The organism is Streptomyces sp. NRRL F-5727 (assembly GCF_000719555.1).
Classification (GTDB): domain Bacteria; phylum Actinomycetota; class Actinomycetes; order Streptomycetales; family Streptomycetaceae; genus Streptomyces.
This window is the reverse complement of record NZ_JOGX01000033.1, coordinates 1-57,671: the sequence shown is the minus strand read 5'-3', so window position 1 is coordinate 57,671 and position 57,671 is coordinate 1. Positions and strand designations below refer to the sequence as shown.

General features: G+C 73.2%; 45 protein-coding genes and 1 riboswitch (1 of these 46 running past the window's edge). Of the genes, 12 read left to right on the top strand and 33 right to left on the bottom strand.

The features are described 5' to 3' along the window. The 4 genes in view from IF73_RS0122390 to IF73_RS0122375 are tightly spaced (at most 51 nt apart) and all read right to left on the bottom strand, a layout consistent with a single transcriptional unit that may run on beyond the window. Positions 1 to 550, bottom strand: partial view of a thymidine kinase gene (locus IF73_RS0122390; RefSeq protein ID WP_031010893.1) — the 5' portion only. 101 nt of this gene lie to the left of the window's left edge; 550 of the gene's 651 nt are visible here — the first part of the coding sequence; it begins with the start codon at positions 548 to 550; its stop codon lies off the left edge, out of view. Between the two features lie 51 nt (positions 551 to 601). After that, on the bottom strand, positions 602 to 1,807 hold the full coding sequence (locus IF73_RS0122385) for an alkaline phosphatase family protein (protein ID WP_031010891.1): 1,206 nt from the start codon (positions 1,805 to 1,807) through the stop codon (positions 602 to 604). Next, positions 1,807 to 2,406 carry a DUF5998 family protein gene (locus IF73_RS0122380; protein WP_031010889.1) on the bottom strand — a complete coding sequence of 200 codons (600 nt, stop codon included), beginning with the start codon at positions 2,404 to 2,406 and terminating at the stop codon, positions 1,807 to 1,809. The genes IF73_RS0122385 and IF73_RS0122380 overlap by 1 nt, the downstream gene beginning before the upstream one ends. Before the next feature lie 39 nt (positions 2,407 to 2,445). Then, entirely contained in the window at positions 2,446 to 5,373 is a 2,928-nt protein-coding gene (locus IF73_RS0122375) for a bifunctional GNAT family N-acetyltransferase/acetate--CoA ligase family protein (RefSeq protein WP_031010887.1), read from the bottom strand. Positions 5,374 to 5,549: 176 nt separating this feature from the next. Between IF73_RS0122375 and IF73_RS0122370 the strand changes: the two genes are divergently transcribed. Continuing rightward, positions 5,550 to 5,831, top strand: a complete 282-nt coding sequence (locus IF73_RS0122370; protein ID WP_031010885.1) for an HPr family phosphocarrier protein — start codon at positions 5,550 to 5,552, stop codon at positions 5,829 to 5,831. A gap of 155 nt (positions 5,832 to 5,986) precedes the next feature. Here IF73_RS0122370 and IF73_RS0122365 read toward each other — a convergent pair whose 3' ends face one another. From IF73_RS0122365 to IF73_RS0122350, 4 genes are all read right to left on the bottom strand, one after another. Next, a complete protein-coding gene (locus IF73_RS0122365) occupies positions 5,987 to 6,670 on the bottom strand; it encodes a GntR family transcriptional regulator (RefSeq protein ID WP_031010883.1) in 684 nt (227 codons plus the stop codon). A 192-nt stretch (positions 6,671 to 6,862) separates the two neighbouring features. Continuing rightward, positions 6,863 to 7,633 (bottom strand): M23 family metallopeptidase, encoded by a 771-nt coding sequence (locus IF73_RS0122360; RefSeq protein ID WP_031010880.1) that lies wholly within the window; start codon positions 7,631 to 7,633, stop codon positions 6,863 to 6,865. Positions 7,634 to 7,641: 8 nt separating this feature from the next. Next, a riboswitch (cyclic di-AMP (ydaO/yuaA leader) is annotated at positions 7,642 to 7,803 on the bottom strand. Between the two features lie 197 nt (positions 7,804 to 8,000). Next, positions 8,001 to 9,365 (bottom strand): M16 family metallopeptidase, encoded by a 1,365-nt coding sequence (locus tag IF73_RS0122355; protein ID WP_037880085.1) that lies wholly within the window; start codon positions 9,363 to 9,365, stop codon positions 8,001 to 8,003. Positions 9,366 to 9,391: 26 nt separating this feature from the next. Further along, positions 9,392 to 10,732 carry a M16 family metallopeptidase gene (locus IF73_RS0122350; protein ID WP_031010876.1) on the bottom strand — a complete coding sequence of 447 codons (1,341 nt, stop codon included), beginning with the start codon at positions 10,730 to 10,732 and terminating at the stop codon, positions 9,392 to 9,394. A 189-nt stretch (positions 10,733 to 10,921) separates the two neighbouring features. Here IF73_RS0122350 and IF73_RS0122345 point away from each other — a divergent pair, with 189 nt between their 5' ends. Next, complete coding sequence (locus tag IF73_RS0122345) at positions 10,922 to 13,381, top strand: DNA gyrase/topoisomerase IV subunit A (protein WP_031010874.1); 2,460 nt, start codon at positions 10,922 to 10,924, stop codon at positions 13,379 to 13,381. A 168-nt stretch (positions 13,382 to 13,549) separates the two neighbouring features. Here the strand turns inward: IF73_RS0122345 and IF73_RS0122340 are convergent, their stop codons facing one another. Further along, a complete protein-coding gene (locus IF73_RS0122340; RefSeq protein ID WP_031010872.1) occupies positions 13,550 to 14,215 on the bottom strand; it encodes a TetR/AcrR family transcriptional regulator C-terminal domain-containing protein in 666 nt (221 codons plus the stop codon). Between the two features lie 93 nt (positions 14,216 to 14,308). Here IF73_RS0122340 and IF73_RS0122335 point away from each other — a divergent pair, with 93 nt between their 5' ends. Further along, entirely contained in the window at positions 14,309 to 15,778 is a 1,470-nt protein-coding gene (locus IF73_RS0122335; protein ID WP_031010870.1) for an FAD-dependent monooxygenase, read from the top strand. A 7-nt stretch (positions 15,779 to 15,785) separates the two neighbouring features. Here the strand turns inward: IF73_RS0122335 and IF73_RS0122330 are convergent, their stop codons facing one another. Beyond that, complete coding sequence (locus tag IF73_RS0122330) at positions 15,786 to 16,838, bottom strand: CobW family GTP-binding protein (RefSeq protein WP_031010868.1); 1,053 nt, start codon at positions 16,836 to 16,838, stop codon at positions 15,786 to 15,788. A gap of 229 nt (positions 16,839 to 17,067) precedes the next feature. On the opposite strand from IF73_RS0122330, the gene IF73_RS0122325 reads away from it, so the two are divergent. Beyond that, a complete protein-coding gene (locus IF73_RS0122325; RefSeq protein ID WP_031010866.1) occupies positions 17,068 to 18,798 on the top strand; it encodes a sensor histidine kinase in 1,731 nt (576 codons plus the stop codon). Then, a complete protein-coding gene (locus tag IF73_RS0122320) occupies positions 18,795 to 19,475 on the top strand; it encodes a response regulator (protein ID WP_031010864.1) in 681 nt (226 codons plus the stop codon). The genes IF73_RS0122325 and IF73_RS0122320 overlap by 4 nt, the downstream gene beginning before the upstream one ends. Before the next feature lie 21 nt (positions 19,476 to 19,496). Here IF73_RS0122320 and IF73_RS0122315 read toward each other — a convergent pair whose 3' ends face one another. From IF73_RS0122315 to IF73_RS0122305, 3 genes are all read right to left on the bottom strand, one after another. Beyond that, positions 19,497 to 21,089 (bottom strand): cation acetate symporter, encoded by a 1,593-nt coding sequence (locus IF73_RS0122315; protein ID WP_031010862.1) that lies wholly within the window; start codon positions 21,087 to 21,089, stop codon positions 19,497 to 19,499. Beyond that, positions 21,086 to 21,526 carry a DUF485 domain-containing protein gene (locus IF73_RS37930; protein ID WP_199806696.1) on the bottom strand — a complete coding sequence of 147 codons (441 nt, stop codon included), beginning with the start codon at positions 21,524 to 21,526 and terminating at the stop codon, positions 21,086 to 21,088. The genes IF73_RS0122315 and IF73_RS37930 overlap by 4 nt, the downstream gene beginning before the upstream one ends. 235 nt (positions 21,527 to 21,761) lie before the next feature. Next, positions 21,762 to 23,879 (bottom strand): DNA gyrase/topoisomerase IV subunit B, encoded by a 2,118-nt coding sequence (locus tag IF73_RS0122305; RefSeq protein ID WP_031010857.1) that lies wholly within the window; start codon positions 23,877 to 23,879, stop codon positions 21,762 to 21,764. Positions 23,880 to 24,313: 434 nt separating this feature from the next. Between IF73_RS0122305 and IF73_RS0122300 the strand changes: the two genes are divergently transcribed. After that, positions 24,314 to 24,544: a DUF7455 domain-containing protein gene (locus IF73_RS0122300; protein ID WP_031010855.1), complete on the top strand. Its 231-nt coding sequence runs from the start codon at positions 24,314 to 24,316 to the stop codon at positions 24,542 to 24,544. 146 nt (positions 24,545 to 24,690) lie between these two features. On the opposite strand, the gene IF73_RS0122295 is transcribed toward IF73_RS0122300, so the two are convergent. The 7 genes from IF73_RS0122295 to IF73_RS0122265 form a co-directional block, all read right to left on the bottom strand. Next, the gene (locus tag IF73_RS0122295) at positions 24,691 to 25,512 is read right to left on the bottom strand and encodes a serine protease (RefSeq protein ID WP_031010853.1); all 822 of its coding nucleotides are present in this window, start codon (positions 25,510 to 25,512) and stop codon (positions 24,691 to 24,693) included. Between the two features lie 148 nt (positions 25,513 to 25,660). After that, positions 25,661 to 27,214, bottom strand: a complete 1,554-nt coding sequence (locus IF73_RS0122290; RefSeq protein WP_031010850.1) for an RNA polymerase sigma factor — start codon at positions 27,212 to 27,214, stop codon at positions 25,661 to 25,663. Between the two features lie 379 nt (positions 27,215 to 27,593). Beyond that, a complete protein-coding gene (locus tag IF73_RS0122285; protein WP_078868192.1) occupies positions 27,594 to 28,484 on the bottom strand; it encodes a FadR/GntR family transcriptional regulator in 891 nt (296 codons plus the stop codon). Positions 28,485 to 28,644: 160 nt separating this feature from the next. Next, positions 28,645 to 30,387 carry an ATP-binding cassette domain-containing protein gene (locus IF73_RS0122280; RefSeq protein ID WP_031010846.1) on the bottom strand — a complete coding sequence of 581 codons (1,743 nt, stop codon included), beginning with the start codon at positions 30,385 to 30,387 and terminating at the stop codon, positions 28,645 to 28,647. A 124-nt stretch (positions 30,388 to 30,511) separates the two neighbouring features. Beyond that, positions 30,512 to 31,276, bottom strand: coding sequence for an NUDIX hydrolase (locus IF73_RS0122275; protein ID WP_031010844.1), 765 nt, complete (start codon positions 31,274 to 31,276; stop codon positions 30,512 to 30,514). A gap of 108 nt (positions 31,277 to 31,384) precedes the next feature. Next, on the bottom strand, positions 31,385 to 33,433 hold the full coding sequence (locus IF73_RS0122270; RefSeq protein ID WP_031010842.1) for a glycogen debranching N-terminal domain-containing protein: 2,049 nt from the start codon (positions 33,431 to 33,433) through the stop codon (positions 31,385 to 31,387). 115 nt (positions 33,434 to 33,548) lie between these two features. Continuing rightward, entirely contained in the window at positions 33,549 to 34,940 is a 1,392-nt protein-coding gene (locus IF73_RS0122265; protein WP_031010840.1) for a DUF4192 domain-containing protein, read from the bottom strand. A gap of 141 nt (positions 34,941 to 35,081) precedes the next feature. On the opposite strand from IF73_RS0122265, the gene IF73_RS0122260 reads away from it, so the two are divergent. Together IF73_RS0122260 and IF73_RS0122255 are read left to right on the top strand one after the other, a co-directional pair. After that, entirely contained in the window at positions 35,082 to 37,265 is a 2,184-nt protein-coding gene (locus IF73_RS0122260) for a RecQ family ATP-dependent DNA helicase (protein ID WP_031010837.1), read from the top strand. A 228-nt stretch (positions 37,266 to 37,493) separates the two neighbouring features. Next, a complete protein-coding gene (locus IF73_RS0122255; protein WP_031010835.1) occupies positions 37,494 to 38,120 on the top strand; it encodes a hypothetical protein in 627 nt (208 codons plus the stop codon). A 51-nt stretch (positions 38,121 to 38,171) separates the two neighbouring features. Here IF73_RS0122255 and IF73_RS39130 read toward each other — a convergent pair whose 3' ends face one another. The 3 genes from IF73_RS39130 to IF73_RS0122240 all read right to left on the bottom strand — a co-directional run bounded on the left by IF73_RS39130 (position 38,172) and on the right by IF73_RS0122240 (position 40,089). After that, on the bottom strand, positions 38,172 to 38,798 hold the full coding sequence (locus IF73_RS39130) for a hypothetical protein (protein WP_063833469.1): 627 nt from the start codon (positions 38,796 to 38,798) through the stop codon (positions 38,172 to 38,174). Positions 38,799 to 38,904: 106 nt separating this feature from the next. After that, complete coding sequence (locus tag IF73_RS0122245; RefSeq protein WP_031010831.1) at positions 38,905 to 39,612, bottom strand: ribonuclease HII; 708 nt, start codon at positions 39,610 to 39,612, stop codon at positions 38,905 to 38,907. Positions 39,613 to 39,696: 84 nt separating this feature from the next. Next, the gene (locus IF73_RS0122240; protein ID WP_078868191.1) at positions 39,697 to 40,089 is read right to left on the bottom strand and encodes a TetR-like C-terminal domain-containing protein; all 393 of its coding nucleotides are present in this window, start codon (positions 40,087 to 40,089) and stop codon (positions 39,697 to 39,699) included. On the opposite strand from IF73_RS0122240, the gene IF73_RS0122235 reads away from it, so the two are divergent. Next, positions 40,083 to 40,565, top strand: coding sequence for an MFS transporter (locus tag IF73_RS0122235; RefSeq protein WP_031010828.1), 483 nt, complete (start codon positions 40,083 to 40,085; stop codon positions 40,563 to 40,565). The genes IF73_RS0122240 and IF73_RS0122235 overlap by 7 nt on opposite strands. 61 nt (positions 40,566 to 40,626) lie before the next feature. On the opposite strand, the gene IF73_RS0122230 is transcribed toward IF73_RS0122235, so the two are convergent. Genes IF73_RS0122230 through IF73_RS0122220 form a run of 3 tightly spaced genes read right to left on the bottom strand, consistent with a single transcriptional unit; the run spans position 40,627 to position 43,863 of the window. Beyond that, positions 40,627 to 41,541, bottom strand: a complete 915-nt coding sequence (locus IF73_RS0122230; RefSeq protein WP_031010826.1) for an ADP-ribosylglycohydrolase family protein — start codon at positions 41,539 to 41,541, stop codon at positions 40,627 to 40,629. A gap of 12 nt (positions 41,542 to 41,553) precedes the next feature. Next, positions 41,554 to 42,213 carry a histidine phosphatase family protein gene (locus IF73_RS0122225; protein WP_031010824.1) on the bottom strand — a complete coding sequence of 220 codons (660 nt, stop codon included), beginning with the start codon at positions 42,211 to 42,213 and terminating at the stop codon, positions 41,554 to 41,556. Between the two features lie 33 nt (positions 42,214 to 42,246). Further along, positions 42,247 to 43,863 (bottom strand): ABC-F family ATP-binding cassette domain-containing protein, encoded by a 1,617-nt coding sequence (locus IF73_RS0122220; RefSeq protein ID WP_031010821.1) that lies wholly within the window; start codon positions 43,861 to 43,863, stop codon positions 42,247 to 42,249. Positions 43,864 to 43,954: 91 nt separating this feature from the next. Here IF73_RS0122220 and IF73_RS0122215 point away from each other — a divergent pair, with 91 nt between their 5' ends. Further along, entirely contained in the window at positions 43,955 to 44,620 is a 666-nt protein-coding gene (locus IF73_RS0122215; protein ID WP_031010818.1) for a TetR/AcrR family transcriptional regulator, read from the top strand. A gap of 16 nt (positions 44,621 to 44,636) precedes the next feature. Here the strand turns inward: IF73_RS0122215 and IF73_RS0122210 are convergent, their stop codons facing one another. Further along, positions 44,637 to 45,242 carry a YdbC family protein gene (locus IF73_RS0122210; RefSeq protein WP_031010816.1) on the bottom strand — a complete coding sequence of 202 codons (606 nt, stop codon included), beginning with the start codon at positions 45,240 to 45,242 and terminating at the stop codon, positions 44,637 to 44,639. 241 nt (positions 45,243 to 45,483) lie between these two features. Between IF73_RS0122210 and IF73_RS0122205 the strand changes: the two genes are divergently transcribed. After that, a complete protein-coding gene (locus IF73_RS0122205; RefSeq protein ID WP_031010814.1) occupies positions 45,484 to 46,014 on the top strand; it encodes a TerD family protein in 531 nt (176 codons plus the stop codon). Between the two features lie 79 nt (positions 46,015 to 46,093). On the opposite strand, the gene IF73_RS0122200 is transcribed toward IF73_RS0122205, so the two are convergent. Both IF73_RS0122200 and nrdR read right to left on the bottom strand, forming a co-directional pair. After that, entirely contained in the window at positions 46,094 to 48,991 is a 2,898-nt protein-coding gene (locus tag IF73_RS0122200; RefSeq protein ID WP_031010811.1) for a vitamin B12-dependent ribonucleotide reductase, read from the bottom strand. Positions 48,992 to 49,165: 174 nt separating this feature from the next. Next, positions 49,166 to 49,672, bottom strand: a complete 507-nt coding sequence (gene nrdR / locus IF73_RS0122195) for a transcriptional regulator NrdR (protein ID WP_031010806.1) — start codon at positions 49,670 to 49,672, stop codon at positions 49,166 to 49,168. 435 nt (positions 49,673 to 50,107) lie between these two features. Here nrdR and lexA point away from each other — a divergent pair, with 435 nt between their 5' ends. After that, on the top strand, positions 50,108 to 50,896 hold the full coding sequence (gene lexA, locus IF73_RS0122190) for a transcriptional repressor LexA (protein ID WP_031010805.1): 789 nt from the start codon (positions 50,108 to 50,110) through the stop codon (positions 50,894 to 50,896). Between the two features lie 132 nt (positions 50,897 to 51,028). On the opposite strand, the gene IF73_RS0122185 is transcribed toward lexA, so the two are convergent. From IF73_RS0122185 to IF73_RS42150, 4 genes are all read right to left on the bottom strand, one after another. Next, complete coding sequence (locus IF73_RS0122185) at positions 51,029 to 53,002, bottom strand: ATP-dependent DNA helicase (RefSeq protein ID WP_031010804.1); 1,974 nt, start codon at positions 53,000 to 53,002, stop codon at positions 51,029 to 51,031. A 50-nt stretch (positions 53,003 to 53,052) separates the two neighbouring features. Then, positions 53,053 to 54,870 carry an IucA/IucC family protein gene (locus IF73_RS0122180; protein ID WP_031010803.1) on the bottom strand — a complete coding sequence of 606 codons (1,818 nt, stop codon included), beginning with the start codon at positions 54,868 to 54,870 and terminating at the stop codon, positions 53,053 to 53,055. 61 nt (positions 54,871 to 54,931) lie between these two features. Continuing rightward, a complete protein-coding gene (locus IF73_RS0122175; protein WP_107049309.1) occupies positions 54,932 to 55,609 on the bottom strand; it encodes a GNAT family N-acetyltransferase in 678 nt (225 codons plus the stop codon). A 98-nt stretch (positions 55,610 to 55,707) separates the two neighbouring features. Next, on the bottom strand, positions 55,708 to 57,671 hold a 1,964-nt coding region (locus IF73_RS42150), incomplete at its 5' end, for an IucA/IucC family siderophore biosynthesis protein (protein WP_051717143.1).

Sequence of the window (57,671 nt, the reverse complement as noted above, 5' to 3'; positions counted from 1 at the left end):
ACCCGACGACCTCGGCGGCCGTGTTCACGTCGCCGACGACGACCTGCTCGCCCTCGACCACCATGTGGCCGCCGACGGTCCGGGCGTTGTGGGTGGCCCGGGCGCCGCACCAGCACAGCGCCTCGACCTGGAGCTGCTCGATCCGGTCGGCGAGCTCGATCAGGCGCTGTGAGCCGGGGAAGAGCTTGGTGCGGAAATCGGTCGTGATCCCGAAGGCGTAGACGTCCAGCCCGAGGTCGTCGACGATCCTCGCGAGCTGGTCGATCTGGGCCGGGGCGAGGAACTGCGCCTCGTCGACGATCACGTAGTCGGCCTTGCCGCCCTGGGAGAGCTGGTCGACGAGGTACCCGTAGACGTCCATGCCCTCGGGCGCCTCGACGGCCTCGGTCACCAGGCCGAGCCGCGAGGACAGCTTGCCGGCGCCCGCCCGGTCGTCCCGGGTGAAGATCACGCCCTGGAGGCCGCGCGCGTCGCGGTTGTGCGCGATCTGGAGCGCCAGCGTGCTCTTTCCGCAGTCCATCGTTCCGGAGAAGAACACCAGCTCGGGCATGACGGGTCGGGGACCTTTCGGGTCGGGGGAAGTCGGGGGGGTGAGGGGCGGTCAGGAGCGGACTTCGAGGAGCGGCACCAGCTGCTCGGCGGGGGTCATCGACCCGTGCATGCCGGTCATCTGGGTCTCCAGCGGCTCGCCGACGGAGGCGACGAGGGCCACGTCCTCGTGCGCGGCGGCGACGACGTCGCCGATCCGGCCGTACACCCGCTCGTCGACGGTGTCGCCGAACCAGCCGAGCTCGATGGCCTCGTCGCGGCCCGCCACCCAGAACTGCTCGCCGAGCACCTCGCGCCAGCAGGTGAGGACGTCGGCCTCCGCGCCGGGGACGGCGTAGACGTGCCGGGCGCGGCCCTCGCCGCCGAGGAGGGCGACGCCGGCGCGCAGCTCCCAGTCCTCGTCGACGTCGATGCGGTGCTCCTCGTCGAAGGGCACGTCGACCATGCCGTGGTCGGCGGTGACGTACAGCGCCGAGCGGGCGGGCAGCTGCTCGGCGAGCCGCCGCACCAGCCGGTCGACCAGCATCAGCTGGCCGCGCCAGGCGTCGGAGTCGATGCCGAAGCGGTGCCCGGCGCCGTCGAGTTCGCTGTAGTACGTGTAGACCAGCGAGCGGTCGCCGCCGGCCAGCTGCTCGGCGGCCACGTCCATCCGCTCCTCGCCGGAGAGGTGTCCGTGGAAGGTGCCGCCGCTCAGCGCGACCTGGGTGAGCGGGGTCTGCGCGAAGATCGGGGAGGACACCTGGGCGGTGTGGATCCCGGCCTCGTGTGCGAGCTGGAAGACGGTCGGGTACGGCTGCCAGACCTTGGGCGCGGTCCAGGGGCGCCACTTGAGCTGGTTCATCAGCTCGCCGCTGCGCGGGTCGCGGACCGTGTAGCCGCCCAGGCCGTGGGTGCCGGGGGCGCGGCCGGTGCCGACGGAGGCGAGCGAGGTCGCGGTGGTGGCGGGGAAGCCCGCGGTGATCGGCCGGCCGGTGCCGCCGCGCGAGGTGGCGAGCAGCGAGGCCAGGTAGGGGGCCTCGTCCGGGTGGGCCTTGATCTGCTCCCAGCCGAGGCCGTCCACGAGGAAGACGCAGACGCGGTCGGCGGGGGTCAGCTCGGCGATCCGCGCCTCGAAGCCGGGCACGCCCTGGCCGGCGACGAGGGTGGGCAGCAGGTCGGCGAGGGAGCCGGAGCCGTACTCGGGCACCGGGGCGCTCGCCGGGGCGAGCGGTTCCGGTTCGTCGGGCCAGCCGTGGGTGACCGAGGTCGGCTGCGCCATCAGCGGCCGGCCGTCGGCGCGGTGGCGGCGGTGGCCTCGGAGAGTGCCTGGGCGAAGGTGAGGGTCTGCCGGACGGTGTCCGGGCCGTCGCCGGCCTCGCTGACCCGCAGGCTGAGGTCGTCGGCGGTGGCGTTGCCGGTGTAGCCGTGGTCGGCGTCGCAGTTCGGGTCGCCGCAGGCGGCGGGCTCCAGGTCGATCCGGGAGACGGCGCCCCAGCCGATGGTGAGGACGACCTCGCGGGGCACGGTGCCCGGGGTGTACGACTCCGGGTTGGCGACGACCCGGCTGACCACGACCGACGAGATCCGGTCGAGCTTCACGGACTCGGTGGACGTGGTGGCGTACGGGCTCGGCGAGCTGTTGTCGGCGGCCTGCTCGTCGGTGTGGCTGACGATGAAGCGGCTCGGGGTGAGCACGAGGACGGTGACGTGGCGCCGGACCTCGTTGGCGTCGAAGGTGGTCTCCTGGTGGACCACGTACGACGCGACGTCCTCGCCGCCGACGGCGGCCTCCACCGCCTCGGCCACGAGTGCCGGGTAGTAGCCGCTGCGCTCGATCGCCGCGCGCAGCCCCTGGGTCGTCGTACCGGTCTTCGCCATGGACTCCATCCTACGGGGCTGCGGACCCCCTCCGGCCCGTCAGTAGCCGGGCAGGCGGCGGGGGCCGAGGTCGGTGGTGGGGGCGGCCGGGGCGAGGCGGACCGCGGCGCCGAGGACGGAGACGCCCGTGGGGGCGACCACGGCCGGTTCGAGGGCGACGGAGACGATCTCCGGGTGGTCGTCGACGAGCCGGGAGACCCGGAGCAGCAGCTCCTCCAGGGCGGGGGTGTCGACGGGGGCCGAGCCGCGCCAGCCGAAGAGCAGCGGGGCGGTGCGGATGGAGCGGACCAGCTCGGCGGCGTCCCGGTCGGTGGCCGGAACCAGCCGGTGGGCGGTGTCGCCGAGCAGTTCGGAGGCGGCCCCGGCCAGGCCGAAGGAGAGCACGGCGCCGGCGGCGGGGTCGATCGCGGCGCGCACGACGGTGTCGACGCCCCGGGGCACCATCGCCTGGACGACGGGCTGGAGCTCCGCGGGCTTGCCGAGGGCCTCGGTGAGCTCGGCGTAGGCGGTCCGCAGCTGCTCCTCGGTCGCCAGGTCGAGCCGGACGCCGCCGAGGTCGGGGCGGTGGCGGAGGTGGGGTGCGGTGGTCTTGAGCGCCACCGGGTAGCCGAGTCGGGCGGCGGCGGCCACGGCCTCGTCGGGCCCGGGCGCGGGCAGGGTGGGGCGGACCTCGATGCCGTAGCGGCCGAGCAGCTCGCGGGCCTCGTCGGCGGTGAGCGTCACGCCGCGGGACTCCTGTCCGGCGCCCCGCTCCTCGAGCACCCGGTCGATGAGGGCGGCGGCGCCGGTCTCGTCGATGGAGTCGTACTCCGGTACGCGTCCCGGCTCGGCGGCCTGCCGCCGCCACTGTCCGTACCGCACGGCCTCGGCGAGCGCGCGGACGGCCCGCTCGGCGGCGGGGTAGGCGGGGATGTTCCGGACGGGGGCGGGCGGCTGCGGGTCCGGCGCCTCCGGTGACTGCTCCGGCGCGGGCACGGCGGCCGCGGCGGGCTCCGGGGCGGTCGGCGCGGCGGCGGCCGGGCGGCGGGTGCGGGCGGGTGCGGGGCGGGTGCTGGTGGCGGCGGAGAGGGCTTCGGCGAGACCGCCCATCTCGACGTGGACGACGACGACCGGCTTGGCGGCGCCGGCGGCCCCGCTGCCGGCGACGGCCTCGCGGAGGGACTCGGCGAGGACCTCGGTGGTGCCCTCGATGCCGACCCAGGGGATCGCGGTGACGACGACCGCGTCGCAGGAGTCGTCGGCGAGGGCGGCGGCGAGCGCGTCCCGGAAGTCGGCCGGGGTGGCGGCGGTCGTCAGGTCCAGGGGCCGCTGCGGGCGCAGGCCCTCGGTGAGGCAGGCGTCGTACGTGAGGAGGCCGAGGGACTCCGAGTTGCCGAGGATCGCGACGCGTGGTCCGGCGGGCAGCGGCTGTGCGGCGAGGAGCAGTCCGGCGTCGACGAGCTCGGTGACGGTGTCGACGCGGATGACGCCGGCCTGGCGGAGCAGCGCGGAGACGGTGGCGTGCGGGATGCGGGTGACGGGGACCCGGTGGCCGGGCGGGGCGCTGCCGCTGTGGCGGGCGCCCTTGACGACGACGACCGGCTTGACGGCGGCGGTGCGGCGGGCGAGCCGGGTGAACTTGCGCGGGTTGCCGATCGACTCCAGGTAGAGGAGGACGACGTCGGTCGCCGGGTCGTCGTACCAGTGCTGGAGGAAGTCGTTGCCGGAGACGTCCGCGCGGTTGCCGGCGGAGATGAAGGAGGAGAGCCCCGCGCCGCGCCGGTGCAGCCCGGCGAGGAGGGCGATGCCGATGGCGCCGGACTGCGTGAAGAGGCCGATGCGGCCGGCGGCGGGCATCTCGGGGGCGAGGGAGGCGTTGAGCCGGACGTCGTCGGCGGTGTTGATGATCCCGAAGGCGTTGGGGCCGATGATCCGCATGCCGTACGAGCGGGCCTGCCGGACCAGGGCGCGCTGGCGCTCGCGGCCCTCGGTGCCGCTCTCGGCGTATCCGGCGGAGAGGACGACGAGGCCGCGGACGCCGTGCTCGCCGCAGTCGGCGACGACCTCGGGGACCCGCTCGGCGGGGACGGCGACGATCGCGAGGTCGACGGGGGCGCCGATGGCGGCGACGGAGGGGAAGGCGGGCACGCCGTCGAGGTCGGCCGCGGGGGCGCCGAGGGCGGGGTTGACCGCGTACAGCTGGCCGGTGAAGCCGGCGCCCCGCAGGTTCCGCAGGACCGTGCGGCCGACGCCGCCGGGGGTGCGTCCGGCGCCGACGACGGCCACCGAGCCGGGGGCGAGGAGCCGCTGGACGGAGCGGGCCTCGGCGCGCTGCTCGCGGGCGCGCTGGACGGCGAGGGAGCGGTCGGTGGGCTCCAGGTCGAGGTGGAGCCGGACGGAGCCGTCCTCGAAGCTGCGCTTCTGGGTGTAGCCGGCGTCCGTGAACACCTTGATCATCTTGGTGTTGGCGGGGAGGACCTCGGCGGCGAAGCGGCGGATGCCGCGCTCGCGGGCGACGGCCGCGATGTGCTCGAGGAGGGCGGAGGCGACGCCGCGGCCCTGGTGGGCGTCCTGGACGAGGAAGGCGACCTCGGCCTCGTCGGCGGGGGACGACGCGGGCAGGCCGCGCTCGTCGATCCGGTCGTAGCGGACGGTGGCGATGAACTCGCCGCCGACGGTGGCGGCGAGGCCGACCCGGTCGACGAAGTCGTGGTGGGTGAAGCGGTGGACGTCCTTGGCGGAGAGCCGTGGGTAGGGGGCGAAGAAGCGGTAGTACTTCGACTCGTCCGAGACCTGCTCGTAGAAGCTGACGAGCCGGTCGGCGTCGTCGGCGGTGATGGGGCGGACGCGGGCCGTGCCGCCGTCGCGGAGCACGACGTCGGCCTCCCAGTGGTCGGGGTAGGCGTGCTCCTCCGGGGCCGGGTGCTCCCCCGCTCCCGCCCCGCCCGCCCCGTCCGGTCCGTCCGTCTGCTCCGACGCGCTCCGCATGGGGCACAGCCTACGACCGGGGTGTGACACCGGCACCGTGCGCGCGCCGTCCGCGCCCCTGTGCCGGGGACGGGGGCCGAACGTCGTACGGTGGTGGGACCAATGTCGACGGGAGCACTCCGCTTCCCGTGAGAGACTGGTCTAGACAACCCGCCGAAGACCTGAAGGGCAACACCATGGCTGAGCGCCGCGTCAACGTCGGCTGGGCCGAGGGCCTGCACGCCCGCCCCGCCTCCATCTTCGTCCGTGCCGCCACGGCCTCCGGTGTCCCGGTGACCATCGCCAAGGCCGACGGCAACCCGGTGAACGCCGCCTCCATGCTCGCGGTGCTCGGCCTGGGCGCGCAGGGCGGCGAGGAGATCGTGCTCGCTTCGGACGCCGACGGCGCCGAGGCCGCGCTGGAGCGCCTCGCCAAGCTCGTCGCCGAGGGCCTCGACGAGCTCCCCGAGACGGTCTGACCCGGCGGGTCGGTTCCCCGCGCGTCCCGGACGGCCGTGTCCCCGGAATTCCCGGCGGACACGGCCGTCCGGCATTTCCGGATCCACGGAATTCCCTTTTCCGGGCAGCACGAAAAAGGCCCCGGAATTGCTATTCTTTGTATACGGCGTCCGTGTTAATTCCGGACGCTCGCCGTGTTGACGGCATGTTGCGAAACCCTCACACGGCCCCGCTCCGGCCTTTTCAGCCGGTGCAGCGGAAGCGCGTGCTCGGCGTGCAGGGCGGTCAGCGACCGGGCCCGCTCGGCGTCCCCCCGCGCGATGGCGTCGACGATCGCCCCGTGCTCGGCCCAGGCGTCCACCGGCCGGTCCGGCTGGTCCACCGTGTACATCCAGGCGATCTTGTGCCGCAGCTGGGTCAGGAGGACGGCCAGCGCCGGGCTGCCGGACGCCTGCGCGAGCGTCTCGTGGAACCAGCCGCCGAGCGCCCGCAGATCCTCCCCCTGCCCCCGGCGGGCCCGCTCCTGCCCCAGCCTGACCAGGCCGCGCAGCACCTTGAGGTGGGCTTCGGTGCGCCGCTGCGCCGCCCGGGCGGCGCCGAGCGGTTCGAGCAGCGCCCGTACGTCGAGGAGGTCGGCGGCCTCCTGGTCGGTGGGCTCGGCGACATGGGCGCCCGCGTGCCGGCGGCTGACCACGAAGCCCTCGGACTCCAGGGTGCGCAGGGCCTCGCGGACCGGGACGCGGGAGACGCCGTAGCGGCGGGCGAGCTGTTCCTCGGTCAGCCGGCTGCCGCGCTCGAAGACCCCCGAGACGATGTCGTCCCGGATCGCCGTGCATACCGATTGCGCGGGAACCCGCATGTCCGACCTCCGTATTCACTCCGCGCGCCCCGAATTCGAGCGGCGCTTCTTCCGCGACTCTATTGCAGCGCGCCGGAAATTCCGATGCCCCCTCGGAATTCGGCCGGTTCACGGCGGGGGCGTACCGGACGCGGAGCGACGAAAAGGCCCCGGCTCATGGGAGCCGGGGCCGATTCGGGGCGGGGTGGCGGGTCAGAGGCTGACACCGCGGGCGCGGAGGTACGCGACGGGGTTGATGTCGGAGCCGTACTCGGCGGTGGTCCGGGCCTCGAAGTGGAGGTGCGGGCCGGTCGAGTTGCCGGTCGAGCCGGAGACGCCTATCTGCTGGCCGGGCTCGACGGACTGGCCGACGTAGACGCCGATGGACGACAGGTGGCCGTACTGGGTGTAGGTGCCGTCGTTCATCCGGATCACGATGTTGTTGCCGTACGCGCCGCCCCAGCCGGCCTCGACGACGGTGCCGGAGCCGACGGAGACGACCGAGCTGCCGTAGGCGGCGTGGAAGTCGACGCCGGAGTGGCTGCCGGAGGACCAGAGGGAGCCGCCGGTCTTGTAGCCGGTGGAGACGTACGAGCCGGCGACGGGGAGGTTGAAGGAGGCGAGCCGGCGGCGCTCGGCCTCGCGGGCGGCGCGCTCCCTCTCCTCGCGGATCTCCTTGGCGCGGGCCTCGGCCTTGCGCTTCGCCTCGGCGCGCGCCTTGGCCCGGGCCTCGGCCTCGGCGGCCTCCTGCTCCTGGGCGGCGGCCTGCGCGTTGATCTGGTCGGCGATGGACTCGTCGGCGATCACCTTCATGAGGCCGGTGTCCTCGGCGGAACGGTCGTCCGTGTCGGCGGCGAGCGCCGGAGAGGCGAGGGTGCCGACGACGCCGGTGGTCGCGAGGGCGGCCACGCCGGCGATGCCGGCGCTGCGGCGAGCCAGTCGGCTCGCACCACGATGCTTCCCGGTGGCACGGGTGAACGCCAAGACGGTTCCTTTCCTTCCTTCTCGCCTACCGGGTTAGCTGACGGGTTCGGAGCAGGAAGGTCTCCTACGGGCCCCTCCGCGCGGGCGAAGGCGTCCGATTCACCCCAGGGACTGCGTGGGTCCCCGGCTCCCCAGGCTCGCGCCTGACGGGGACTCGGCGATGACTGTCCGGTGCCGCGGATGCGGCGCGTGCGTCGGCCGGACAGCCGGATCGACGCTAGGCCGGACGGGTGGCGATCGCCAAACAGACACGCGCATTTGTAAGACATGCCACAAGGCATACGATCACCCTTGACGCCATAACGGACAAAGCGGAGGTCTCCGACGCTTCACCGCATCGGAGACCTCCGCCGGGGCCGACGGAGCGTCAGCTCACCACGGTCACCTCGCCGATGCCGAGGGCCCGCACGGGCTCCTCGATCTGCGCGGCGTCGCCCACGAGCACGGTGACGAGCCGGTCCACCGGGAAGGCGCTGACGACGGCGGCCGTGGCCTCGACCGTGCCCGTCTCGGCCAGGCGCGCGTACAGCCGGGCCTGGTAGTCGTCCGGCAGGTGCTGCTCGACCTGGTCGGAGAGGGTCGCGGCGACCGAGGCGGCCGTCTCGTACTTGAGCGGGGCCACGCCCACCAGGTTCTGCACCGCGATGTCCCGCTCGGCGTCCGTCAACCCGCCCTCGGCCAGCGTCCGGAGCACCTTCCACAGGTCCTCCAGCGCCGGGCCGGTGGTCGGGGTGTCGACCGAGCCGCTGATGGCGAGCAGCGAGGCGCCGTGCCCCTCGCCGTCGGAGCGGAGCACCTGCCCGAAGGCGCGCACGCCGTACGTGTACCCCTTCTCCTCGCGCAGGACGGCGTCCAGACGGGACGTCAGGGTGCCGCCGAGGCAGTAGACGCCGAGGACCTGCGCGGCCCAGACGGCGTCGTGGCGGTCCGGCCCGATCCGGCCGATGAGCAGCTGGGTCTGGACGGCGCCGGGGCGGTCGACGATGACGACCCGTCCGGTGTCGTCGGCGGTGATCGGCTGCATCGGGCGCGGCACCGCCGGCTCGCCGGTCCAGCGGCCGAGCGTCTCGGCGAGGACCGCGTCCAGGTCGACGCCGGTGAGGTCGCCGACGACGACCGCGGTGGCGGCGGACGGGCGCAGGTGCGCGTCGTAGAAGGCGCGGACGGCGGCGGCGTCGATGGCCTCCACCGTCTCCTCGGTGCCCTGGCGCGGCCGGGACAGCCGGGTGCCGGCCGGGAAGAGCTCCTTGTAGAGCTGCTTGGCCGCGCGGCGGTTCGGGTTGGCGGCCTCGTGCGGGATCTCGTCGAGCCGGTTGGCGACCAGGCGCTTGACCTCGTCGGCGTCGAAGGCCGGGGAGGTCAGGGCCTCGGAGACGAGGGCCAGCGCCTTGGGGAGGCGGGAGACCGGGACCTCCAGGGAGACCCGGACGCCGGGGTGGTCCGCGTGGGCGTCGAGGGAGGCGCCGCAGCGCTCCAGCTCGGCCGCGAACTCCTCGGCGCCGCGCTCGGTGGTCCCCTCGGAGAGGGCGCGCGCCATGATGGTGGCGACGCCGTCGAGGCCCTCGGGCTCGGCGTCCAGCGGCGCGTCGAAGAAGATCTCGACGGCGACGACCTGCTGGCCGGGACGGTGGCAGCGCAGCACGGTCAGCCCGTTGTCGAGCGTGGCGCGCTCGGGGGCCGGGAAGGCCCACGGCCTGGCCTGGCCGGCCTGCGGCTGCGGGTGGAACTCCATGCTGGTCAGGGGCTGGGCGGTGTCCGTCACTGGTCCGCTCCCTCTTCCTCGTCGCTGTCTTCGGCGCCGGTCTGCGCCGGCTCGTACACCAGCACCGCCCGGTTGTCGGGGCGGAGGCGGGCCGCGGCCACCTCGCGCACCTCGTCGGCGGTGACCGCGAGGACCCGGTCGACGGCGGTGAGGGCGAGCTGCGGGTCGCCGAACAGCACGGCGAACCGGCACAGTTCGTCCGCGCGGCCGGCGACGGTGCCGAGCCGGTCGAGCCATTCGCGCTCCAGCTGGGCCTGGGCGCGCTCCATCTCCTCGGCGGTCGGGCCCTCGGCGGCGAAGCGGGCGAGCTCCTCGTCGACGGCGGCCTCGATGGCGGGGACCTCGACGCCGCCGGACGTCTTGACGTCCAGCCAGCCGAGCGAGGGGGCGCCGGCGAGCCGGAGCAGGCCGAAGCCGGCGGCGACGGCGGTGCGGTCGCGGCGGACCAGCCGGTTGTGCAGGCGGGAGGACTCGCCGCCGCCGAGCACGGTGAGGGCGAGGTCGGCGGCGTCGCACGCGCGCGTGCCGTCCTCGGGCAGCCGGTAGGCGGCCATCAGGGCGCGGGCCGGGACCTCCTCGACGACGACCTCGCGCAGCTGCTCGCCGATGACGTCCGGGAGGGCGCCGTCGCGCGGGGCGGGCTTGCCGTCGTGGCCGGGGATGGAGCCGAAGTACTTCTCGATCCAGGCGAGCGTCTGCTCCGGGTCGATGTCGCCGACGACCGACAGGACCGCGTTGTTGGGCGCGTAGTAGGTGCGGAAGAAGTTCCGCGCGTCCTCCAGGGTGGCCGCGTCCAGGTCCGCCATCGAGCCGATGGGGGTGTGGTGGTACGGGTGGCCCTCGGGGTACGCGAGCGCGGTGAGCTTCTCGAAGGCGGTGCCGTACGGCACGTTGTCGTACCGCTGGCGGCGCTCGTTCTTCACGACGTCCCGCTGGTTCTCCATCGACTCGTCGTCGAGGGCGGCGAGCAGCGAGCCCATCCGGTCGGCCTCCAGCCAGAGCGCGAGCTCCAGCTGGTGGGCGGGCATGGTCTCGAAGTAGTTGGTGCGCTCGAAGCTCGTCGTGCCGTTGAGCGAGCCACCGGCGCCCTGGACGAGCTCGAAGTGCCCGTTGCCGTGGACCTGCTTCGAGCCCTGGAACATCAGGTGCTCGAAGAGGTGGGCGAGGCCGGTGCGGCCCGCGACCTCGTGGCGCGAGCCGACGTCGTACCAGAGGCAGACCGCGGCGACCGGGGTCAGGTGGTCCTCCGAGAGCACCACCCTCAGGCCGTTCGCCAGCCGGTGCTCGGTCGCTGTCAGGCCGCCGGAGCCGGCCTCGGCCGTGGCCGTGTGACCCATGGGCATGTACGTCCCTTCGATCGCGGTACGGGAAAAGTCCTGCCACTGTATGCAAGCGCGCCGACACCTGGCGAAGTTCCCGGACCCCGGAGATGTCCCTCGTCCGGGTCGCGGTCCGCGCTGTCGGTGGCACGGTCCACAATGGTCCGCGTCAGATCAAGCTTTGTCGGAGAAGGAGCCGCAGCCGCGATGGCCCGCCGCAGCACGAAGACACCGCCGCCGGACGACGCGTACGAGGAGAGGATCCTCGACATCGACGTCGTCGACGAGATGCAGGGCTCCTTCCTCGAGTACGCCTACTCGGTCATCTACTCGCGCGCCCTGCCCGACGCCCGCGACGGCATGAAGCCGGTCCAGCGGCGCATCGTCTACCAGATGAACGAGATGGGCCTCCGCCCGGACCGCGGGTTCGTCAAGTGCGCCCGCGTGGTCGGCGAGGTGATGGGCAAGCTGCACCCGCACGGCGACGCCTCGATCTACGACGCCATGGTGCGCATGGCGCAGCCCTTCTCCATGCGCGTGCCGCTGGTCGACGGCCACGGCAACTTCGGTTCGCTGGGCAACGACGACCCGCCGGCCGCCATGCGGTACACCGAGTCGCGGATGGCCCCGGCCGCGCTGCTGATGACCGAGTCCATCGACGAGGACACGGTCGACTTCGCGCCCAACTACGACGGGCAGGAGCAGGAGCCGGTCGCGCTCCCCGCCGCGTACCCGAACCTGCTGGTGAACGGCGCCTCCGGCATCGCGGTCGGCATGGCGACCAACATGCCCCCGCACAACCTCGGCGAGGTGATCGCGGCCGCCCGCCACCTGATCCGGTACCCGAACGCGGACCTGGACGCGCTGATGCGCTTCGTCCCCGGCCCCGACCTGCCGACCGGCGGCCGGATCGTCGGCCTGAACGGCATCCGGGACGGGTACGAGTCGGGCCGCGGCACCTTCAAGATCCGGGCCACCACGTCGGTGGAGACCGTGACGGCCCGCCGCAAGGGCATCGTCGTCACCGAACTGCCCTTCACGGTCGGCCCCGAGAAGGTCATCTCCAAGATCAAGGACCTGGTCGGCTCGAAGAAGCTCCAGGGCATCGCCGACGTCAAGGACCTCACCGACCGGGCCCACGGGCTCCGCCTGGTCATCGAGATCAAGAACGGCTTCGTGCCCGAGGCGGTCCTGGAACAGCTCTACAAGCTGACGCCGATGGAGGAGTCCTTCGGCATCAACAACGTGGCCCTGGTGGACGGCCAGCCGCTCACGCTCGGCCTGAAGGAGCTGCTGGAGGTCTACCTCGACCACCGCTTCGAGGTGGTCCGCCGCCGTTCCGAGTTCCGCCGCGGCAAGAAGCGCGACCGGCTGCACCTGGTCGAGGGCCTGCTGGTCGCCCTGCTCGACATCGACGAGGTCATCCGGCTCATCCGGGAGAGCGAGAACTCGGCGCAGGCGAAGGAGCGCCTGATGGAGCGCTTCTCGCTGAGCGAGATCCAGACCCAGTACATCCTGGACACCCCGCTGCGCCGGCTCACCAAGTTCGACCGCCTGGAGCTGGAGACCGAGCGGGACCGGCTGACCGGCGAGATCGACGAGCTGACCGGGATCCTGGACTCCGACTCCGAGCTGCGCAAGCTGGTCTCGGCGGAGCTGGCCGCGGTCGCGAAGAAGTTCGCCACCGACCGGCGCACGGTCCTCCTGGAGTCGGCGGGCGCGCCCGTCTCGGCCGTCCCGCTGGAGGTCGCGGACGACCCGTGCCGGGTGCTGCTCTCCTCGACCGGGCTGCTGGCCCGGACGGTCTCGGCGGAGCTGCCCCCGGCCGAGGCGGACGCCAAGCGGGCCAAGCACGACGTCATCGTCTCGTCGGTGGCGGCCACCCAGCGCGGCGACGTGGGCGCGGTGACCTCCGCGGGCCGGCTGCTGCGGCTCGCGGTCATCGACCTGCCGCAGCTGCCGGACACGGCCGCCGCGCCGAACCTGGCGGGCGGCGCGCCGCTGAGCGAGTTCCTGTCGCTGGAGGCGGACGAGACGGTGGTCTGCCTGACCACGCTGGACGAGTCCTCGCCCGGTCTGGCGCTCGGCACCCTGCAGGGCGTGGTCAAGCGGGTGGTGCCGGACTATCCGGCGAACAAGGACGAGCTGGAGGTCATCACCCTCAAGGACGGTGACCGGATCGTCGGCGCGACCGAGCTGCGGACGGGCGAGGAGGACCTGGTCTTCATCACCTCCGACGCGCAGCTGCTGCGCTACCCGGCGGCCCAGGTGCGGCCGCAGGGCCGCCCGGCCGGCGGCATGGCGGGCATCAAGCTGGCGGCCGGCGCGGAGGTGCTGTGCTTCGCCGCGGTGGACCCGGCGGCGGACGCGGCCGTGTTCACGGTGGCGGGCGCGAGCGGCACCCTGGACGGCGCCGCGGCGACCTCGGCGAAGCTGACGCCGTTCGACCAGTACCCGCGCAAGGGCCGGGCGACCGGCGGCGTGCGCTGCCAGCGCTTCCTGAAGGGCGAGGACGCGCTGCTCCTGGCCTGGGCGGGTGCCCTGCCGGCCCGTGCCGCGCAGAAGAACGGCACGCCGGTCGAGCTGCCGGAGCCGGACCCGCGCCGCGACGGCTCGGGCACCCCGCTGCCGAAGCCGGTGGACGTGGTGGCGGGCCCGGCCAGCTAGCCGCCTCCGCACGCGCGCGAAGCCCCCGCTCCCTGTCGGAGCGGGGGCTTCGTCGTGGTCGGGGCGGGGCCGCTGTTCCGTACGGGGGCCGGGGCGGGTGCCGGACGGGGCGCGGAGCGGGACGGGTGCCGGACGGGGCGCGGAGCGGGACGGGTGCCGGGCTCGGCGTCAGGCGTGCGTGCCGGGGGCGTACACCGACTCGATCCCGGCGACGATCAGCCGCAGCCCCTCCTCGAAGCGCTCGTCGTAGTCGGCGAACAGCTCCGCTCCGGCCGCCGCCGCGAGCGGGTACGCGGCGAGGCGGTGGGCGCGCTCGTCGATGTCGAAGCCCTCCCGTGGCTCTCCGGGGAGGGGTTCGGTGCCCTGCTCCTCGGTGACGAACCCGAGGGTGTACATGTACGCCGTGGTGCTGGCCCGCACCGCCTCGCGCAGCGTGAACCCGGCGTCGACCAGGGCGCCGAGCTGGAGCTCCATGTCCTGGGCGTGGTCGGTGCCGGTGAACCGGGCGCCGCTGTAGACCTTGGCGCCGTCGCGGTAGCGCAGCAGCCCGGCGCGCAGCCCCCGGTTGGCGCCGAGCATCAGCTCCTGCCAGCTCTGCCCGGCGGCCGGGCGGGCCTCCGGCTCGGCGACCATGCGCCGGTACATGACGGTGGCCATCTCGTCGAGCAGGGCCTGCTTGTTCTTGAAGTGCCAGTACAGGGCGGGGGCCTGGACGTGCAGCTCCTGGGCGATGGCGCGGAGCGTGAGCCCTTCCAGGCCGCGCTCGTTCAGCAGCCGCAGGGCGGTCTCCGCCACCGTGCTCGGGTCCAGCTTGGTCGTCTTCTTCGTCGCCACCCCGTCACGGTATCCCCTTGACTCCTTAACGCCGTTAAGGCGATGCTGGGGAGGTCGGCATTTAACAGCGTTAAGGACTGGAGGCGGACAGCCATGCCTGTGGACCGGGACACGGACGTCGTCATCACCGGAGCGGGCCCCACGGGGCTCGTGCTCGCCCTCGACCTCGCCCGCCGGGGCGTCCGGACGCTCCTCCTGGAGCGGGCCGACGGGCTCTTCCCCGGCTCGCGCGGCAAGGGACTCCAGCCGCGCAGCCTGGAGGTCCTGGACGACCTCGGCGTCCTGCCCGGGGTGCTGGCGGCGGGCGGCCCGTACCCCCGGATGCTGGCCTGGGAGGGCACCGAGCGGCGCGGCGAGTGGGACATGGTCCCGCGCTCGGAGCCCACCGAGCGGGTGCCGTACGCGAACACCCTGCTGATCCCGCAGTCCCGCACCCAGGAGCTGCTGTACGAGCGGCTGACGGCGCTCGGCGGCGGCGTCCGCTTCGGCACCGCCCTCACCGGCCTGCGCCAGGACCACGCGGGCGTGGCGGCGGAGCTGAGCACCGGCGAGACGGTCCGGGCCGGCTACCTGGTCGGCGCCGACGGAGGCCGCTCCACGGTCCGCCGGGCCCTCGGCATCGGTATGACCGGCGAGACCGTGGACCCGCGCCCGATGCTCGTCGCGGACGTGCGGATCGCCCCCGGGACGGTGGCCGGCCGGGACCACTGGCACGTGTGGCGGGCGCCGGACGGCGGCGTGGCGCTCTGCCCGCTGCCGGGCGACGCCGCCCTCTTCCAGCTCGCCGCCACCTTCGAGGACCCGGCGGCCGTGGTGGACACGACCCCGGAGGGCGTCCGCGCGCTGCTCGCCGCCCGTACCCCGCTGGACGCGGACCAGATCACGGACGTGCCGTGGGCCTCGGACTACCGCGCCAGGGCGGCGCTCGCGGACCGCTTCCGGGAGGGCCGGGTCTTCCTCGCGGGCGACGCCGCCCACGTCCACTCCCCCGCCGGCGGCCAGGGCCTCAACACGGGCGTCCAGGACGCCTACAACCTCGGCTGGAAGCTCGCCCAGGTCCTCCTCCACGGGGCACCGGCCGCGCTCCTCGACAGCTACGAGGCCGAGCGCCGCCCCGTCGCGGCGGACGTCCTGGGGCTCAGCACCCGGCTCCACCGGGCCACCGCCGACGGCGAGGCCACCCAGCGGGGCAAGGACGTCCAGCAGCTCGACCTCGGCTACCGGGACTCGGCCCTCGCGGTCGACACCCGCCCGGAGACCTCGGGGGACACCCTGCGCGCGGGCGACCGCGCCCCGGACGGCCGGCACGGGGAGGGGCGGCTGTTCGACCTCTTCCGGGGCCCGCACTTCACCCTGCTCACGGCCGGCGACGCCGAGCCCCCCGCGGCACTCCCGGAGCAGGTCCGCACGGCCCGGCTGACGGCGCCGGGCGAGCCGTACGGCACGGGCGTCTACCTGATCCGCCCGGACGGGTACGTGGGCTGGGCCGGCGACCGCGCCGACGCGAGCCTCGACGCCTACCTGACGGCGGTCGGCCTGGCACCGGCGGGCCTGCCGGCCTGAGGCGCGGTCACGCCTCCTCGGCGTCCGGCTCGTCGCCCTGCGGCACGTACCGGAGGACACCCCACATGGAGTGCTCGTCCGGGACGTCCCCGGGTCCGTCCAGCTCGCAGGCGGCGAGCTCCTTGCGCAGAGCGGCGGAGTCGACGCCGGAGCCGATCAGGACGAGCTGCGAGAGGCGCTCCTCGCCGGCCGGCCAGGGCTCCGGGTAGAAGCGCAGGAAGCGGCCGACCGCGTGCACCGCGTACCGGTGGTCGGGGTCGGCGGCGCCGAAGTCCACGAAGCCCTTGAGCCGGTACAGGCCCTCGGGCCGGGAGTCGAGGAAGGCCATCAGCCGCCGCGGGTGCAGCGGGACCGCCGTGGCCAGGGAGACGGTGTCGTAGGCCGCGTGCACGTGCGCGTGCCCGTCGTCGTCGCCGTAGAGGATGTCCTCGATCGACATCTGCCCGGCGATCTCGTCCTCCGGGACGACCCGGTCGAAGAGCAGCTCGGGATCGATCCGGCCGTGCGCCGCCTCGATCACCGCAGCCCGGCCCGCGAGCCCGGCGACGGTCTCCCGGACGGTCCGCAGCTCCTCCCCGGACACCCGGTCGGCCTTGTTGACCACGACCAGGTCGGCGAGGGCGAGATGCCGGTCGGTCTCGGGGTGCCGCTGCCGGGTGGCGCCGAACTCGGCGGCGTCGACCACCTCGACCAGACCGCCGTAGACGATCCGCCGGTTCTCGCTGGCCAGCACCATCCGGACCAGCTCCTGCGGCTCGGCGAGACCGCTGGCCTCGATCACGATCACGTCCAGCCGCAGCTCGGGCCGGGTCAGCACCTCCAGGTACTCGTCCAGCTCGCTCGCGTCCACCGCACAGCACAGACACCCGTTGCCGAGCGAGACCGTGGACCCGACCTGCCCGGCGACCGTCATCGCGTCGATCCCGATGTCGCCGAAGTCGTTGACCATGACCCCGATCCGGGTCCCCCGGGCACTCCGCAGCAGATGGTTGAGGAGCGTGGTCTTCCCGGCCCCGAGAAACCCGGCGAGGACGACGACGGGGATCTGCTGCACGCTCAAGAGACAACCCTTTCGCTGGGACGACGACGGAGACCGGCCAGGAGAAAGGACGCCCCCGCGCCCGAACCCACCCGAACCGCCACCCAGAATAGGCAGCCCACCCCACCACAACGTCACCCCCGCACGCCGGCACACCCGCAAGGCCCCAGGCACACCCGACCACCGGCCCCGCGCCCCCGGCGCCCTCCGCATTTCCGGTCGTCGACGCCGTCCCCGTACCGTTTCGGGCATGAGCCGTACCGGATCGATCCCCTCTGCGCCGCCGGCCGTGCGTCGGCGGCGCCGGCTGGGGTGGCCGCGGCGGGTGTTCTCGCAGGTGCTGCTGATGCAGCTGGCCGTCGCCACCGGCGTCACCGTGCTGGCCACCGGGTTCTTCCTGGCCCCGCTGAGCGCCCAGCTCGACGACCAGGCGATGCGGCGGGCGCTGGCCATCGCGGAGACCATGGCCTCCTCGCGGACCGCCGCTGACCTGGCCGGCGGGCCGCCGTCGGCGACGGGACCGGTGCAGCGCGAGGCGGAGCGGGTCCGGGAGGCGACCGGCGCCGAGTACGTGGTCGTCATGGACACGCGCGGAGTGCGCTGGTCGCACCCCGACCCCGTCCAGATCGGCCGGACCGTCTCCACCGACCCGAGCGAGGTCCTGGCGGGCCGCGAGGTGATGGAGATCGACAGCGGCACCCTGGGCCGCTCGGCACGCGGCAAGGCCCCGCTGCGGAACGCGGACGGCGGGATCGTCGGCGCGGTCTCCGTCGGCATCGAGTACGACAGCGTCCGCGACCGGCTGCTCTCCGCGATCCCCGGCCTCCTGGCCTACGCGGGCGGCGCGCTCGCGGCCGGCGCGCTCGCCGCGTACCTGATCTCCCGCCGGATCCAGCGGCAGACCCGCGACCTGGCCTTCTCCGACATCTCGGCGCTGCTGGCCGAGCGCGAGGCGATGCTGCACGGCATCCGCGAGGGCGTGGTGGCCCTGGACCGCAGGGGTTCCGTACGGCTCCTCAACGACGAGGCCCAGCGCCTCCTCGGCCTCGGCCCCGAGGCCGCCGGGCGCCCGCTCGACGCGCTCCTCGGCCCCGGCCGTACGGCGGACGTGCTGACCGGCCGGGTGACCGGGGCCGACCTGGTGACCGTCCAGGGGCACCGGGTGCTGATCGCCAACCGGATGCCGACGGACGACGGCGGCGCCGTGGCCACCCTCCGCGACCGCACCGAACTGGAGCGGCTGGGCCGGGAGCTCGACTCCACCCGCGGCCTGATCGACGCCCTGCGCGCCCAGGACCACGAGCACGCCAACCGCCTCCACACCCTCCTCGGCCTGCTGGAACTGGAGCTGTACGACGAGGCGGCCGACTTCGTCACCGAGGTCGTCGGGGTGCACCGGGCGACCGCCGAGCAGGTGACCGAGAAGGTCCACGACCCGCTGCTCGCGGCCCTCCTGGTCGGCAAGGCGACGGTGGCCGCCGAGCGCGGGGTCTCGCTGCGGATCGCCCCGGACTCCCTGCTCCCCGACCGGCTGGTGGACCCGCGCGAACTCGTCACCGTCGTCGGCAACCTCGTCGACAACGCCCTGGACGCCGCCGCCGGCGCCCCGGACGCCCGGGTCGAGGTGGCGCTGCGCGCCGACGGCCGGACGGTGGTCCTGCGGGTCGCCGACAGCGGTCCCGGCGTCCCCGAGGACCGCCGGGAGCTGATCTTCACCGAGGGATGGACCACGAAGGAGCCGCCCTCCCACGGCAGGCGCGGCCTCGGGCTCGCGCTCGTCCGCCGCCTCGCCGAGCGGCGCGGCGGCACGGCGCGGGTGACGGCGGGCCCGGCCGGCGGCGCGGAGTTCACGGTGGTCCTGCCGGACGCGCTCACGGAACCGTCCCCGGCCGACCCGGCCGACCCGGCCGACCCGGTCCCGCCCGCCCCGCGCGGGCCGGTGGACCCGCACCCGACCAGGTCCGAGGAGGGGTCCCGGTGATCGACGTGCTCGTCGTCGACGACGACATCCGGGTGGCGCGGGTGAACGCCGCGTACGTGACCAAGCTGCCCGGCTTCCGGGTCGCGGCCACCGCCCACTCCACCGCCGAGGCCCTCTCCGTGCTCGACGGACAGCCGGTGGACCTCGTCCTCCTCGACCACTACCTCCCCGACGAGAACGGCCTCGCCGCCATCCGCGCGCTGCGGGCCCGCGGCCACCAGTGCGACGTGATCATGGTGACGGCGGCCCGGGACGTGGCGACCGTTCAGGCGGCGATGCGGCACGGCGCCCTCCAGTACCTGGTCAAGCCGTTCAACTTCGCCGGTCTGCGGTCCAAGCTGGAGGCGTACGCGGCCCTCCGCCGCGCCCTGGAGAGCGGCGGCGAGGCGGAACAGGCCGAGGTCGACCGGATCTTCGGCACCCTGGCGGCCGGCACCGTCGCCCCCGACCTGCCCAAGGGGCACTCGCCGACCACGGCCGAGCTGGTCCGCCAGGCGCTGCTGGCCGCCGACGGGCCGCTCTCCACCCAGGAGCTCGCCGAGCGGACCGGCGTCAGCCGCCAGACCGCCCAGCGGTACCTCAAGCTCCTGGAGCGGAACGGGCGCGTCCGTCTCTCCCTCCGGTACGGCGAGACCGGCCGCCCCGAGCACCGCTACACCTGGGTCTCCTCACCTTGAGGCCCGAGTTCCGGGGCGGCGTCAGGCGGCGCCCGCGCCGGTGAGCGCCCGCACCTCGGTCTCGGCGTGCCGTGCCTCGTCGGGCGGCTCGGGCGAGGTGACCGTGCCGAGCCAGCCGGCCAGGAACCCGAGCGGGATGGAGACCACGCCCGGGTTCTGCAGCGGGAAGACATGGAAGTCCATGCCCGGGAAGAGCGCCTCGGGACTGCCCGAGACGACTGGCGAGAACACCACCAGGAGCACCGCGGGGACGAGCCCGCCGTAGACCGACCAGACCGCGCCCCGGGTGGTGAAGCGGCGCCAGAACAGCGAGTACAGCAGCACCGGCAGGTTGGCCGAGGCGGCCACCGCGAAGGCGAGGCCGACGAGGAAGGCCACGTTGAGGTCGCGGGCGAGCAGCCCGAGCCCGATCGCGACGGCGCCGATGACGGCGGCCGCCACCCGCGCCACGGTGACCTCGCTGTACTGCTTCCCGCCGGACCGGCGCAGCGAGGCGTAGAGGTCGTGGGCGACGGAGGCGGAGGAGGCCAGCGTGATCCCGGCGACGACCGCGAGGATGGTCGCGAAGGCGACGGCGGCGACGACCGCGAAGAGCACCGTGCCGCCGGTGGAGCCCGCTCCGCCGCCGAGGTCGAGGGCGAGCAGCGGGACGGCCGTGTTGCCGGAGGCGTTGGAGGCGCGGACCTCGGCGGAGCCGATGATCGCGGCGGCGCCGAAGCCGAGGACGATGGTCATCAGGTAGAAGCCGCCGATGAGGCCGATGGACCAGACGACCGAGCGGCGGGCGGCGCGGGCGGTGGGCACGGTGTAGAAGCGGGACAGGATGTGTGGCAGTCCCGCCGTGCCGAGGACGAGCGCGAGACCGAGGCTGATGAAGTCCAGCCGGGCGGTCCAGTCGCCGCCGTAGCGCAGGCCGGGGCCGAGGAAGGCGGTGCCGTGCCCGCTGCGCTCGGCGGCGGTGTTGAGCAGGCTGTTCACATCGCCGTGGAAGCGGATCAGGACGAGGACGGTGAGCGTGACGGTGCCGGCCATGAGCAGCACCGCCTTGACGATCTGGATCCAGGTGGTGGCCCTCATCCCGCCGAGCGACACGTAGATCACCATCAGCGCGCCGACGCCGACGACGGTCCAGGTGCGGGCCGCCTCGCCGGTGCCGCCGAGGAGCAGGGCCACCAGGCTGCCGGCGCCCACCATCTGGGCCACCAGGTAGAGCACGGAGACGGCCACCGAGGAGGTGCCGGCCGCGATCCGCACCGGTCGTTCGGCCATCCGCGCGGCGACGACGTCGGCGAGGGTGAACCGGCCGCAGTTGCGGACGAGTTCGGCGACGAGGAGGAGCACGACCAGCCAGGCGACGAGGAAGCCGACCGAGTAGAGCATGCCGTCGTAGCCGTAGAGGGCGATCAGGCCCGAGATGCCGAGGAAGGAGGCGGCGGACATGTAGTCGCCGGCGATGGCGAAGCCGTTCTCCATCGGCGAGAAGAGCCGGCCGCCGGCGTAGAACTCCTCGGCGGATCCGTGCCGGTTGCGGCTCACCCAGGTGGTGATGGCGAGGGTCACGGCGACGAAGGCGCTGAAGAGCAGCAGGGCGAGCGTCTGGTGGTCTCCGGTCACCACTGGCCGGCTCCTCTCGTCATCTCCTGGGTGTCCCAGCGCAGTTCGAGCGCTGCCCGGTCCCGGCGCAGCCGCGCGTGCCGGGCGTAGGCCCAGGTGAGGAGGAAGGTGGTGAGGAACTGGCCGAGGCCGGCGATCATCGCCACGTTGACCGCCCCGGCCACCGGCCGGGCCATCAGGCCGGGGGCGGCGGTGGCGGCGACGACATAGGCGAGGTACCAGACGAGGAAGGCGAGGGTCGCGGGGAAGGCGAACCGGCGGTAGCGGCGCCGTACCTCCTGGAAGGCGGGGCTGCGCTGGACCTCCAGGTAGATCCCGGCCGCCCCGGGCAGCGGGTGCGCGGCCTCGTCGTGCCGCTGGCGCGGAAGCTCCGGCGGGGTCCCGCCCGGCCCTTCGTCCCGCGCCCCCGCGCGTTCCTGCTCGTCCAGTTGTTCCACCGGTCAACTCTCCTTGTCAGCGAACCGTTTCGGCCGCGTGCCCAAGGATGGACAGAGTGGGCAGATCCCGGACTCTTCTCCCTCCGCTCTTCACCCCATCAGGTGACTCTTCGGCCCGGCGCCTGACCGGACCGGGCCGATATGCGTATGGACGCCGGACGGCCCGGCTCCCGTGGGACGGGGACCGGGCCGGTTCGCCGGAGGGCGGTGGTACGACGGAGAGCGGTGGTACGGCTCAGGCGTCGATGCGCGAGCGGTCGAGCGTCGCCGCGGAGCTGGTGATGAACTCCTTGCGGGGCGCCACGTCGTTGCCCATCAGCAGGTCGAAGACCGTCTCGGCCGCGTCCAGGTCGCCGATGTTGATCCGGCGCAGGGTGCGGTGGCGGGGGTCCATCGTGGTCTCCGCGAGCTGGTCGGCGTCCATCTCGCCGAGACCCTTGTAGCGCTGGATGGCGTCCTTGTAGCGGACCCCCTTGCGCTGGAACTCCAGGAGCGTCTGGCGCAGCTCGTTGTCGGAGTACGTGTACACGTACTTGTCCTGGCCCTTCTTGGGCTGGACCAGCTCGATCCGGTGCAGCGGCGGCACGGCGGCGAAGACCCGGCCGGCCTCGACCATCGGGCGCATGTAGCGCTGGAAGAGGGTCAGCAGCAGCGTCCGGATGTGCGAGCCGTCGACGTCGGCGTCGGTCATCATGATGACCTTGCCGTAGCGGGCCGCGTCGATGTCGAAGGTGCGGCCGGAGCCCGCTCCTATGACCTGGATGATCGCGCCGCACTCGGCGTTCTTGAGCATGTCCGAGACGGACGACTTCTGGACGTTGAGGATCTTGCCGCGGATCGGCAGCAGGGCCTGGAACTCGCTGTTGCGGGCGAGCTTGGCGGTGCCGAGCGCGGAGTCTCCCTCGACGATGAAGAGCTCGCTGCGCTCGACGTCGTCGCTGCGGCAGTCGGCCAGCTTGGCCGGCAGCGAGGAGGACTCCAGGGCGGTCTTCCGGCGCTGGGCGTCCTTGTGCTGGCGGGCGGCGATCCGGGTGCGGGCCGCGGCGACGGCCTTCTCCAGGACGGCGCGGGCCTGGGCCTTGGCGTCCCGCTTGGTGGAGGTCAGGAACGCCTTGAGCTCGCGGGCGACCACGGTGCTCACGATGCGGCGGGCGGCCGAGGTGCCGAGCACCTCCTTGGTCTGGCCCTCGAACTGCGGCTCGGCGAGGCGGACCGTGACGACGGCGGTCAGGCCCTCCAGGGCGTCGTCCTTGACGATGTCGTCCTCGGCGACGCGCAGCAGCTTCGCCGAGCGCAGCACCTCGTTCACGGTCTTCGTGATGGCCTGCTCGAAGCCGGAGACGTGGGTGCCGCCCTTAGGGGTGGCGATGATGTTCACGAAGGACCGGACGGTGGTGTCGTACCCGGTGCCCCAGCGCAGGGCGACGTCCACGCCGAGCTCACGGGTGACCTCGGTGGGGGTCATGTGGCCGCGGTCGTCGAGGACCGGGACGGTCTCCTTGAAGGTGCCCTGGCCGGTGAGGCGCAGCACGTCGCAGACGGCCTTGTCCTGCGCGAGGTACTCGCAGAACTCGCTGATGCCGCCGTCGAAGCGGAAGACCTCCTCGCTCTTGCCGATCCCCTCCAGGTCCCGCTCGTCGCGGACGACGATGGTGAGGCCGGGCACGAGGAAGGCGGTCTGGCGGGCGCGCTGGTGCAGCGTCTCCAGGGCGAGCTTGGCGTCCTTGAGGAAGATCTGCCGGTCGGCCCAGTAGCGCACCCGGGTGCCGGTGCGGGTCTTCGGCACCCGCTTGCCCTTGATCAGCCCGCTCGACGGGTCGAAGGGGCTGTCCGGGCCCTGCTCGGTGAAGATGCCCGGGACACCGCGCCGGAAGCTGATCGCGTGCGTGGCGCCGTTCCGGTCGACCTCGACGTCGAGGCGGGCCGAGAGCGCGTTGACCACGGAGGCGCCGACGCCGTGCAGACCGCCGGAGGCCGCGTACGAGCCGCCGCCGAACTTTCCGCCGGCGTGCAGCTTGGTCATGACGACCTCGACGCCGGAGAGACCGGTCTTGGGCTCGACGTCGACGGGGATGCCGCGGCCGTTGTCGCGGACCTCGACGGACCCGTCGTCGTGGAGGATGACGTCGATGTGGTCGCAGTAGCCGCCCAGGGCCTCGTCGACCGAGTTGTCGATGATCTCCCAGAGGCAGTGCATCAGGCCACGACTGTCGGTGGACCCGATGTACATTCCGGGGCGCTTGCGGACCGCTTCGAGCCCTTCGAGGACGAGCAGGTGCCGCGCGGTGTAGTTGGAACCGTCACGGTCTGCGGTCAGCAGCGCACTGGACGGCACGGACGTTTCGGCGGTCACGCGGTTCGCTCCTCGCTGAATTTGGAATCTTGCCCGATGGGGTGAGTACCGGCGTCGCTCACCGCTCAGAGGGTACCGATGCCTGGTAGGGCCGCTGAAACGCCACCCTCCCGGTTTCCTCATGCTAGTCCAGAGTCGCATGGGTGTTCGATCCCTCGAAGGGGTGACGTGAACATCACGTTCCCTTCCAGGCATGAACCATCTAGGCTCCGGGCACGTCCTCATGAACAACCGGCAAGCCCGCCGGGAGGACGACCGACACCACAGCAACGCGAAACCCGTAGAGCGACGCAATACGGCTCATTCGCCGCCAACCGGCAGCAGACAGCCACCTTGGGAAAAAGTTTCAAGGAAAAGCCACGAGCGGGAACGTTTTCGGCCTGGTTGGATGTTGACCCTGGTACGACAGCTCGTCGAGCTAGAGAAGAGGCGACGTGACTACTGTTCTGACCCCCGCGAGCCCCCTGACGGCCGCTGACCGCTGCGACCGCTGCGGCGCCCAGGCATACCTGCGTGTCGTCCTGGCCAGCGGAGGTGACTTGCTCTTCTGCGCCCACCACGGTCGCAAGTTCGAGCCGGAACTCAAGAAGATCGCCGTTGAGATACAGGATGAGACGGACCGGCTGACCGATGTGCCGGCCCGCACGATGGGCGACGAGCACTGACGCCGCGCTACCACGACGAGCTCAGGGCCGGTCGCTGACGACCGGACGACGGGCGGCCACTCCCTCGACCAGGGGGTGGCCGCCCGTTCTCGTACCCCTCGGAGCCCGCCCGGGCAGGCCCCTCGGCCCGGCACCGGCCCCGGGGCTCAGAACCGCTCGGGCAGCACGGTGGAGACCCGCGTGTAGACCCCGGGGTTCTCGGCCTGCCCGCAGCCGCTCCCCCAGGACACCAGCCCGATCAGCACCCCCCGGCCCACCAGCGGGCCGCCGCTGTCGCCCTGACAGGCGTCCCGGCCGCCCTCGGGGTCCCCGGCGCAGAGCATGGACGCCTTGCGGTACGAGACGCCGCCCCAGCCACCCGGGTACGCCCGCTCGCAGGCCGAGTCCGGCAGGACCTGCACGGGCGCCGAGCGGAGCGAGGAGGCGTAGCTCCCGTTCCCGGTCGTGTCGCCCCAGCCGTACACCTGGGCCTCCGTCCCCGGGGCCTCCGCCGCGTCCCCGGGCGCCGCCACCTTGATCACGTAGGACTGCGGCAGGGCCTCGGCGAGGGTGAGGACGGCGAGGTCGCCCGCGTTGGTCGACGGGTCGTAGTCCGGGTTCACCCAGGTGTCCGCGATACGCACCTCCTGCCCGCCCTGGCCGCGCAGGAGGGCCCGGCCGGCGATCACCGAGAAGTCCCGCAGCTGCCAGGGGGCGCCGCCGAGCACCTCACGGCCCAGGCAGTGCGCGGCGGTGAGCACCTTGGTGGGCGCCACGACGACGCCGCCGCAGAACTGACCCGCCCGCGTACCCCCGAACCGGTCACGGCTGGACAGCGCCACCACCCAGGGCGCGTCGGTGATCGCCGCCGGGCTGCCGCCCACCACGACGCTGTCCGCGCCGGCCGGGGCGGCCCAGGCCACCTGTCCGGCCACCGCCGTGACCAGACCCAGGGCACCCGTCAACGCACGGGCGAAGGGACCACGCATGGAGCCTCCTGACTCTCCGCAGATATCCGTTCACCCAGCGTCGGGCACGGACGCGTCCGCTGCACGCGCGAACGGCCGAAGGGCCCGGTCCCCGAGCGGGGAACCGGGCCCTTCGGCCGTCGCTGTACGCCTCGGACCGATCGGGAGATCAGTCGAGGTAGTCGCGCAGGACCTGCGAGCGCGACGGGTGGCGCAGCTTCGACATGGTCTTCGACTCGATCTGGCGGATCCGCTCACGGGTCACGCCGTAGACCTTGCCGATCTCGTCCAGCGTCTTCGGCTGGCCGTCGGTGAGACCGAAGCGCATGGAGACCACGCCCGCCTCACGCTCGGAGAGCGTGTCGAGGACGGAGTGCAGCTGCTCCTGGAGGAGCGTGAAGCTGACCGCGTCGGCCGGCACGACCGCCTCGGAGTCCTCGATGAGGTCACCGAACTCGCTGTCGCCGTCCTCACCCAGGGGGGTGTGGAGGGAGATCGGCTCGCGGCCGTACTTCTGGACCTCGATGACCTTCTCCGGGGTCATGTCGAGCTCCTTGGCCAGCTCCTCCGGGGTGGGCTCGCGGCCCAGGTCCTGGAGCATCTGGCGCTGGACGCGCGCGAGCTTGTTGATGACCTCGACCATGTGCACCGGGATACGGATGGTGCGGGCCTGGTCGGCCATGGCGCGGGTGATCGCCTGGCGGATCCACCAGGTGGCGTACGTGGAGAACTTGTAGCCCTTGGTGTAGTCGAACTTCTCGACCGCGCGGATCAGACCCAGGTTGCCCTCCTGGATCAGGTCCAGGAAGAGCATGCCGCGGCCGGTGTAGCGCTTGGCCAGCGAGACCACCAGACGGAGGTTGGCCTCCAGGAGGTGGTTCTTGGCGCGGCGGCCGTCCTCGGCGATGATCTCCAGCTCGCGCTTGAGCTTCGGCGCGATCTTGTCCGAGCCCGCGAGCTTGTCCTCGGCGAAGAGACCGGCCTCGATGCGCTTGGCGAGCTCGACCTCCTGCTCGGCGTTGAGCAGGGGGACCTTGCCGATCTGCTTCAGGTAGTCCTTGACCGGGTCGGCGGTGGCGCCGGCCACGGCGACCTGCTGGGCGGGAGCGTCGTCCTCGTCCTCGTCGGACAGCACGAAGCCCTTGGTCTCGCCCTCGGCCTCCTCCTCGTCCTTGCCCGGCGCGACGTCCTCGAGCAGCTCCTCGCCCTCGATCAGTTCGTCGTCGGACTTCTTGGACGCGGTCTTCTTGGCCGCCGTCTTCTTGGCGACGGTCTTCTTGGCCGCCGTCTTCTTGACGGCCGCCTTCTTCGCGACCGCCTTCTTGGCGGGCGACGCGGCCTCGTCGGCCGGGTCGGCGCTCTCGGCCGCGGGGGCGGTCGAGCCGGTCGCGACGGTGCTCCTCGTCACCGTCGCCGCCCTGGCGGTGACGGTGGTCTTGGCGGCGGTGCGCTTGGCCGGGCTCTTCGCTGCTGCGCTCTTGCGGGCGCGCTTCGGCGACTCCGCTGCACTGACCATCAGCGTCACACCCTCTTCCTCGAGGATCTGATTGAGGCTGCGCAGAACATTCTTCCACTGGGTTGGCGGAATCTGGTCAGCCTCGAAGGCCCGACGCACGTCATCGCCGGCGATCTGCCCATCAGCCTTTCCCCGCTCGATGAGCGCCATCACAGACTCGGACTCGGCGATCTCCGGCGGGAGCGTACGGGATGTGCTGGCCGACACGAACAACCTCTCGGAACGATGGAAACGGCTTCCGGCCCCGCCCGGGATCGGGCCGGAGCCGACGACCGTCGACGGGGAATGTGCCGACGGCGCGGGCTGGACCGGGGAACTGCACAGCGCCTGCACCGGCTGCTGTATTCCTTCCTCGGCTGTCACCTCTTAGGTCATCGCACGGCTCGGAGGAGTGTTACGCCCAATCTTCGTGTCCCGAGTCACACCGCATCCGCGACGAACCGGACGGAAGGGAGTCAAGCGTACATTCGGCGCCGCCGGCACCCTGGCGCGGTCCGGGGAACCCCTCCGGGCTCCCCGGACCGCGCTCGGACCCGGCGGCTCTCCCTGCGTACGCGCCCGTGCGCTTCCGGCCACGGTCCGCGGATCAGTGTTCGCGGGGGGCGGGGACCACGCGGGGCTCCACCTCGGGGTGAACCGTGAGCAGTTGGCGCATGGCGGTCTCGGCCCCCAGGGCGTCCCCGGCGGCGAGGGCGTCGACGATCCGCGCATGGTGCGCCAGGCAGCTGTCGCCGGGGCGGTCGCAGCCGGTGACGGGGCCGCCGGAGACCTGGAGGGCGGCGGCGACGATGCCGGAGAGGTGCTCCAGCATGCGGTTGCCGGCGAGCTGGATGAGCAGGGAGTGGAACTCGGCGTCGGCCCGGGAGAAGGTGATGCCGTCACCCTGCGCGTACGCGTGCCCCATGATCTCGACCATGTCGGAGAGGCGCTGCTGCACGTCCTCGCGGCCGTGGCCGGCGGCGAGGCGGGCGGCCAGCGGCTCGATGGTCCAGCGCAGCTCGTTGAGCTCGCGCCGCTGGTCGTCGCGCTGGGGGCCGAAGGCGCGCCACTCGATGATGTCGGGGTCGAGCAGGTTCCAGTCGCTGACCGGACGGACCCGGGTGCCGACGTTGGGCCGCGCGCTGACCAGACCCTTGGCCTCCAGGACGCGGAGGGACTCGCGCACGACGGTGCGCGAGACCTCGAAGCGCTGGCCGATCTCCTCGGGGACGAGGGGGCGGTCCGCGCCGAGGTCGCCGGAGACGATCATCTGGCCGAGCTGCTGGACGAGCTGGCCGTGCAGTCCGCGGCCGCGGCTGCCGGCGGTGCGGCGGCCGACGCGGCCGAGGTCCGTGTCCACCCCCTCCCAGGAGGGCGGGCTCACGCGGTCGGCGACGGGCGCCTCCGCGTAGGGGTAGCGGTCGAGATCGCCCGGGGCGCCGAGGCCGGAGTCGACGGAGCGGGCGGCGGTCATCATCGTATGCGCAAGGGTACTCACGCATCCTTTGTCGGCGTTGCCTCCGTGACCCTTGAGGTCTTTGGTGAAAAGCACACGAAAGGGTGATCGGCACCCGCTACGCAATTGACGATTATTCGGACATAAGAGGCATTCATCAAGGGAGTTGCGACCCATCCGGAACCTATTGGTCCGGAAGTGATCACCAACGGGCCTGCGAACGAAGGCCGGTGAGCACATAGGCGCAGAGCAGAACCGTCAACGTGAGCGCGAGAGCCACACCGGCGGGCTGCCCCACCACCTCCAGAGCCCCGGCGATCCAGCGATCGAGGGACGGCGCCCACCGCGGCCCGACGAACTCGCCGAGCCGGGCGGGGAGTCCGGCGACGGACCGGACCGCGGGGCCGCTCATCACCTGCCCCAGCACCGGGACGAGCGCGACCGGCACGAAGAGGACCGCGGCCACCCCGGCGGCCGCGGCCCGGAACACTCCGGCCCCCAGCACCCCCGCCCACGCGCAGCCGACCGCGAGGCCCAGCCAACTCGCCGCCATCGGAGCCCAGTTGTCCGGAACGGAGATCAAGTCCGCTCCGTAGCAGAGGCGGAGGGCCGCCAGATCGGCCGCCGCCACCAGCGCACCGAGGAGCAGCGCGCCGAGCGCGGCGACGGCGAGCTTGGCGAGCAGCAGCGCGAGCCGGCGCGGTACGGCTCCGCGCCCCGCGGCCAGCGCGGGGTAGCGGTACTCCTCACCGAAGGAGAGGGCGCCGAGCAGACCGGCGCCGAGCGCGGCGGGCGGCAGCGGCAGCAGGTCGGGCCAGGCGGCCAGCACCGCGGGGAGCGGGGTGCCGCCGCCCCTGCCGAGCAGCACCGCGAGCACGGCCGACACCGCCAGGACGCCCGCCAGGACCAGCCCCGTGGACGGTACGCCGAGGATCCGGCGCAGCTCGTACCGGAGCGGGCGCAGCGGCGAGCGGACCGGTCGGCGCGCCGTCGCCGCCCGGCCCGGACCGCCGGCAGCCGCCGCCCGGCCGGCTTCGGGCGCCTCTTCGGACCTCGGCCCGGTGGGCCCGGGGCCCGCGTCCCCGATTTCGTCCGCGAGCCGGTGGACCGGGACGCCGTGCCGGAACGCGATGTCCCCCACCTGGGCGCAGTCCCCGCCGTAGACCAGGAGGAGGTTGCCGTCCTCCGTGACGACCTCGACCGGACGGCGGGCCGACCGGGCCTCCTGGGTCACGGCGGCGGCGAGGCGGGCGGCCTGCGGCGAGCGGACGGCGACCCTCGGCCGGAGCCTGGTACGGGCGAAGTCGCCGGAGTCCTGGGCGGCGACCAGGCGGCCGGCGTCGACGGTGACGACGTGGTCGGCGTTACGGGCCGCGTCCTTGGGGTCCCTGGTCGTGTAGAGGACGGTGCCGCCGGCCCGCGCGTGGGCGCGCAGCAGTTCGTGCAGCCGGATCCGCTCCGCCGGGGACAGCCCCGCCCCCGGATCGTCGAGGAGCAGAGTGTGCGGCTCCCCCAACAGGGCGGCGGCCAGGGCGAGTCGGCGGTCCGCCCCGCGCGGCAGGGTGCCGATCCGTCGTCCCTCCAGGCCGCCGAGCCCCACGGCGCGGATCACCTCGTCGGCCCGGCCGGCCGGAACTCCCGCTCCCGCGGCGAGCATCCGCAGCTGTCCGCGCACGGTACGGGAGGGGTGGCCGGGCACATCGCCGAGGACCACCCCGATCTCGCGCGCGGGCTGGGCGATCCGGCGCAGCGGCCGCCCCCGGAAGTAGGTGAGTCCACGCCCCGGGTCGAGTTCGAGCAGCAGGCGCAGGGCGGTCGTCTTGCCGGAGCCCGGGGGGCCGACGAGGGCGGTCACGGCTCCCGCCGGCGCCTCGAAGGTCAGATCGTCCACGGCGGGCGGGCGATCGCGGCGGGGGGTGCTGGTCAGTCCGATGGCCTGGAGCATCGCTTCTCTCGCGGTAGGTGTCACCGCTCCGCAGGCAGGGCGGCGCTACCGCAGCAAGATAACGCCAGATTTCGGACTTTTGCCGCAGGGTTGCCGCCTCGGGGGCGGCGGATCCGTGTGCCCCTCAGACCTCGGGGCGCAGCATCGGCGGGTTGAGCAGGGTGGCGCCGCCGGCCCTGAACAGCTGGGCGGGGCGCCCTCCCTGACGGGTGGTGGTCCCTCCGGTCGGGACGAGGAAGCCGGGGGTGCCGGTGACCTTGCGGTGGAAGTTGCGCGGGTCGAGCGAGACGCCCCAGACGGCTTCGTAGACCCGGCGCAGCTCGCCGACGGTGAACTCGGGCGGGCAGAACGCGGTGGCGAGCGAGGAGTACTCGATCTTGGAGCGGGCCCGCTCCACCCCGTCGGAGAGGATCTGGGCGTGGTCGAAGGCGAGCGCGTCCGGAGAGTCGCTCCCCGCCGCCCGCGCCTGGTCGAGCAGCTCCTCCACGGGCGCCCAGCGCGCGCTGTGGGCGTCGCCGCCGGGCCGGGGCGCGGGCAGGTCGGGGGCGAGCGCGAGGTGTGCGACGCTCACCACCCGCATCCGCGGGTCGCGCTCGGGCGCCCCGTAGGTGGCGAGCTGTTCGAGGTGGGCGCCGTTGTCCGGCACGGGCTGGGGCGCCGACGGGTCGTGGGCGCACAGCCCGGTCTCCTCGGCCAGCTCGCGCGCGGCGGCGGCGCCGAGGTCCTCGTCGTCGCGGACGAAGCCTCCGGGCAGTGCCCACCGCCCCTGGAACGGCGCTTCTCCCCTACGGACGACCAGGGTGCACAGTGCGTGGCTCCGCACGGTGAGGACGACCAGGTCGACGGTGACAGCGAAGGGCGGGAAGGCCGACGGGTCGTAGGGAGACATGCCGCGATCATAGTCGTCTTCCTGACGATAAACACGCCCCGCGTGCTCTCCGACCGTGACTTCGTCACCCGGTCGCGAGCGCTTCCTCGTCTCCGTGCCCGGCATCCGTCACACCCCCAGCTGCAGACCCTCGGCGGCCTCCTCGACCATACCGAGTCCGAGGCGGCTCACCCGTACGGCGAAGGGTTCGCCGGCGACCACGAGCCCCGAGAACCGGATCGCCCCCAGCGGCGCGGAGGACATCGGCTGGACGGCGACGCTCCCGCCGGGGGCGTCGGGGCGGATCCCGACCAGGGCGGCGAGCGCGTGGACCGCTCCGGCGGCCGCGACGGCGGCGGGCCGGCAGGCGGCCGGGTGCGGCACGGGGTGGGCGCCCGCGGTGCGCTGCTCGCCCGCGTACATCTCGGGCAGCCGGTGGCCGAAGTGCTCGGCGGCGTCGAGGAGGCCCCGCAGCAGGGCGGTCGCCTCCTTCTCGTATCCGGCGGCGGCCAGTCCCGAGACGGCGACGGCCGTCTCGTGGACGCGGACGGCTCCGGCCCGGTGTCCGAACGGGTTGTGGCCCGGTTCCCTGGCGCCGAGGCCGCGCAGCCCCCAGCCCGAGTCGAGCGCCGGGGTGCCGAGCAGCCGGGCGACCTGTTCGGTCTCCGCCCGGTCGAGCAGCCCCTGGGCGTACCGGCCGCCGTCGAGGAGCCCGGTGTCGAGGAGGTGGGCGGCCCATCCGCCGAGCTGGGGCCGGGCGCGCCCCTCCGGCGCCCGGACGGCGGCGGGCCGGCCGCCGGACGGGTCGTCGAGCCAGAAGGCGCCGCGGAACCGCTCGCGGAGGGTGCGGGCCGCCGCCCTGAGGTCGTCCCCGCCGGGACGCCCGCAGGCGTCGAGGAGGTCGGCACCGAGCAGGGCGGCCCGGTGGGCGTGGGCCTGGGTCTCGGCCCGCCAGGGCCCGCCGGGAGCCGGGTCCGGGAGGAGCCCGTCCGCGTCGAGGCCGCGGCGCAGCCAGCCGAGGCAGCGCTCCGCCACCGGAAGGAGCTCGTCGAGGTCGGCCGCGGGGAGACCCCACCGTCGCGCCTCGGCGAGGACGACGGGGAAGGCGAGGGTGGCCTCGACTCCGGTGCAGCGGGGCGGGAGGTGTGGACCGGCGTCCCGCAGCGGGCCGGGGATGCGCCCTGCCTCGGCTCCTGCGGTGAGCTGGGTGCGGCCGAGGGCGCGGAGCGTTGTGACGGCGAGCCGGGTGCCGAGCGGCAGGACCATGCGGGCCGCCCAGAGGGCCTCCGCGGTGACGGGCCCGCAGCGCCACGGGACGCCGGCCGCGAGATGGACGTCGGCGGGGTGCGCGGGATCGCGCTGGAGGAGGGCCCGCAGGTCCTCGACGGAGACGCGGAGCAGTTCCCCGGGCCGGCGGTCGTCGCCTTCCGCCTGCGCCTCGGAGAGCAGGTGGCCGCCGGGGCGCCCGCCGGGCGGGGCCGCGCCGGGGGCCCGCCCGGCGTGGAGGCGGAGGTGAAGGGTGAGTGCGGCGCCGGGGGCGAGATCGGTTTCCCAGCGGAGGACCCCCGCCGCCGCCAGGGCGTCCATGGGCGCCGGGTCGGCCGTGACGGCGACGGACCGTCCGTCGGGGGCGGCCCAGCGGAGACCGGTGCCGTGGACGCTGGCCCTGAGCTCGGGCCGGTCCCTGCCGGACGCGACCGCGGCCAGCTCCGCGAGATCCGTGCCCAGAGCGAGCTCCACCGGGAGGCGGACGGGGCGGGGGGCGGCGCTGCGGAGGGTGATCCGCTCCGCTCCGTCGGCGCCCCGGGAGCGTTCGACGGTGAGCGTCGGGTCGGGACCGGTGTCGCCCGGGACCCGGAGGGCGCCGACGAACACGGCCCGGTCCGCGGCGGCGAGCCGTCCCTGGAGGGGGACGGGCTCGCGTCCGGCGATCCGCAGCACGCTGCGGGAGAGGAGCCGCCGCCCCGACGCGTACACGCCCTCGGGGCCGTGCCCGGTGAGCTGGCCGTGCCGGGGAGAGACGGCGAAGCCGGGCAGGGCCACGCAGAGCAGGGCGTCGTGGACCGGGGGAAGTTCCCCGGGGCGGGTCCCGGGGGTGGCGGGGGCGCCGACCGTGGGAGCTTGCCCGGTGGGCTGTTCCGCCGTGCGTCCGGGGGCCGGGACAGGGCTGAGGACCATGAGGGGTGCGGCGTGCTCTCTGTGCGATCCGGACGGCCGGCAGGGTGTCGGCGGCACGGCTCGCCCGGCTCCGCCACAGACGTGAACGGTCGGGTGGTGTGCGGGGTCACGGTCGTCATCGGCCACTCCTCGTGCCGCGCCGGCCCCCGTGCCGCGGGGCGGGGCCGCCCGGCCGAGTGGAGGCACGCCCGGCAGGCCGCGAACCCGGCGCCCCGCGTCCCCGCCGGACGCCGCCCGCCCCCGCCTTCGGGAGCGCCGGCCGCGGTCCGCCGGGCCGGGCGCCTCGGGTGCGGGTCCGGGTCCGGGTGCGGCGGGCGTGCGCGGCGGCGGTCTTCTCCGCCGCCACGCGGTTCTCCCGTTCGCCGCGCAGGCAGGAGCGTAGCGATTCGGGCGCGAGGCCCTCGTTGCACGCCTGGTGCAGCAGCCGCGCGAAGACGTACTCGGGATCCGCGTCCAGGGCGAGGTTGAGGGCGACGCGCGCGGTGGGTTCGTCGCCGGTGGACCAGGCGGCCCAGCCGGCGAGGGTCAGAGGGGCGGCGGCGTACTCCTGGTAGGGGGCGACACAGCGCCGAGCGAGGACGCGCCAGAGCCGCACGGCGGCGAGGCCCTCGGCTCCCTCCATCCATTCGGCGAGGCGGTCGCGGGCGATCCGGTCCTGGAGCCCGAGGATGACCGCGGCAGCCTCGGCGGGCTCGACGCGGGCGTCGTCGTCGGCGTCGATCGCCGCCTGGCCGCGGCGGACGCCGTCCGGCCCGACCTGGCGCGGCGGTTCGGCGAACCTGCCCAGGAGCCGGCCCGCGAGGGCCAGGGTCGTATCCCGCAGTCGCGCCTTGCCCTGCTCCTCCGCTCCGTCCACGACGAGGGGGACGATCCGGGCCGCGGCGGCATCGAGCGCGGATCGCTGCTGTGCCTCCCCGGGTGCGCCGGTGGGCTTGAAGCGGGCCTCCATCTCCCGCAGCGAGCCGCGCACCTGGATTCCCGCGTACGCCGCCGCGGCGGCCATGACCGAGGTGCCGGTGAGGGCGAGGGGGGTGCCGTCGGGCGGGCAGCAGCGCTCGTCGGGGCAGCAGTACGAGAAGTGGCGGCCGCCGGAGATGCACAGCACCTCGTAGACGGGGATGTCGAGGGCTCCGCAGGCGGTCCGGAGCCGCTGGGCGAGCGGCCGCAGCCGCTCGTAGACCTCGCCGGCGGTCTCGTCGGACGACGGGTCCTGGCAGAGGAAGCCGACGATGCCGTCGGGGGGCGAGGTGCGCTGGGCCGATGTCTCGACGAGACATTCGGCGAGGTGGTCCGCGGTGGAGTCCCACTCGCCGGGCGAGCGGGGAATGCCGATCCTGACCCGGCCGCCGAAGCGTCCGTTCGCGCCGTGCAGGGCGACGAGCACGATCGAATCGGTCGGGTGGAAGCCGAGGACGAACGGCAGGGCGTCGGCGAGCTCGGCGGCGCTGCGCAGGGTGATCTGCTGGCCTCGGGTGGATGCGCTGATTTCGTGGTGGTTCGCGTTCATGGCGAGGACCGTCTCGTGATCTCCGATTTCCGACAACCCCTGTGGATAACTAACTCATACGACCTGATGAACCGATATGCACTGTCCACAGATCGCCGGCGCGTTCGCCGAATGTCCGAGGCATCGGGTTGCATGGGACGCATGACCCACGCAGACCTCCCGGAAGACCGCGCAGCGCTCCGCACCGCCGCCGACGCCGTACTGGCCCGACTCGTCGGAGACCCGACCGGCACGGCGAGACTCCGTGAGGACCAGTGGCGCGCCATCGAGGCGCTGGTCGCCGACCACCGCAGGGCGCTGGTCGTCCAGCGGACCGGCTGGGGCAAGTCCGCCGTGTACTTCGTGGCGACCTCCCTGCTGCGCGAGCGCGGCAGCGGGCCCACGGTCATCGTGTCGCCGCTGCTCGCGCTCATGCGCAACCAGGTGGACGCGGCGGCCCGGGCGGGAATCCGGGCGCGCACGATCAACTCGTCGAACTCGGAGGAGTGGGAGAGCGTCCAGGAGGAGATCGCCGCCGGCGAGGTCGACGTCCTGCTCGTCTCCCCCGAGCGGCTGAACAATCCGGACTTCCGCGACCAGGTCCTGCCGCGGCTGGCCGCCGCCACGGGACTACTGGTGGTGGACGAGGCGCACTGCATCTCCGACTGGGGACACGACTTCCGGCCCGACTACCGACGGCTGCGCACCATGCTGGCCGACCTTCCGGCCGGAGTGCCGGTGCTCGCGACCACCGCCACCGCGAACGCCCGGGTGACCGCGGACGTCGCCGAACAGCTCGGCACCGGCGCGGGCACCGACGCCCTCGTCCTGCGCGGCCCGCTGGACCGCGAGTCGCTCAGCCTCGGCGTGGTCACCCTGCCGGACGCGGCCCACCGCCTGGCCTGGCTCGCCGACCACCTCCACGAGCTGCCCGGCTCCGGCATCGTCTACACGCTGACCGTCGCGGCGGCCGAGGAGGTCACGGCCTACCTCCGCCAGTGCGGGCACACGGTCGCCTCGTACACCGGACGCACGGAGAACGCGGACCGCCAGCAGGCCGAGGAGGACCTGCTGGCGAACCGGGTGAAGGCGCTGGTGGCGACCTCGGCGCTCGGCATGGGCTTCGACAAGCCGGACCTCGGCTTCGTCGTGCACCTCGGCTCGCCGTCCTCCCCCATCGCGTACTACCAGCAGGTCGGCCGCGCCGGACGTGGGGTGGAACACGCGGAGGTGCTGCTGCTGCCGGGCAAGGAGGACGAGGCGATCTGGCAGTACTTCGCCTCCGTCGCCTTCCCGCCGGAGGAACTGGTGCGCCGGACCCTCGCCGTGCTCGCCGACGCGGGCCGGCCGATGTCGCTGCCCGCCCTCGAGCCGCTGGTCGAACTGCGCCGGACCCGGCTGGAGACCATGCTCAAGGTCCTGGACGTGGACGGCGCCGTGCGGCGCGTCAAGGGCGGCTGGGAGAGCACCGGACAGCCGTGGGTGTACGACACCGAACGGTACGCGTGGGTGGCCCGACAGCGTTCCGCCGAGCAGCAGGCGATGCGCGAGTACGCCACCACGACCGGCTGCCGCATGGAGTTCCTGCGGCGCCGGCTGGACGACGAGGCGGCCGCGCCCTGCGGTCGCTGCGACAACTGCGCGGGCCCACGGTTCGACCCGAAGGTGACGGGCGCGGCGCTGGACGCGGCCCGGGGCGAACTGGGCCGTCCCGGCGTGGAGGTGGAACCGCGCCGGATGTGGCCGACGGGGCTGGCCGCCGCGGGAGTCGATCTGAAGGGCCGCATCCCGGCGGGCGAGCAGGCGTTCGCCGGCCGTGCCCTCGGACGGCTGTCGGACATCGGCTGGGGCAACCGGCTCCGGCCGCTGCTGGCCGAGTCGACGCCGGACGGGCCGGTGCCGGACGATGTGGTGCAGGCCGTGGTCCAGGTGCTCGCCGACTGGGCGAAGGGGCCCGGCGGTTGGGCGTCCGGCGGCTCCGACGCCCCGCCGCGGCCGGCCGGTGTGGTCACGGTCGCCTCGCGGCGGCGCCCGGCCCTGGTCGGCTCGCTGGGCGCACGGATCGCCGAGATCGGGCGGATGCCCCTGCTCGGAGCGGTGGAGTACGTGCCCGAGGCGGAGAACACGCACCTGTCCCGGACCAACAGCGCCCAGCGCGTGATCGGGCTGCACCGGGCCCTGGAGGTGCCGCCCGGAGTCGCTGAGCGGGTGGCCGCGGCCGGCGGTCCCGTGCTCCTGGTGGACGACCTGTCCGACACCGGCTGGACCCTGGCCGTGGCCGCCCGGCTGCTGCTCCGTTCCGGAGCGGAAGGAGTCTTTCCTCTGGTGCTCGCCGTTCAGGGTTGAGAAGGGTTGGGGAACGGCGAGTGAATACTGGGTAACTGGGCAGGGATATCAGTGGCATAACGGTTCATTACCGTCAGCCGCCTCAATTGCTCGTTGCCGCCCCCGCTCGGGCCAAGCCAGAATTGGGGAACCGCCCCACACGGCTCGAAGCGGTCCGGAAGGACTGTGCCGTGCTGCGCCCTCACCCGACCTTGCCCGCCTCGCGGGCGCGTATCCGAAGGGAGGACCGTGACCCTCGGATTCGCTCCGTCCACCACCTCGCTCGGCTCGAACTCCGCCTCTGCGAGCCGTCTCGCCCGGATGGTGGAGCCGGCCGACTGGGCCGCGGCCGGAGTTCCCTTGCTGCGCAGTCCGCGTGAGGTCGTGAGCGGACTGCACTCCCGCCATCGTCCCCTGCCCACGACCGCGGTCGTGGCGGTGCTCGACCACGAGGAGCGGCTCACCGCGAGCGCCTCGTTCGTCCGCCGCCCCGGCCCCGCCGACGGGTGGGAGTTCCGGAACGCCCTCCTCGCCCATCTGCGGCGCGTGGTGCCGCACGACCTCCGGCGCCGCACCCCGGTGCGGACCGCGGTGCTGGTGTACTGCCGTGACGGTGACGAGCGCTGGACGGAGGAGGACGGAGCCTGGATGTGGGGGCTCCGCGACGCCTGCACGCTCCACGGACTGCGCTGTGGCGCGTACATCACCCTGACCAAGGCCGGCTGGCAGGTCTTCGGCGAGGGCCGGGGCGGCCGTCGGCCGAGCTCGGACTCCGCTCCGCTCGCACTCGGCGAGCCGAACGACGAGCTCGGTCACCTCACGCCGAGGACGGCGGGCGGAGCGGCCGAGCCCCTGCGCAGGGCCGCGGCGCGCTGAACCGTCCGCCGCTCCGCCGGGCCGCTGTCGGTCCGGCGGAGACGCGACCGGTCAGACCCCGGCGCCGAGCACCGCGGTGACGCGCTGCGAGTCACCGCAGACCACGAGCAGCGCACCCGCTCGCGACCGGGCGACCGGAAGCGCGCGGGCGACCGCCTCGTCGTCACCGCCGTTGACGGCGACGATCACCACGGGACGGGAGGCGACGCGGTCCACGGAGGCGGCGTCCGCGAAGAACACGTCCTCGGCGGAGTCCTGCTGGGCCCAGTAGGCGGCCTCGCCGAAGGACAGCTCGTGCGCGGCCCAAGGGTGGCGGTCACCGGTGGTGAGCACCAGGACGTCGCCGGGTGACCGGCCGCTGTCCAGGAGCAGATCGAGGGCCTCCTCGGCGGCGTCGAGGGCGCCGTCGACCGGGGCCGGGATGAGCTGGAGCTGCGGGCCACCGTCAGCGGAACGATTCTCCGCACGGTTCTTGGCAGCGGGCGGACCCGGGACGGGCCGCGGGGCCGGCGGGGCGGGGCGGGCCGAACCGGGGCCCGGCCGACCGGGACGCGGGGAGGCCGCCGAACGCGGACCGGGTACGGGACGTGGGGTCGGCGCGGGGCGGCCGGCGGCCGCGGTGGCGCTAGGACCCTGGGCGCTCTCGTGAATCTGAGGCTCCTCGGGAGAGAGAGGCATGGGTGGATGTCTATCAAATGCCGTTTCGGACGGCACCGTCGGGTGGGCACACACGTGCGCCCCCGGTCCGTCGGGGCCTCGTCGGTGAGGCCCCGCGGCCGGAAGATCAGAAGTCGAAGCCGAGTTGGCCCCCACTCTCCAGAGCGGCCGCCTCCGCGGAGAGACGGACCTTCTTGAGGTGGCGCCATCGGGGCATGGCGTCCAGATAGGCCCAGGAGAGCCGGTGGTACGGGGTGGGCCCCAGCTCCTCGAGCGCGGCCTTGTGGACCGGCGAAGGGTAGCCCGCGTTGGCCGCGAAACCGTAGCCCGCACAGTCGGGGCCGGCCTCCAGCTGGGCCATCAGGGCGTCCCGCCGCACCTTGGCGATGACGGAGGCCGCGGCGACGGCGATGCAGGACTGGTCGCCCTTGATCACCGTGCGGACCTGCCAGGGGCTGCCGAGGTAGTCGTGCTTGCCGTCGAGGATGACCGCGTCCGGTCGGACCGGGAGGCCGTCGAGGGCCCGGACGGCCGCGAGGCGAAGGGCCGCGGTCATCCCGAGTTCGTCGATCTCCTGCGGGGACGCCTCGCCGAGCGCGTAGGCGGTGACCCAGCGCTCCAGCTCGGCGGCGAGCTCGCCGCGCCGCTTCGGGGCGATCAGCTTGGAGTCGGTCAGTCCCTCGGGGGGACGGCGCAGACCGGTGACGGCCGCGCACACGGTGACGGGCCCGGCCCACGCCCCGCGTCCGACCTCGTCGACCCCGGCGACGATCCTGGCGCCCGTGGTGGCTCGGATCGACCGCTCGACGGTGTGAGTAGGGGGTTCGTACGGCATGGCGCCTGACAGGTTACGCCGCCGGGTACCGCGTGCGGTACCCGGATTCCCGTCAAGCGCTCCGCCTCCCTGCCGCGGGCCCGGTCAGGCCGGCGCCGAGCGCACCAGCGGAACCATGATCCGGTCGATGACATCGGCCATCTCGGCGTCGGTCCATTCGCTGCCGCACACCTTGGAGCGGTACGTCATCAGCGCCGGGATGACGTCGAGCACGAGATCGTCGAGGGCGTCGGCACGCACCTCTCCACGTGCGATGCCACGCTCCAGGACGTGGGCGAAGAGCCGTTTCGACAGCCCGACGACTCCCGTCTCGATCAGGGTGCGGAAGCGCAGGGAGGCTTCCTCGTCGCACTCGTGAAGCACCGCGCGCAGGGCCGGGCCGGGGCGCGAGTTCATCACGTCGCGGACGCGGCGGCAGAGCTCGTACAGCTCGTCGCGGACGCTGCCGAGGCCGGGGGCCTCGTCGAGCCGTGGCAGTCCGGCGGTTCGCGCAGGAGCCCTGGCAGCTTCTCGCCGCCCGGGCCCTGCAGGGCGTGGGCGGCGCGATCGCCTCGCCGACCTCGCTCGCCCTGATCACCACCAGGTTCCCCGAAGGGCCGGAACGCAACCGGGCGTTCGGCGTCTTAAACGCCACGCAGCAGGTGGGCGGCTCGCTGGGCCTGTCCATCCTGGTGACGGTCTTCGGCACGGCGAGCCGCACCGAGGGCGAGAAGCAGGTGGCGGACTTCCTCGCCACCGCGACGCCGGAGCAGCAGGCCGAGTTCCTGCGTACGAAGGAGGTCCCGGCGCCGTGGAGCCACGAGGTGCTGAGCTCGGGCATCGCGACCGCCTTCACCGCGGGCGTGGCGATGGTCGCGGTCGCGCTGCTCGCCGCGGTCCTGGTGATCCGGGTCCGCAGAAGCGACCTGGAAGCGCTCAGCGGCACGGCCGAGGCCGCGGGCCCCGTCGCCTGACGGCCGGAACGACGGCCGATGCGGCTGCCCGGACGCCGTGGGGTCCGGGCAGCCGTCGCGCTCAGCTCCGGGCCGTACCCTGCGGCACCCAGGCCGGTAGGGCCTCGGTCCGGTCCAGCCAGTCGGCCGGGGGCGCGCCCGCCGCCGAGGAGGCCACCACGCCGCCGGCGATGGCGCAGGTCGTGTCGACGTCCCCGCCGACCTGCGCCGTCGTCCAGAACGTCGTCTCGAAGTCGCCCAGTCCGCGGGCCGCCGACCAGAGGGCGAACGGCACCGTGTCATGAGCGCTGGTCCGCCGGCCGCTGCCGAGCACCGCCGCGACGGTCCCGGCGTCGCCGTAGTCCAGCATGTCGCGGGCCCTGCGCAGCCCGGCGCCGACCGCGCTGCGCGGGACCAGGGCGATGACCCCGTCGAGTAGCGCCTCGGAGGTGGGCGGACCCGTGGGCGCGGCCGCGAGGGCGGCCGCCGCAGCGACGGCCATGGCACCGACGACGGCCTCGCGGTGCTGGTGGGTGGGGTAGGAGGAGATCTCGGCCTGATGGGTGGCCTGCTCGGGGTCGTCGGCGTACCAGGCGCCGAGCGGGGCGATGCGCATCGCGGCGCCGTTGCCCCAGGAGCCCTGTCCGTTGAAGAGCGCCGCGGCCAGTTCGCGCCAGTCGCCGCCCTCCCGGATCAGCCGGAGCATCCGGTTGACGGCGGGGCCGTAGCCCCGGTCGAAGTCGTGGTGTTCGGCGAAGGAGGAGGCCAGGGCGTCCTGGTCGATGCGGTCGTGTCGGGCGAGGACGGCGAGGACGGAGCAGGCCATCTCCGTGTCGTCGGTCCACTGCCAGGAGCCGGGCGGCAGTTCGCGCCGCTTCAGGAGGGGGTAGTGCGCGGGGACGAAGAACTGGGAGCCCAGGGCGTCCCCCACGGCCAGTCCGCGCAGACTGGCGAGGGCGCGGTCGAAGCGCCGGTCGAATGAGGAGTCAGCGGTCATCGGTGCGCCACTCTATCCGGTGGGGCCGTACGGTTCCGGGGTACACCAGCGTTCGAACGGGCGGTCCAGCCGATAGCGTCCGTCCTCCCCGAGGAGCAGGACCCGGGTCTCGGCGTTGCCCGGATTCGACAGTGATTCGAACTCCGCCACGCTCCAGTGGAACCACCTCATGCAGAAGAGCCGCATGGTCAGACCGTGGGTGACCAGCAGGACGTTCGGCGGGTGGTCGGGGGCTTCGAAGCTGCGGTAGAGGCTCTCCAGGAAGGCCCCGACCCGGTCGTAGACGTCGGCTCCCGACTCCCCCTGGGCGAACCGGTAGAAGAAGTGTCCGTACGCGTCCCGGTAGACCTTCTGGAGCCGGACGTCCTCGCGGTCCTGCCAGTTGCCCCAGTCCTGCTCCCGCAACCTCGGCTCCTCCCGCACCCTGACCCGTCCGGGCGGCAGCCGGAAGGCGTGCAGGGTCTCGTGGGTGCGGCGGTAGGGCGACACGTACACGCTGACCGCCTCGTCGCCGAAGAGCTCCCTGAGCTGCTCCCCCGTCGCCTCGGCCTGTCGCCGCCCGGTCTCGGTGAGCCGGAGGGCATGGTCCGGCTCCCGTTCGTAGACGGTGTCGTCGACATTGCCTTCGGACTCTCCGTGCCGTACGAGAACGATGCGCCGCGGTCGTGCCATGCTCCGACCCTAGAGGGAGCCGCCCCGTTCGGCTCAGTCGAGGAGGCGGCCGGAGTCCATCCGGCGTATCCGTCCGGTGAAGCCGCGCCGCACCGCGCGGTCGTGCGAGACCACCACAAGGGCGCCGGGCCACTCCGCCAGGGCCTGCTCCAGCTCCTCCACCAGGCCGAGGGCGAGGTGGTTGGCGGGCTCGTCGAGCAGCAGCAGGTCGGCGGGACGGGCCAGCAGGCGGGCGAGCGCGAGCCTGCGCCGCTGCCCCGCCGAGAGGGCGCCGACGGGCACCGTGAGGTCGGCCGGCCGGAACAGCCCGTACGACAGGATCCGTTCGGCCAGGCCGTCCTCGTCGAGCCCGAGTCCCAGTCCGTGCCCGAAGGCCGCGAGGAGCGGCTGGGCCGGCCGGCTGACGGTGACCTCCTGGGCCAGGAAGCCGATCCTGCCGCGGCGGCGCACCTCGCCCCGGTCGGGCGCGAGCTCGCCGGCCATGACCCGCAGCAGGGTGGACTTGCCCGCGCCGTTGCCCCCGTGGATCAGGAGTCGTTCGCCCGCCGCGAGGGCCAGGGTGTCGACGGCGAGACGATCCACGACCCCGACCCCCTCCAGGGCGAGCAGTTCGCCCCGGACCGCTCCGGTCTCGGGGCGGGCGGTGAAGGCGAGGGGCGGGGCCGGTTCGGCGACCGGTTCCTCCCTGAGCCGTCGCAGTCTCTCCCGGGCGTTGCGGACCCGGCCGGACACGGATGCCTGGACGCGGCCGGCGGCCCGGTCGTACGCCATCTTGTTGTTGTCCTTCATGCCCCGGCCCGCCGCCACCGCGTGGGCCGTGCCCTCCGCGTACGCCTCCAGTCGTTCGGTCTCGGCGCGCCACTCCTCGAACTCCTGGCGTCGTCGTCGCCGCTCGGCCTCACGGGCGGCGCGGAAGCCCGCGTACCCCTCGCCGTGGCGGACGAGGGCCCGGCGGTCGGTGTCGACCTCGACGAGCGCGGTGGTGACGCGCTCCAGGAAGACGCGGTCGTGGGAGACGGCGACGACGGTGCCCCGGTGGCCGCGGAGGGCTTCCTCCAGCCAGTCGAGCGCGGTGGCGTCGAGGTGGTTGGTGGGTTCGTCGAGGAGGAGTACCTCGGGGGCGGCCGCGACGGCGCAGGCGATGCCGAGCCGGGCCTGTTCCCCGCCGGAGAGGCTGCCGAGTCGGCGGTCGCGCGTGATGTGGGCGATCCCGAGGGCGTGGAGCGCCTTGTCGATGCGGGCGTCGGCCTCGTATCCGCCGCGGAGCTCGTACGCGGTGAGCAGTTCCCCGTACGCGGCGAGGTCGTCGGCGTCACCGGCGTCCAGCCGGGCTTCCAGGGCGCGCAGCCTCAGTTCCATGGCGCGGAAGTCGGCCAGGGCCGAGTCGACGGCGTCGGCCACCGTGGCATCGGCCGGCAGGTCGGGGGTCTGGCGGAGGAGCCGCAGTCCGCCGTCGGCCTGGACGACGATCCGTCCCTCGTCCGGCGTGTCCGTGCCGGCCAGCAGATGGAGCAGGGTCGACTTGCCCGCGCCGTTCTCCCCGACGATCCCGACCCGCTCGCCGGGGCGAACGGAGAGCGAGACGCGGTCGAGGAGTATCCGCTCCCCGCGGGAGACGGTCACGTCGTGGAGCGAGATCTGTGCGGGCATGGCACCTCCCGGAGCGAGGGTAAACACAACACCTGTTGCGTTAATGTCGAGTGTGGCACACTCGAAGCCACTAATGCAACGGGAGTAGCAATTGAACGACTCGATCGAGGATCCGGACGCACCCGCACCCGGCAGCCGACGCCCCGGCGGCCGCACCGCCCGCACCCGGGCCGCCGTCCGCGACGCCGTCCTCACCGGGCTGGCCGAACACGGTTACCCCGCCCTGACGGTGGAGTACGTGGCGGAGCACTCCGGGGTGCACAAGACGACGCTCTACCGCCGCTGGGGCGGGGTGGAGGGCATGGTGGCCGACGCCCTCGACCTCGCGGGGGAGGACGACTGGACCCCGCCCGACACCGGCGGCCTCGCCGGTGACCTGCGCGCCCTCGCCCGGGAGGTCGTCGAGGGCTTCGAGGACCCCGCCGGGGCGGCCGCGCCCACCGCCTTCGTCGGCGCGGCGTTCCAGTCGCCGCGCGCCGCCGACGCCCTGCACTCCTTCTACACGGAGCGGTTCCGCCGCTGCGAAGCGGTCGTGACCCGGGCCGTCGACCGCGGCGAGGCCCCCGCCGCGACGGACGCCGGCGCGGTGGTCCGCGCCGTCTCGGCCCCCCTCTTCCTCCGCCTCTTCGTCACCCGCGAGCCCGTCGACGGGGAACTGGCCGACCAGGCGGCCGACGCCGCCCTGGCGGCCGTGAAGGCAGGCGTCTTCACCCGGCGGACGGAGGCGACGGCCGCCGGCTCCGCGGGAACGCCGTAGCGCGAGGGCTGAACGCTCAGACGGTCCAGGTGGGTTCGAGCCGCACCACATCACCCGAGAGGGCGGCCACGTCGGCCTCGGTCTGCGCCCGCAGGCCGAGGCGTTCCACCCGCTCCTCTCGGTACTTGCCGTGCTCCGCGACGGAGTTCCAGAGCGAGAGCACCAGGAACTCGTGACCCGGCGCCTCGCCGAACAGTCCCCGCAGCATGCCCGGGGAACCGGCCATCGCCGGGTTCCACACCTTCTCCTGCATCAGCGCGAAGTGCTCCACGCGCTCCTCGTGGACACGGCAGTGCGCCACCCGTGCCACGTCCGCGTCGGAGAACTTCGGCTCGAAACCGGTCTTCACGTCGAAGCGGTGGTCGAAGAGCTTGACCTGGGCGTCCTTGTACGTGCCGGACTGCGCCGCGGCCAGCCGGTCGTGCGAGCGGGCCATGAAGGAGTCGTAGAAGGCCCGGCTCTCCCAGAAGGAGAAGACGTGCGCGATCTCGGGACGGGCCCGGCTCCAGCCGCCGCCCTGCCCCCGGAAACCCGGCTCCCCGAGCAGCCCCGCCCACTTCCGCTGCCCCCGCTCGAACCCTCGACGGTCCACGACGGCGCAGCGAATCCACTTGACCAGCACCGCGCCATCGTACGGGTCGGAGGAGCGCCCCGGCAGACCGTCCTCACAGATGGAGGACCCGTGTGAACCCCCGTCAAGCACCCTTCGTTTCCCGCCAGTCGGGCGTCGAGATCCGGCACGTCCGCGCCCGGGAACCGCACTCGGCGGCCCGCGCCCGCCCAACTGTCGTAGCTGCGTGACACCATGAAGAAAGACCCGGTACGACGGGTTCTCGCGGGGACACGGGGAAAGGGGAGACACCGTGAGCGGACTCAACAAGGGCGTCGGCAAGGTCGAGGTGGCGCTCAAGTGGGATCCGGCGCCGGCGGGCGCGCCGGCGCACGACCTGGATCTCGTCGCCGCCGTCTTCACCGCCGACGACCCCCACGGCACACCCGCCCAGCTCGTCCACTTCGGCAGCCGCTCCCCCGACGGGACGATCACCCTCCAGCGCGACAGCCGTACGGGCCAGGGCTTCGGCTACGACGAGGCGATGACGCTCGAACTGGACCGGCTGGCCGAGCGGTACACCCGCGTGGTGGTCGGCGTGGTGATACAGCAGGGCGGCGGCCGGGTGACCTTCGGCCGGATAGCCCATGCGTCGGTCCGTGTCAGCGAGGGCTACACGGAACTGCTGACGTACGACTTCGGTGGCGTCGCCGAAGCCACCGCCGTGACCGTCGTCGAATTCGTCCGCGGCGCCACCACCGGCTGGACCTTCCGCTCCCTGCAGCGGGGCTTCGACACGGACCCGCAGTCCTTCGGCTCCCTGATGGGCACGGCGCGCGCCTGAGCCCACGCCCCGGGCACGCCGAAGGGGACCGGCCGACGGCCGGTCCCCTTCGTCAGTCACTCGTCAGCCGCGGCAGGTCTCAGCTGCAGCCGCTGGTCGAGCCGCAGCCCTCGCAGATGTAGCAGGAGCCGGCGCGCTGCATCTTCGTACCGCAGGAGAAGCAGAGCGGGGCGTCGGCGCTGATGCCGAGCTGCATCTCGACGAGCTCCGCCGAGGTGTGCGCCTGCTTCGGGGCCGGGACCTCGGCCTTGACGACCGGGGCCGGGGCGGCGACGGCCTTCAGCTCCGTGGCGACCGGGGCGGACTGGGCCAGCCCCTCGACGTCGACGTCGTCCTCGGACGGCTCGTAGGAGCCGGTCTCCAGGTGGCGCTGACGCTCCTCGGCGGAGTGGATGCCGAGGGCCGAGCGGGTCTCGAAGGGCAGGAAGTCCAGCGCCAGGCGGCGGAAGATGTAGTCGACGATCGACTGCGCCATCCGCACGTCCGGGTCGTCGGTCATGCCGGCCGGCTCGAAGCGCATGTTGGTGAACTTCGAGACGTAGGTCTCCAGCGGCACGCCGTACTGCAGACCGACGGAGACGGCGATGGAGAAGGCGTCCATCATGCCGGCGAGGGTCGAGCCCTGCTTCGACATCTTCAGGAAGACCTCGCCGAGACCGTCGTCCGGGTAGGAGTTGGCGGTCATGTAGCCCTCGGCACCGCCGACGGTGAAGGAGGTGGTGATCCCCGGGCGGCCCTTCGGGAGGCGCTTGCGGACCGGGCGGTACTCGACGACCTTCTCGACGGCCTCGCGGATCGTCGCCTCGGTCTTCGCGGTCACCTCGGCCTTCTCGTCCTCCTTCTTCTTGGCGGAGAGCGGCTGGCCGACCTTGCAGTTGTCGCGGTAGATCGCGAGCGCCTTGACGCCCATCTTCCACGCCTCGAAGTAGACCTCCTCGACGTCCTCGACCGTGGCCGTCTCCGGCAGGTTCACGGTCTTGGAGAGGGCACCGGAGATCCACGGCTGGATGGCGGCCATCATGCGGACGTGGCCCATCGCGGAGATGGAGCGCTCGCCCATGGCGCAGTCGAAGACCTCGTAGTGCTCGGTCTTGAGGCCGGGGGCGTCGATCACGTTGCCGTGCTCGGCGATGTGGGCGACGATCGCCTCGATCTGCTCCTCCTGGTAACCCAGGCGGCGCAGGGCCTGCGGGACGGTGCCGTTGACGATCTGCATCGAGCCGCCGCCGACGAGCTTCTTGAACTTGACCAGGGCGAGGTCGGGCTCGAGGCCGGTGGTGTCGCAGGACATCGCGAGACCGATGGTGCCGGTCGGGGCGATGACCGACGCCTGGGCGTTGCGGAAGCCGTTCTTGGCGCCGAGGCGGACCACGTCCTGCCACGCCTCGGTGGCGGCGGCCCAGATCGGCGAGTCCAGGTCGTCCATGCGGACGGCCTTGTCGTTGGCGTCGGCGTGCTGCTTCATGACGCGCTGGTGCGGCTCGGCGTTGCGGGCGTAGCCGTCGTAGGGGCCGACGACCGCGGCGAGCTCGGCGGAGCGCTTGTACGAGGTGCCGGTCATCAGGGAGGTGATGGCGCCGGCGAGAGCGCGGCCGCCCTCGGAGTCGTACGCGTGGCCGGTCGCCATCAGCAGGGCGCCGAGGTTGGCGTAGCCGATGCCGAGCTGGCGGAAGGCGCGGGTGTTCTCGCCGATCTTCTGGGTCGGGAAGTCGGCGAAGCAGATGGAGATGTCCATCGCGGTGATGACGAGCTCGACGACCTTGGCGAAGCGCTCGACGTCGAAGGACTGGTTGCCCTTGCCGTCGTCCTTGAGGAACTTCATCAGGTTCAGCGAGGCGAGGTTGCAGGACGTGTTGTCCAGGTGCATGTACTCGCTGCACGGGTTCGAGCCGTTGATGCGGCCGGACTCGGGGCAGGTGTGCCAGTGGTTGATCGTGTCGTCGTACTGGATGCCCGGGTCGGCACAGGCCCACGCGGCCTCGGCCATCTTGCGGAAGAGCGACTTGGCGTCGACCTCCTCGATGACCTCGCCGGTCATGCGGGCACGCAGGCCGAACTTGCCGCCGGACTCCACGGCCTTCATGAACTCATCGTTCACGCGGACGGAGTTGTTGGCGTTCTGGTACTGGACGGACGTGATGTCGTCGCCGCCCAGGTCCATGTCGAAGCCCGCGTCGCGGAGGGCGCGGATCTTCTCCTCCTCCTTGACCTTGGTCTCGATGAAGTTCTCGATGTCCGGGTGGTCGACGTCGAGGATGACCATCTTGGCGGCGCGGCGGGTGGCGCCACCGGACTTGATCGTTCCTGCGGAGGCGTCGGCGCCGCGCATGAAGGAGACCGGGCCGGAGGCGTTGCCGCCGGAGGACAGCAGCTCCTTGGAGGAGCGGATACGGGAGAGGTTCAGGCCGGCGCCGGAGCCGCCCTTGAAGATCATGCCCTCTTCCTTGTACCAGTCGAGGATCGACTCCATGGAGTCGTCGACGGACAGGATGAAGCAGGCGGAGACCTGCTGGGGCTGCGGCGTGCCGACGTTGAACCAGACCGGCGAGTTGAAGCTGAAGATCTGGTGGAGCAGGGCGTAGGTCAGCTCGTGCTCGAAGATCTCCGCGTCGGCGGGCGAGGCGAAGTAGCCGTAGTCCTCGCCGGCCTTCGTGTAGGTCTTCACGATGCGGTCGATCAGCTGCTTGAGACCGGTCTCACGCTGCGGGGTGCCGACGGCCCCGCGGAAGTACTTGCTGGTGACGATGTTGACCGCGTTCACCGACCAGAAGTCGGGAAACTCGACGCCGCGCTGCTCGAAGTTGATCGAGCCGTCGCGCCAGTTGGTCATGACGACGTCACGGCGCTCCCAGTTCACCTCGTCGTACGGATGCACGCCGGGGGTGGTGTGGATGCGCTCGATCCGCAGGCCCTTGCTCGCCGCCTTGGCTCCCTTGGTGCGGGAACCACGTGCCGGGCCGCTCGCCGTCTCTGTCATGCCGCCTCCCATATACGGGCAAAACACCCTTTGGCGCCCAGATAATCCCAGAGCACCGTCGTCTGTACTACGTTCTGTACTGCTTGACCCACGGGGACCGCACAGGTCGCCCGGGGCAGGTCTTCACGGCCGTACCACGGCCGGTGGCCGGGCCCACGAGGGCCCGGATCGCCGTCAGTCGGCGGCGCCGGCGGGAACGGGCACCTCGGGCGCGCCGGTCCCGCTGTTCTCAGCGGGAGGCCGCACGCGGAGTTCCGCGATGGCGGCCTCGAAGTCTTCGAGTCCCTCGAACGCCTTGTAGACGGAGGCGAAGCGCAGGTACGCGACGAGGTCGAGCTCCTGCAGCGGTCCGAGGATGGCCAGACCCACGTCGTGGATGGTCAGCTCGGCACTGCCGGTGGCGCGCACCGCCTCCTCGACCCGCTGGCCGAGCTTGGCCAGGGCGTCCTCGGTGACCGGCCGCCCCTGGCACGCCTTGCGGACGCCGGAGATGACCTTGGTGCGACTGAAGGGCTCGGTGACGCCGGAGCGCTTGACCACCATGAGCGAACACGTCTCCACCGTGGTGAAACGGCGGGCGCAGTCGGTGCACTGGCGGCGGCGTCGGATCGACGTGCCGTCATCGGTGGTACGGCTGTCCACGACCCGGCTGTCGGGGTGCCTGCAGAAGGGGCAGTGCATCGGTTACGACCCTCTCCTCATGGCACGACTGAACAGCCTCGCGCGGCCCGTCAGGGCCCTCGAAGCGACCACCAGCATAGGCGATGGACGACGCCCCGGCAGACCGGGGACCACTATCCCTGGGTGGCCGATGACATCCAACCACTAGATCTTGGGTTGGGAAGGTTGCGACACCCCCGCGTGTCGCGGGCACCCCGGAGCCGCGTCGGTGCTCCGCGGATGGGAGACTGGGAGGGCGCGCCGGGGCCCGGGAACCCAGCGGCGAAGGCTACCGTAAGGGCGGGACCGGCCCCCGGGGACCCACTCCCATACACCCCCACCCGCACACTCGTAAGGCAATCTGCGGATTTTCACTCGAACGTGTGTTTGGCGCAACCTTTCGAAAGCTACTACCGTTGTGCCAGCCAGGGAGACCATTCGAGAGGGGCCGACGACGTGACCACCACCGCAGACAGCGCCACCATCACCGCCCAGGACCGCTCCCAGGGCCGACTCGAGCCGGTGCACGCCATGAACGACACAGCCATGAACGGAGAGGAGCCCGGGCGTCCCGCCCGCGCCCTCCCCGGCAGGCCGCCAGGCATCAGGGCCGACAGCTCCGGTCTCACCGACCGCCAGCGCCGGGTCATCGAAGTCATCCGCGACTCGGTCCAGCGGCGCGGCTACCCGCCGTCGATGCGCGAGATCGGCCAGGCGGTGGGCCTGTCCAGCACGTCGTCCGTGGCCCACCAGCTGATGGCCCTGGAGCGCAAGGGCTTCCTCCGCCGCGACCCGCACCGCCCCCGGGCGTACGAGGTCCGCGGTTCGGACCAGCCGAGCACCCAGCCGACCGACACCACGGGCAAGCCGGCCGCTTCGTACGTGCCCCTGGTCGGCCGGATCGCGGCCGGCGGCCCCATCCTGGCCGAGGAGTCCGTCGAGGACGTCTTCCCCCTCCCCCGGCAGCTCGTCGGCGACGGCGAGCTCTTCGTCCTCAAGGTCGTCGGCGACTCCATGATCGAGGCCGCCATCTGTGACGGCGACTGGGTCACCGTCCGCCGCCAGCCCGTCGCGGAGAACGGCGACATCGTCGCCGCCATGCTCGACGGCGAGGCCACGGTCAAGCGCTTCAAGCGCGAGGACGGGCACGTCTGGCTGCTGCCGCACAACGCCGCGTACCAGCCCATCCCCGGCGACGAGGCGACCATCCTCGGCAAGGTCGTCGCCGTTCTGCGGCGGGTCTGACCCACCTCGCCGGCTCCGACCGGGCCCCGGGAACCACTGCGCCGGTCCCGGGGCCCGCTGTACGTCTCGCGCTCCTGGCTCGCCTCCGGCCCCGGTATCCACCGGGGCCGTGGCGCGTCCGCTGCCCGAAGCTCAGGCGCCGTTCGCCTTCGCGGCCGCGTCGATCGCCGCCAGCGACTTCCGCACCTGGTTGCGGTCGGTCGTGTACCAGAAGTCGGGCATGGACGCCTTCAGATAGCTGCCGTACCGCGCGGTGGCGAGCCGCTGGTCCAGTACGGCCACCACGCCCCGGTCGCCCGTCGCCCGGACCAGACGGCCCGCGCCCTGGGCCATCAGCAGCGCCGCGTGCGTCGCCGCCACCGCCATGAAGCCGTTCCCCCCTGCTTCCTCGACCGCCTTCTGGCGGGCGCTCATCAGCGGATCGTTGGGGCGCGGGAACGGGATCTTGTCCATGACGACCAGCTGACAGCTGGCACCCGGCACGTCCACGCCCTGCCAGAGCGACAGGGTGCCGAACAGACACGTCCGCGGGTCCGCCGAGAAGTTCTTGATCAGCTCGCCCAGGGTGTCCTCGCCCTGGAGCAGGATGGGGAACTCGGGGATCCGGCTGCGCAGCTCCTCCGCCGCCAGCTGGGCCGCCCGCATCGAGGAGAAGAGCCCCAGGGTCCGCCCGCCCGCCGCCTGGATCAGCTCCGTCAGCTCGTCCAGCATGTCGCCCCGGTCGCCGTCCCTGGCCGGCTTGGCCAGGTGCTTGGCGACGTACATGATGCCCTGCTTGGGGTAGTCGAACGGGGAGCCGACGTCGATGCCCTTCCAGACGGGCAGGTCGTCCCCCGTGGTGCCCTCGGGCGCGAGGCCCAGGGAGGCGCCCACCCCGTTGAAGTCGCCGCCGAGCTTGAGCGTGGCCGAGGCGAGGACGACAGAGCGCTCGGCGAAGAGCTTCTCCCGGAGCAGCCCGGAGACCGAGAGCGGCGCGACCCGCACCGAGGCGCCGAAACGGTCGTGGCGCTCGTACCAGACGACGTCGTACTCGGAGCCCTGGGTGATCCGCTCCGCCACGCCGTGCACGGTCTCGACCGAGGCCATCGCCTGCTTGCGCACCGCGTCCTCGTCCTGCACGGACCGGTCCCGGGTGTTCCCCAGCGAGGTGATCACGGCGCGGGCCGCGTCCCGCAGCGCCGCCAGCGCGTACGCCAGGTCCTCCGGCAGCTTCTCCAGGCGGCCCGGCAGCGCCAGCTCCATGACCCGCTCGAAGCCCTCCGCGGCGGTCTGGAGCTGGTCGGCGACCTTCTCGTCCACGAGCTTGGCGGCCCGGCGCACCGCCCGGTTCACCTGGCCCGGGGTGAGCTCGCCGGTGGCGACACCGGTGACCCGGGAGACCAGCTCGTGGGCCTCGTCGACGATCAGCACCTCGTGCTGGGGCAGCACGGGGGCGCCTTCGATCGCGTCGATCGCGAGGAGGGCGTGGTTGGTGACGACGACGTCGGCGAGCTTGGCACGCTCGCGTGCCGCCTCGGCGAAGCACTCGGCCCCGTAGGCGCACTTGCTCGCGCCGAGGCATTCCCGGGAGGAGACCGAGACCTGGGCCCAGGCCCGGTCGGAGACGCCGGGCGTGAGGTCGTCCCGGTCGCCGGTCTCCGTCTCGTCCGCCCAGTCGCGCAGCCGGAGGAGGTCCTGACCGAGCTTGCTGGTGGGCGCGGCCGCCTCGAAGGGGTCGAACAGGCCGTCCTCCTCGTCCTGCGGCACCCCCTCGTGGAGGCGGTGCAGGCACAGGTAGTTCGACCGGCCCTTGAGCATGGCGAACTGGGGGCGGCGGCGCAGCTGCGGGTGGAGCGCGTCGACCGTCCGCGGCAGGTCACGCTCGACGAGCTGGCGCTGGAGCGCCAGCGTGGCCGTGGCCACCACCACCCTCTCCCCGTGCGCGAGCGCCGGCACGAGGTAGCCGAGCGACTTTCCCGTGCCGGTGCCCGCCTGGACGAGCAGGTGGGAATTGTCGTCGATGGCCTCGGCCACGGCCTCGGCCATGGTGACCTGGCCGGGCCGCTCGGTGCCGCCGACGGCGGCGACGGCGGCGTGGAGGAGGTCGGGGAGGGATGGCTTCGTCATAGCGTTCCCAGCCTACGGGGCGGCACCGACAGCGGGGGTACGCACCGGGATCACGCCAGGGGGTTGGGGACGGTGCCGTGTACGGCGGCGTGGGGGCGGTCGGAGCGGTCCCGGTAGCCGTCCATGTGCAGCCGGTTGCGGTTGAGACAGAGCCGTTCGATCCGTGGGGTGAGCAGGTCGAAGAGCTCGAACCGGTCCTTCAGCTCGGGGAACCGCTCCTGGTGGCGGAGGATCTCGGCGCGGACGAGTGCCCAGAAGTCGGCTTCGGAGATGTCCAGTTGCTCCTCGCACAGCGGGGCGAGGTAGCGGAAGACGCCGACGAAGAGCCCCGAATGGATGAACTGGGTGAGGAAGCCGGGCTCCTCGGTGAGGAGGACGGCGCGGACGTCGTCGGGCATGGCGTCGTGTTCGGGGAGCGGGTGGGCGCTGATGTTGACGTCGTCGACGAAGTCCTTGATCGCCAGGCGGACGGGGACGTCCTGCTCGTCGTAGACGACGATCGCGTTCTCGCCGTGCGGGGAGAAGACCGTGCCGTAGCGGTAGAGGAAGTGGAGCAGCGGCGGCAGCAGGGCGGCGAAGAGCCGCCGCAGCCAGGCGGCGGGGGCCAGTCCAGAGCGCTCGACGAGTTCGGCGACGAAGGCGCGGCCGTCGGGATCGGTGTGCAGCAGCGAGGCTAGGGTGCGGGCGCGCTCGCCGGGCGGCAGGCGGAGCGGTTCGCGCCAGATCGCACCCAGGAGTTCCTTGTACTGGTACGGGACTTCGGGGAGCCGGTCGTAGAGGGGGTGCTCGACCGTGACGGAGGCGACCTCGCCGAGGAGGATCACGCCGCACTCGCGGTGGAGGAAGGGGTCGGCGTCGCGCAGGCTGTGGACCCAGGCGGTGACGGCGGGCGCGGCGAGGGTGCGCTCGGTGGGGAGTCCGCGCCAGACGAGGGTGTTGAGCACGGAGAGCGGCAGCTTGACGGTGTGCCGGTCGGGCCGGCTGGTGTTGAGGAAGGTACGGATGGACTGCTGCGGCAGGCGGAGGTCACCGTCGGCGGGGAGCGGGACGACGGCTCCGGATGCGATGGCGGGGGCGAAGAGCGGGAGCAGGATCTCGTCCCACTGCCAGGGGTGGACGGGGAGCAGCAGATAGGCGTCGGGATCGAGGCCGCGGGCGGCGAGTTCGGCGCGGAAGGCGTCCTGGACGGGCGGGTCGAGTTCGCGGGCGTACAGGCGGTCGGGGGTGTCGAGCCCGGTCACGCCGCGGTAGGCGGCGAGGCGGTTGCTCACCGCGATCCACGGGAGCCGGGTGGCGCGGCGGGCCTCGGGGGCCCAGCGGGCGGCGTCGCCGGCGGAGAAGCCGATGCGGCCCTTGTTGAGGACCAGCCAGGGGTGTCCGGTCTGGTGGCCTTCGAGTTCGGCGTACGGGAGGTCGGCGAGGCGGTCCGCGGTGAGGGCGGTGTGGTCGAGGCGGGCCTCGGCGGCGAGGGTGGCGGAGAGTTCGCGGATGAGGTGCCCGAGGGTGGCGCCGTCGAGTCCGAGGAGGCGGCGGGCGCGGACGAGGAAGGCGAGGGGGTCGGTCAGCGGCCGGTCGTCCAGGGTGATCGTGTCGGGCGCGACGCGCCAGCCGCCGTAGGCCCCGCGGCGGGCGGTGAAGGTGAGGTCGGCGCCGTCGTCGAGGGTGAGGACGTACCGGTCCGCGGTGTCGCCGTCGGCGGGGACGGGTTCGACGATCTCCTCGTAGGCGAACTCGCCGAGGGCCTTGGCGAGGGTGCGGGCGGCGGCACGGGTCCAGGCGGTGGGATTGAGCTCGGGGGGCGCGAGCAGCTCGGGGTCGGGGGCCGCCGCGGGTCGTACGGAGTCGTGGGGTGCTGGGGACGTCGTCACAAAGACTCCTCGAAATCGGGAACCGCTGTGGGTCGAGCGGTGTATCAAAGACAGAGAGTGGTCACAGAGCGTGACGAACGGGCCGGTCGCGGATCATGAGCGCGGCTCGTTTGTCGGGCAGTTCGATTTCCGCCGCGTAGCGGAAGCCGGCGCTGAGGAAGGCCGAGACAGAGGGGGTGTTGCGGATGTCGGGTTCGGCGACGACGCGGGTGCAGTGGGGACGGTGGGCGAGGACGAGATCGGCGACCGCGCGCAGGAGTGCGGTGCCGATGCCTCGGCCTCGGTCCGCGGCGCCTCCGAGGAGGAGATGGATACCCGTGTCGTGCGGACGGGCCGGGTAGGCGCGGGCGAGCGGGTCGAGGTCGGCGCGGTAGAGCTCGAAGTAGCTCATGGGGGTGGAGTCGAGCACGCCGAGGCAGGGGACGCTGCGGCCGTCGCCTTCGAGCTGGGCGCGAATGTGGTGAGCGGTGACGAAAGCGGGTCCCGCGAGTTTCCAGAATGCGGAGACGGCGGGGTCGTTCATCCACCGCGTGATCAGGGACAGGTCATCGGCCGGGCGGACGGGGGCGAGGCGGAAGGGGCCGAAGGGGGTGTCCGCCGACGCCCAGGAGGCGACCGAGTCGAGCAGGTCGCCGTCGAGGCGGCCGGCGAGGGCGGAGCCGGTGGTGCCGGTGGTGCCGGTGTCCGAGGCGGCGGCCGTGGTGCCGGATTCGAGGCTGGGGTCCGGATGTGGGGACATGGGGTGGGTCTTCCGGGGTCGGGCGTCCCTTCGGTGGGTGGTGGAGGGACGCGCGGAGGGACGCGGGCGTGGGCGGCGGGTGGTGGGCCGCCCGGGGCTCATGGGCGGAGGGGGTTGGTGATGGTGACGTAGACGGACTGGGTGTCCACGGGGCCGACGAGTTCGTCGAGGCCGTGGAGACGGGTGAGGAGGTTGGCCTTGCTGCGGAGGGTGGCCGCTTCGAGGAGGCGGTGCGGGAGCGGGGAGCCGAGGCCGGTGGCGGAGGTGAGGAAGGAGCGGAAGGCGGCGAGCAGGATCCGCTCGTCGGCGAGGTGCTGGGCGCCGAAGGCGCCGATCAGGCCGAGGACGTTGTTGATGCCGAGGTAGTAGGCGAAGCGCTCGTCCGTGACCTGGTCGGAGACGAAGGTGTCGCTGTGGGCGCCGATGCCGGGGAGACGGGCCTCCAGCTCGGCCCGGTGGGACTCGCGGAAGTAGTAGCCCTGGTTGTCGCGGTAGCGGCCGCCGGCGGGCCAGCCGTCGGGGTCCAGGAGGACGAGGGTGTTCTGCTGGTGGGCTTCCAGGGCGATGCCTGCGTGGCCGTCGAGCCACAGGATCGGGCGGACGACCTGGTCGAGGTAGCGGAGGAACCACTCGGCGGAGACGGCGGCGACGGGGCGGCCGGTGTGGGCGGCGAGGCGGCCGATGAGGTCGGCGAGCCGGGAGCTCATGCCGGTGGCCCCAGACGCGGCGGTCCCGGGACCGGCGGTCCCGGGACCGGTGGCCCCAGGCCCGGTGGTTCCGGGACCGGTGGCCCCAGGCCCGGCGGTCCCGGGACCGGTGGTTCCGGGACCGGTGGTCTCGGGCCAGGGGCGGGGCGCGGTGAGGGCCGCGAGGCAGACGGCGTCGTCCCCGGGGCCGAAGGGGTTGTGCCGGATCATCAGGTCGAGTCCGGGGACGGGGGTGCCGTCGGGGGTGTCGACGGCGAGCCAGGCGGGGTCGCGGACGATGTCGAAGCCGGGGTGGGCGGCCTGCCACTCGTCGACGAGGCCGGTCCGCAGGAGGCGGTGGACCTCGACGCCGCGGTGGAGCTCCTTGCGGAGGTTCTCGCGGCGGGAGTTGGTGATGCGCAGGCCGAGGGAGAGCTTGAGCATGGCGCGGGCGCCGGGGCGGTGGACGGTGCGGACGGAGGAGGTGGGGTGCCAGTGGCTGCCGTGCGGGCCGAGGTCGTGGAGGAGGCCCCTGTCGAGGAGGGCGCGGATGTCGGGGCGGTGGAGGAGTTCGCGGGCCTGCCAGGGATGCAGGGGCAGGGGGGCGGTGCCGGCGGGGTGGGTGAGCCCTTCGGCCAGGCCGGCGGTGAGCTGTTCGGCGGTGACGGCGCGGCCCTGCTCCGTCCAGGCGGAGTCGGAGACGAGGAGGGAGTGGTCGACGGCGAACCAGTGCAGGGGGAAGGAGCCGTGGAGTTCGGGCGAGTAGAGCCGGGCCTCGGCCTCGGAGAGTCCTTCGCGGCTCTTGGGGGTGGGGTGGAGCGGGTGGCCGAGGAGGAGGGACTGTTCGGCGGCGAGGAAGAGGTCGGCGTCGGGGTGGGGCCGGGGGTCGCGGCGGCGGGCGGCGAGGAAGTCGGCGGTGCGTCGGGCGGAGTCGGCGACGCGACCGACCAGCTCGGTGGCCTCGGGGCGGCCGGTCTCGCGGCTGAGGAGGGCGGCGAGGGTGACGGCGTCGACGGCCGGGGCCGTGGAGGGGAGGCCCTCCAGGGTGGGGGCGCCGAAGCGGTGCCAGCCGGTGGGAGACCAGTAGCGGACGGGGACGAGGAGGGCGGTGCCGCTGGCGTCGAGGGGGACGCGGAGGGTGGAGGTGTCGGGGGCGGGGAGGTTCTTCTCCCGGATCCAGCAGCGGAGGAGGTTCTCGACGGCGGCGGTGTCGGCGGCCCGCTGGGGGTCGGGGTCGTCCAGCGGGTCGGCGGCGGGGGCACCGGACCGGTGAATGCCGGCGGCCGGGGCGGCGGCCGGGGCGGTGTCGCCGGGGCGGGACGGCCGGAGGGGGGCGGGGCCGGTGTGCTGGCGCGGGACCGTGGGCTCCTCGGTGG

Excerpts from the sequence above, each read along its gene's own strand:
- IF73_RS0122220 (WP_031010821.1), bottom strand. The coding sequence starts at position 43,863 with ATGCCCGCACAGATCTCGCTCCACGACGTGACCGTCTCCCGCGGGGAG.
- IF73_RS0122175 (WP_107049309.1), bottom strand. The coding sequence starts at position 55,609 with ATGTCCCCACATCCGGACCCCAGCCTCGAATCCGGCACCACGGCCGCC.
- IF73_RS0122375 (WP_031010887.1), bottom strand. The coding sequence starts at position 5,373 with ATGCGGAGCGCGTCGGAGCAGACGGACGGACCGGACGGGGCGGGCGGG.
- IF73_RS0122275 (WP_031010844.1), bottom strand. The coding sequence starts at position 31,276 with ATGTCTCCCTACGACCCGTCGGCCTTCCCGCCCTTCGCTGTCACCGTC.
- IF73_RS0122260 (WP_031010837.1), top strand. The coding sequence starts at position 35,082 with ATGACCCACGCAGACCTCCCGGAAGACCGCGCAGCGCTCCGCACCGCC.
- IF73_RS0122380 (WP_031010889.1), bottom strand. The coding sequence starts at position 2,406 with ATGGCGAAGACCGGTACGACGACCCAGGGGCTGCGCGCGGCGATCGAG.
- IF73_RS0122365 (WP_031010883.1), bottom strand. The coding sequence starts at position 6,670 with ATGCGGGTTCCCGCGCAATCGGTATGCACGGCGATCCGGGACGACATC.
- IF73_RS0122245 (WP_031010831.1), bottom strand. The coding sequence starts at position 39,612 with ATGCCGTACGAACCCCCTACTCACACCGTCGAGCGGTCGATCCGAGCC.
- IF73_RS0122230 (WP_031010826.1), bottom strand. The coding sequence starts at position 41,541 with ATGACCGCTGACTCCTCATTCGACCGGCGCTTCGACCGCGCCCTCGCC.
- IF73_RS0122200 (WP_031010811.1), bottom strand. The coding sequence starts at position 48,991 with ATGACAGAGACGGCGAGCGGCCCGGCACGTGGTTCCCGCACCAAGGGA.
- IF73_RS0122385 (WP_031010891.1), bottom strand. The coding sequence starts at position 1,807 with ATGGCGCAGCCGACCTCGGTCACCCACGGCTGGCCCGACGAACCGGAA.
- IF73_RS0122265 (WP_031010840.1), bottom strand. The coding sequence starts at position 34,940 with ATGAACGCGAACCACCACGAAATCAGCGCATCCACCCGAGGCCAGCAG.
- IF73_RS0122370 (WP_031010885.1), top strand. The coding sequence starts at position 5,550 with ATGGCTGAGCGCCGCGTCAACGTCGGCTGGGCCGAGGGCCTGCACGCC.
- IF73_RS0122295 (WP_031010853.1), bottom strand. The coding sequence starts at position 25,512 with ATGCGTGGTCCCTTCGCCCGTGCGTTGACGGGTGCCCTGGGTCTGGTC.
- IF73_RS0122225 (WP_031010824.1), bottom strand. The coding sequence starts at position 42,213 with ATGGCACGACCGCGGCGCATCGTTCTCGTACGGCACGGAGAGTCCGAA.
- IF73_RS0122270 (WP_031010842.1), bottom strand. The coding sequence starts at position 33,433 with ATGGTCCTCAGCCCTGTCCCGGCCCCCGGACGCACGGCGGAACAGCCC.
- IF73_RS39130 (WP_063833469.1), bottom strand. The coding sequence starts at position 38,798 with ATGCCTCTCTCTCCCGAGGAGCCTCAGATTCACGAGAGCGCCCAGGGT.
- IF73_RS0122335 (WP_031010870.1), top strand. The coding sequence starts at position 14,309 with ATGCCTGTGGACCGGGACACGGACGTCGTCATCACCGGAGCGGGCCCC.
- IF73_RS0122345 (WP_031010874.1), top strand. The coding sequence starts at position 10,922 with ATGGCCCGCCGCAGCACGAAGACACCGCCGCCGGACGACGCGTACGAG.
- IF73_RS0122280 (WP_031010846.1), bottom strand. The coding sequence starts at position 30,387 with ATGCTCCAGGCCATCGGACTGACCAGCACCCCCCGCCGCGATCGCCCG.
- nrdR (WP_031010806.1), bottom strand. The coding sequence starts at position 49,672 with ATGCACTGCCCCTTCTGCAGGCACCCCGACAGCCGGGTCGTGGACAGC.
- IF73_RS0122325 (WP_031010866.1), top strand. The coding sequence starts at position 17,068 with ATGAGCCGTACCGGATCGATCCCCTCTGCGCCGCCGGCCGTGCGTCGG.
- IF73_RS0122350 (WP_031010876.1), bottom strand. The coding sequence starts at position 10,732 with ATGGGTCACACGGCCACGGCCGAGGCCGGCTCCGGCGGCCTGACAGCG.
- IF73_RS0122185 (WP_031010804.1), bottom strand. The coding sequence starts at position 53,002 with ATGACGAAGCCATCCCTCCCCGACCTCCTCCACGCCGCCGTCGCCGCC.
- IF73_RS0122355 (WP_037880085.1), bottom strand. The coding sequence starts at position 9,365 with ATGGAGTTCCACCCGCAGCCGCAGGCCGGCCAGGCCAGGCCGTGGGCC.